Source organism: Roseateles sp. GW823-FHT07B05 (assembly GCF_058794515.1).
Map to the genome: position 1 here is coordinate 1 of NZ_JBXAGX010000021.1, position 55,728 is coordinate 55,728.

The window sequence follows — 55,728 nt, forward strand, 5'->3', positions numbered from 1 at the left end:
GGGCGAGAACTTGTTCGACTTGCTCATGGCTCAATCCTCTCAGAGTGTTGAGCCTCCTCGAAACCCGGGGCGGTTCAGCCAACCCTCGAGGGGAGATCACTCGAACCAAGACTCACACTACTTGGAGGCACGACAGTGAGCCGACGTTCACCTTTGCCCGAGGGATATACATCGACAGCGAAATTGGCAGTAAGAGGATCGCGCTATCTCTTGTTGACGAGAACGTTGAAGTCGGCATCTCGGTTGTTGAGCCAAAGGATCCTGGCTACGTCGAGCTACAGGGCCTTCTTCTTCGGGCTCAGGTTGAGGATTTCGCGTTTAGTCGCGCTGGCGCCAACCGTTTTGTCAGAGCGCTTCGTGCGGCGGCCCCTTAACCCTTTGCTCCAGCGGACGGCTTCGCCGTCCGCTGAGCGCCAACGTTGAACGGCCGCTTCCGGGCGTTGAGATCGGCAAGTCGAAGGACCGCACCCGCTGCACAGCTGCCGACCGATACGGACCTGCTTAGGTTGCCGAACTGGCTGCCCAGCACCGCCGTACTGCGCAGCTCGCCGTGTAGCGGCTTCTACGCCCGTTGTTTCCCCTCTGCATAAGCGTGTACTAGAGCGTGTGAGGAGCCAGGAGCATCGATGCCTTGGGGCAGAAGCCGACGCAACGCATTCTCAAAGTCCAAGGCGGTTGCGTGCTCCCTGCGGCAAGCCGTCCGAACTGACTCACCTGCGAGAACGGCTTTCAATACCCTGAGCCCCACTGCATCTCTGATTACATCGGCGCCGTCGGTAGTCTGCCCCACACAGGTCGCCAGTGCCTCTTGCGGACACTCCCAGAGTAAGGCCATCGCAAGTAGGTACGAGGCCGTGCGATACGTCGCGCTACGAGCCCGGAAGACGCCGTCCAACGTGTCAGCTCGCGATCCGGGCAGAGTGTCTGTAAACCCGCGGAAATGCCTCGAAAGCCAAGTTGCGGGTACATGATCCCTGACGACCTCGCTAAGACGGCGCCCTTTTCGCTGATCACGCACCCTGATGCCCGCATCAGCAGCTCGGCGTGCAAGCGCGTCAGCCATCTGGCGTGGGTGTGTAGCGCCAGAGTTTGTCAGAGCTACCTTGGTAAGGGTCTCGAACCGCCGGAGTACCGAATTGCCAGTAACGGGCCTGGTGCTTGGTAGCTTGGATCGAAGCGTCGCGAACGTGAGCGGGGTCCGCATGACAGGTCGTGGCAGTTCGACTAACTCGATCTGATGAGCATTGCAAAGCTCGACCCCAGGAAGCTGGTGATCGCGCCGCCAGTACCCACAGCCCCAGAGTTCTATGTCATCCCTGAGGCAGAGCTCGCAACACCTGGCAAGGCTGGGCGCCGTTCCGAGAATGTGGAAGTAGGGGTTGGTGTTGAGATCAGCCTGCAGATGAGTTGGTGTCCCTGCGTACGTGGCGCTGACGAACCTGGCATACGCGATGCAGCTGTGACCATAGACGACGGACATTGCGTCGAATCCCGTCGCGCTCATCAGCCGGCCAAATCGATGGCCACCTGCGCCGCTTTCGACCTTGCCACTGGACGTCGCCAGGCGGCTAAGGTATCCGCCAATGAACTCGTTGGGCAGCAACGAAGGTATGGACGCGCTCATGCTGATCCCTTCCGACGCAACCGCGTCTGCCAAATCCGCTCGACTTCGTAGCTGTCGGCGACTGCTGGATACCGCCCCAAGGCCATGTTGTGCCACGCCCAGCACCAAGCAGGTTCGTCAACCGGTTTGCCGACGAATCTCGCAGCCGGGAGGGCGTCTCCGGATCTATAGGGGCTCAGAGCGAACCGGACCGTATCTGCCGATCTGGGGCCGAGAAATTCCATCGTCAGGCGCATGCAGGAAGCTGGCGTGCTCAGGGACCGGCGATTTAGTCGCCGACGCAACTCCATCTGCCAGCGGAGCCAGTTAACTGCCTCTGCGCGTTCAGCAACGGGGAAGCACGGTTGGTTAGGCTGTCCAGTGTTCAGCTTGAGACATCGATCCAGGATGTTTAAGTGACGGGTGGTGGAGGCCGCCGCATCCGACCTCGAGATGCCCCACAGCCTTTCGAAGGCATACAAAAGCGGCAGCACGAGCAGCAGGGCCGCGAACGCCGCCTCTAGATCGGGGTCATCACATCCAGCCAGACGCTCGTCGCGAGCCAGCGCAAACAGCATGAGGGCATCCCAGAAGGGCATGCTTGCCAGCCCTAGCCACTCCACGAGCGGCGGGCAAAAGCGAAGCTGCTCGGCACTTGCCGTGAGCAAGGCTCGGAAGGCTCGCCGCCAGGCGTCCCCCATCGAAGCACGAAGCCTTCGGACACTGCGTGGTGACAGCCCGGGACTGCGCAGGTACTGCCATACCGGATGCAGCACATCAAAGCTCGCCGTGCGGGCCTTGCTCGCAATGCGGGTCACGAAATCGCGCCGCGGGATCCGGCCCTGATCGAACAAGTACCACTTCGACAAGTGGCCCGAATTGGCGGCGTCCCTCCACACCGATTCAGGATCCAACGTCAGCGCGAGGCTGTAGAGCGTCTTGCAGCCGGTGACCTGCAGCAAATCAGCCACCCAAGTTGAGCCTCGGTATGTGTCGACTTCCGAGATGAGCACGACGGGAAACGAGAGTTTGGCCAGACTCTAGGTGGCGCAGCGCGCGCTCTTCATAGGAGAAGTACCTGAGACATAGGAACAGCTGCGCATGACGGGAAACGACGCTGCGGCCACGCCATGACTGTGTTCCGCCGATTTGCGTGCCGACCTAGCATCTGGGCCATCAGAACTTGTCGCAGAGAGTTCAAGATGGAGTGCAGCGTGAGCGCGTCGCCACGTCAGTTTCCGCAGGCGCTGCGTGCCGTTCGGACACGTCGCGGCCTACTTCAAAAAGCGGTCGCGCTCGACCTGGGCATCGACGCTGCTGTGTTGTGCGCTACCGAGAAAGGCGCGCGAGGCCCACTGAGCGACGACAGGTTGGACCTACTCGCACAGCGACTGTCGCTGACCGACGAAGAGCTTCACCGGCTGCGATGGGCCGCCCGGCATGACCGTCTGGTCAGCCAGGTGGAGGGTTCCGGCGCCTCTCGCGAAGAAGCCCTGCTGGTATCCAAGACGCTCACTGCTTGGAATCACATGGAAGGTACGCAGCGGGATGGTTGGCTGACGCATGTGGCTCGGCTGGCCGACAGCGCTGTGATGCTGCGCACGGCCCTTTCGCCGCTTCCTATCGCGGAGGACGCCATGACGTAGCAAAAAGAACGGCGGGCCAAGGCCCGCCGGGAAGGTTCTGGCTAGACAACCAAAACGTGTGTAAATCCATTTTCTAGCCAAGCCCTCCCCAGGTCAACGGGACAGGAACCCACGCCTACCCATCGGTCCACCGAACTTGGCATCGCGTTGTCAATTGATTGACAGCCGCGAGGCTGGTGGCCGAGCGGTCGCGCGCTGATCTTGTCTCCGCCTTCATCGGCAAGCACTGCGTGCTGCCGGGCCTCGCCGCAGGCCGTGAACGTGGACGGACCCATGCTTGGATCTCTTAAAGAGCGCTTCTGCGAGGCACCACACCTTGACGGTGGCTACTGCGCACCGTACCTATATCTCCTCAAAGAGGACGATGAACGGCCCGCCAAGGCCGCCTCGATCCAAAGCAAGCGAAAGCTGGCGCAGGTCCAGCGCGCCATCAACGATGGACGAGGTCAAGGCCGCGGCGATCAATACCAGCCGTGGATACGGATCACCCGACGATTCTCGAGTCCGGTTAGCCACATGGTGTTTGCAGCGCTCACGGTGCACTCACGCAACCACCACTTCCTTAGCAAGCTGGAGCACCACACCGCACTCCTGATGTCGTACTTGGGTGCAACCGAGATACGAGAGTGCCTGCCGATGTGGCCAACGCCCCATGCACACCCCTGGCGCGAAGATGGCAGTGACGTCCCAGGCTTGATCGAAATCGCCGACACGGCCGGCATCGATCACGGCACCTTCATCGGAACGACCGTCCCCTACATCGGCTCGCTGGATATGCTTTTTCAGGTTCCCGACAGAGGGCGTGTCACCTACCTCGGCGTGAGCTGCAAACCCGACCAGGTTCACTCGGGCAGCCACCGAGCACAGGAGCGCGTGGAGCTGGACCGGCTGTACTGTCTGGCGGTGGGGGCGAAGCACGTGCGTGAAGGTGGTGCCGGCTTCAACGACGTACTGATCAAGAACCTGCTTGCATATCGTCCCCTTCGCTCGGAGCTGGTCAGGTTCAGAGAGCAATCGAGCCTCACCGACTACTGCGGCGAGTTTGAACGCCTCAGCGGGTCGATGCCCTTGCATGCAGCGATCACCGCGGCAGGTCGCCGTCTCAAACTTCCGGGCGGCATGGATGGCGTTTTCTGGCGCATCGGAGTTTGGCTGCACCGCATCGATATCGATCTCTCTCGACTGGTCAGCATGCGGCAACCAGCTCAGCGCGGCGGCGATCGGGTCCTTGCCGCGGTACGGCAGCGATATCTGGGTGACGCGGCATGAGTACCGCGTGGGTAGGCAAGGCTCTGGTCAGGATGAAGCCCGGCGGCGCGCCCGTTGTTGAAGGCCGCGTGATCTGCATCAGCCTGGCGGATGACCTGGTCTGCTGGATTCCCATGCCTCGCATCAAGAAAAGTGGGCAGATCGACAACTATGTGCCGGCGCCGAAGATGCGGTCGGCCAAAGAGTTGGCCGAGTTACTCGCAACCGGCAGCGGCCTGCAACTGCTTGACTTCAAGACACCAGCGCATTGGCTATGGACTGATGCTCAGCTCCAGCAGCAACTGGGGGACGGCAGTGGAGCGCGACGGCGGTACCAGTTGCCCAAATGGCTCTCTAGGGAGCAGCGCGCCTACGAGCTGATCGAGCCGCTTGTGCAAGGAAAGACGTTGGAACAGATCGTCTTTGACCCTGGCTTGCCGACGCTGATTCGGCGGCGATCAGAGGCGCTCGCCGTATCTGCCGTGGCAGTCCGCCGTGCGTTGAACGCCTACCTGCTCGGCATGGGCAACCGCCGCGCCTTGCTCCCGTGGTACGGGCGCTGCGGCGGCCCGGGGCGTCAACGGTTCAGCAAGGCCGAAACCGGGCGCCCTTCTGTCGGAGCGATCCGGGGTGGGGTCAAGCGCCCGTTCGCCAGCGTGCCGCCAGAGATACGCACGGCCCTCAAAAGAGGTTGGCAGAAATTCAAGAAGCCCGGCGTTTCTACTAAGCGTGCGCTGGCCGAGACGCTGTGCTTCTACTTGGCTGATTCAGTTCAATGGGACGGACCCCAGTCCAACGTGGCGCTCGGAGCGGCCGCGCTGGCGGTGACGCCCGCCATGTTTCGCTACTGGGGGACGCGTGAACCGGGATCCTTGCGGGCTAGCGAAATCGAGCGCGGTGAGACGGCAAGCAAGCGCGAATACCTCCGACGGATAGGACGCATGCGCGGCCGATTCCAGACTGCCAACGGCGTCGCCTTCATCGACAGCACATCGACCGACCAGACGTTGGTCTCTGCTGCTTCGCCCGTCAAGCTGCTCCGTGCGCCGTGGCGGACTGAAGTGCTGGGCGGCTGTGTCGACTACATCTTCGGGATCCATGTTGGGTTCGAGGCTCCCAGCGCTACGACCGCCTTGCTCGCCATCTTGAGCGCGGCTACGGACAAGGTCGCCTTCTGCGCACGCTTTGGGCATCACATCGAGCCGCGGGATTGGTATGCGTCCGCCTTCAGCTCGTTCCTCATGGACAACGGTGAGGGCAAAGGCTCGCTAGCGCTATGCCAAATCGAACAGATGGAATCGTCAGCGAGCTTTGGCGCCGTGTACGACGCGATCAACAAGGCACCGAGCGAGTCCGGTCATCACAAGCGACAAAAGGCGATCGATCACACCTTGCCCGGATCGACGCTTGGCCGCAGGAAACGTCGCGGCGAACCAGACCGGAGCCAGTTCGCTCGGCTGCGTTTTGATGACTACATGCATCTGTTGATTGGCGAGATCCTGCATCACAACAACGTCGCGTATGTGGATCCATTGAAGATCGAGATGTACGAAGGCCTCACCGAGCGAACGCGGCGCGGGGTGTTGGAGTGGCTGATGGCTCATCACTACGTATCTTCTGCCGCGGTGGACGTTGACCTGCTGAAGGCCAGGTGCTTGCCTCGCCTGAAGGCAGTCATGCATGGCGACGGGCTGCACCTGTTCAATCCGTCTCGGCGCGATGAGGCGTTGATACCGGATCTGGTCTATCGCAGCAGCTGGCTCCTGACCAGCGGCCGCCTCGAACAGGCGCGCAGGCGCTCCTGGCGTCTCGAAGCTCACCTGGACCCCTCGGACATCAGCAAGGTATGGGTGAACATCGATGGCTTGCAGCGGTTGGATCTTTGCTCCAACGACCCGGATCTGGAGAAGCTCTGTTTGCTTGACTGGCTGGTGATCTGCGCTGACAACCGCCTCGCTGGATATCTATCCCGGGTGCAAGACACACAACACAGGGTCAACAAGGCAGCATCAACACGAAACGCCGTCAAACAGGGTGACGCCCGACTCCGTGAGGAGATCAAGCGGCTGGATCGAAAACCCACGAAGACCGAGCTGAAGGCCGGACGTAATGTCAACACGGCGATCGAAGCGGCCGCCATGACTGGGTTGCCGCGACCGCTACCCATCGCTGCAGAAGCCGACGTGCAAGCAAGGGTGGCAGCTGCCGTTGCTACTCCGTCATCAGTGGCCGCTGCTGACCCTGTCGATGCGCTTGTTGAACTGGCGGCCGCTCTGTATGAAGAGCCCTGATGAGCTGGCTACCCCACCCGCGGTGACGCTGCCCAACCCGTTGCTCGACGCTGAGGGTCTTCGCTCTCTGCGCACCTGGATCACCAACCGGGAGGCATTGGTCCAAGGGCTGCGGTATCAACCGTTCGAGGGGACGGACGTGACGGCCGTTCCAGTCGCTGAAAAGCTGCTCGCTTTACCCAGACTGCGCCATGCCTTCGTACCGTCGCCAGACGCCGTGCTGGTCGCTGAGCGCATGTTGCACCTCATCTACTTCGAGCTGGAACGCCGCAACCCGATGGCGCCTCAGAACCAGCGGTGGGTGAACATGACGTCGCAGTGGCTTGGTGGCAGCGTCGAACGCATCCCCTGGCAGCCCGTGCAGGCGCAAGGCATGGTGATCGAAGGTCTGACCGGTATCGGAAAGTCGCATGTCGTCGAGCGCGCGCTGAGCCTGCTGCCACAAGTCGTCGAGCACTTCCCTCAAGGGCAGTGGGGCATGCAGTACCTCAAGCATCTGGTGTGGCTGAGGGTGCCTATGCCCGCTGACCACTCTCGCCTGGGCTTCTTGGCGGGCCTTCTGCGCGGAATGGACGAAGCGCTTGGCACTTCCTACGCCATCAAACATGCCGGACCCAATGCCCGAGTCGAAAGGCTCATCGTTGTCGTCATGCATCTCCTGGTCCAGCATCGCTGCGGGATGCTTGTCATCGAGGAGGCGCAAGAACAAAACTTGGCAGCCTTCTCGCGGGTGTTCCTCAACTTCTTCCTGCGGATCCTGAACTGGGGAATACCGGTCGTGCTGGTCGGAAACCCGCTGGCCTTTGACCTGATCAAAACCCACGCACAGGACACGGACCGGTTCTCAGAAGGTGGTTGGCTGACGCTGAATCCGCCCCTTGGCCCAAACACCGCGGTGTGGCAACGAATCTGGATTCCCGGTATCTGGGGGGCGACCCTTCTCGCGGGCGGGCAGGAGGAGTTTGAACCGCTTCCTGCGTACCCGGCGATCGCCGATTGGCCCGCCTTTCTTTGGCAGCTTACCGGTGGCTTGCCGCGGCAGCTGTGCCGACTTCGCATGGAGGTTCTCGAAGCAGCACTTCGGCGGAATCGGGTGTCGGTCAACAGTCGTTTCGTCGAAGAGGTGTTCCGGTGTTCACCTTGCTTCGCCATGGTCCGTGATCGAAATGCCGCGCTTGCGAATCGCGATCTCAAGGCGCTGATGCAGTTTCAGGATCTGCCGGTTGCACAACTCAGCCGCTACTGGGCCGCGGCCAGTGTGCGGGAAGCACCAGACCCGCAGGTGGTGCCCCCAGCGGCACCACCGCTGGCCGGGACAGCTCAAGGCATGTCCAGAAAGGACCGCGCCAAACCAGACGAAAAAGCCCGGCTATGCCGTGACCTTCAGGAAGCTACTGAGGGACAGGCCGCCAAGCCGCCTCGGCGCTCCAGCACCACACGCGGAGCGGGTTGATGTTGACTGAGAAGCTTGCCATCGTGCCGAGCTGGCTGGGAGATGAGACCTTGTACTCTTGGGCGGCACGCATGCACCGCCAGAGCGGGACCACAGTCAGGCAAACCAGCGCGCTGCTTTTCGGCGCTACCCACGCGTACCGCGAGTGCTGCGCCCCCGCGGGGCTGCATCACTTCGTAGCGGTGACCGGCGAGTGCCTGGGTGATCTGCGCACGGTACTCCTCCAACGCACCGCACTGACGGCGTACTTCCCGTTTCTGTCCGATGCCCTGCGCACGAGCTTCACTGAAAGAGCTTCGGGAGCAGCGAATGTCGCGTGGACCTCGCAGTTCGGCATGAGGGCATCTGGCTTGGCGGTTGATGGATTGCGTTGGTGTCAGCGATGCGTCGAGCAGGACCGAGCGCGCTGGGGCGAAGCGCGCTGGCGACTTCCACATCAGCTGCCCGGCGTCTATGTCTGCATTGACCATGACGAACTGCTGTGCGAGCACGATCCGGCCCGGGCTGCCTGGCATCTGCCCCCTGCAGACGGCATCGCTGCTATTGCAAGCCGGCGAGAGGCTGGTGAGATGCGGGCTCTCAGAACGGTCGCGACTCTTGCGAACAGCTTGGTGGGTGGCGTGCAGGTCGACCGACGAGCCATGACGGCGGCTTTGATGGCCGCATTGCGAAGCCAGAGTGTCATTCCTGCGACCAAAGCGGTCACCGTGGGCCGATTGCGCGCATGGTTTGCTTCGACGCCGGTAGCTCACGCCGTCCAAGGTCTGCCCGGTATGGAGACCCTCGTCGATGGGGCATGGGTACACGGCCTGATTCACGGCACTCGCGTCGCTCATCCGGTCAAGTGGTTGCTTCTTTGGGCGGCCGTCTTTGCGGATCTTGGCGACAACGTGGCAGTACGCCTTATGCATGATCCCGAGCAAGCCACGGTGTGGGACCCCACCGGTCAGGGCTTGCTATGGCCGGAAGCGAATGCGAACGTCGACCCGCGGCTGAAGGCGGCCATGGAAACCCACCACTCGGCGCGGGCAGTGGCCAAGGCCCTCGGGGTGTCAATGACCGCCGTACGGCGATATCTTCGCGACGCGGGTGAGCAGGGGCAGCAAGAGCGTGCGGCTAGCAGGAAGCAAGCGAGATTGAAGGTGGCCATCCAGGAGATCGAGGCCTTCATGCAGACCAATCCGACCTGCACCCGTTCTGATGTTCGAAAGTTATGCAAGACGCAGGTAAGCTGGCTGCGGCGCTGCGCACCTGATGCGCTCATGGGGCTACTCGAGAGACTGCCGGCGGCAACAGGGCGCCCCGCGGGCTGTACGAGCAGTCCAGCAAGTCAGCACGCTGATCAGGTCACCGTCAGCGCAGGCGGTTGCACAGAAGCAGCCGGGGCGAACCTCACCGCTCCACTACGATTCCGCGCATGAATCGTGACCAGCTCAAAAAACTAGAAGCCGACCTCTGGGCCGCAGCCGACAAGCTCCGCGCCAACTCCGACCTCAAGGCCAGCGAGTACAGCACGCCGGTGCTGGGTCTCATCTTCCTGAAGTTCGCCGACAACAAGTACCGTCAGCACGAGGCGGCCATCGACCAGGAATATCAGAAGCTCAAGGGCACCCGCCGGGAGCGCAGCGAGCAGGACATCGCCATCGAGAAATGCGGCTTCTACCTGAAGCCCCAGGCCCGCTACGACTATCTGCTGAACCTGCCCGAGAAGGAAAACATCGCCAAAGCCATCCGCGCCGCGATGGCCAGCATTGAGAACACCAAGCCGGAGCTGCTGGGTGTGCTGCCGCAGGAGGAGTACGACCGCTTCACCCGAAGCCCCAAGAACCAGCACATCCCCAAGGATCTGCTGAAGCTGTTCTCCGACATCCCGGTCGATGCCTCGGGCGATGTGTTCGGCCAGATCTACGAGTACTTCCTCGCCAACTTCGCGCTCAGCGAGGGCCAGGGCGGCGGCGAGTTCTTCACGCCGCGCTCCGTCGTCAAGCTGATGACCGAGATCATCGAGCCCCATGGCGGCAAGGTGTTCGACCCCGCCTGCGGCTCGGGCGGCATGTTCGTGCAGTCGGCCGACTTCATCCACCAACACCAGGCCGACAAGGCGGCCGACCTGGACGTGTTCGTCTGCGGCACCGAGAAGACGCTCGAGACGGTCAAGCTCGCCAAGATGAACCTCGCCGTGAACAACTTGCGCGGCGACATCAAGCAGGCCAACGCCTACTACGAAGACCCCTTCAACGCCTTCGGCGCCTTCGACTACGTGATGGCCAACCCGCCTTTCAACGTGGACGACGTGACGCTGGACGCCGTGGAGAAGGACCGCCGCTTCAACACCTACGGCGTGCCGCGCAACAAGACCAAGGCCAAAGCGGCGGGCGGCAAAGACGGCAAGGAAAAAGCCGTCGAGACCGTGCCCAACGGCAACTACCTCTGGATCAACCTCTTTGCCACATCGCTGAAGCCCGGCGGCCGAGCCGCGCTGGTGATGGCCAACTCGGCCAGCGATGCGCGCCACTCCGAGGCCGACATCCGCCGCACGCTCATCGAGCAGAACCTGATCTACGGCATGCTCACGCTGCCGTCCAACCTGTTCTACACCGTCACGCTGCCGGCCACGCTGTGGTTCTTCGACAAGGGCAAAACGGACGACAAGGTGCTGTTCATCGACGCCCGGAACATCTTCACGCAGATGGACCGCGCCCACCGCGAGCTGAGCGACGCGCAGATCCAAAACATCGCCCTCATCCCCCGCCTGCACAAGGGCCGCCGCCAGGAGTTCGTGGACCAGGTGGACCGCTACCTGCACCAAGGCATGGCGCAGCTCAAGGAAGCCGCCGAGCACTTGCCCGCCCTGAGCGAACGCCTGCTGGACGTGCTGGCCGAGGAAGCGGCCGATGCCCAAACCAGCCAGGCCGCGCGCGACGCCATCGCCGCGCTGCAAGCCCAGTGGGGCCAGCTCACCGCGCTGGCGCAGGCCCAAGACCAGCACGAACGCACCCGCGGCCAGAAGCACAGCGTGGAGGACCGCAACCAAGCCCAGCACCTGCTGCGCGACCAGTTCACACCCTTCTTCACCGGCCTGCACGCGGCGGTGAAGGCGCTGGACAAGGCCATCCGCGAAATGGACAAGCGCAAGGCCGAGGCCGCCAAAGCAGACGGCAAGCGCGCCACCGCCAACCGCCAGACCAAGGGCGTGAAAGCGGCGGTGCAGGCCCTTCATGACGAACTGAAGGCCGCCGAGCTGTACTACCAGCATGTGAGCTGGCTGCAGGAGCGCTTCCCCCAGGCCGCCTACGAAGACGTCACCGGCCTGTGCAAGCTGGCCAGCCGCGAGGAGATTGCCGAGCAGGATTGGTCGCTGAACCCGGGGCGGTATGTGGGCGTGGTGATTGAGGAGGATGGCTGCAGTGAGGCCGACTTCCTGGCGAGCCTTGCAGAGCAAGCCGTTGAACTTGAACGGCTGAACCAAGACGCTGACGTTCTGGCAAAAGCTATCGCCGAGAACCTGACGCAGTTGCTGGAGGCGGCTTGAGCAATTGGCCCATTGTTCGCCTTGAAACCCTGGCCACGTTTAAGAACGGCCTGAACTTCCCCGGCACCAGTTGGGGCAGGGGCACCAAGATCATCGGCGTCTCGGACTTCGGCAGTCGCATGTTCCCGGACTACGAGACGCTCGACGAGGTGGATCCGCGAGGGGTTGTGCGTGACGTAGATCTGCTGGCTGAGAACGACATCCTGTTCGTCAGATCAAACGGCAACAGAGAACTGATCGGGCGCAGCTTGCTAATCACGGGGCTCCGCGAGCCCGTGTCGCACTCAGGCTTCACGATTCGCCTCCGCTTCCGAGAGGGGGCGCCAATCAGTCCGAGGTTTTATGCGTACCTGTTCAAGTCCGATCTCATTCGCAAGACCCTCAGCGGCTCTGGCGGCGGGACCAACATCAACAACCTCAACCAGGGACTGCTGGGTCAATTAGAAGTACCCGTTCCGCCATTGGATGAACAAGAAGGCATTGCGGCGTTCCTAGCGTGCTATGACGACCTGATCGCCAATAACCAGCGCCGCATCGCCTTGCTGGAGTCCACGGCCGAAGAGATCTACCGCGAGTGGTTTGTGCGGATGCGGTTTCCTGGCGCCGCAAACGGCGTAAGCCGGGTGAATCCACCCGACGGCTGGACATACGTCGAACTGCCCAAACTGGCTTCGATCACGTATGGCTTCACCTTCGCCGGTGATCGGTTCTCTGAGCTGGAGGTGGGCAAGAAGATCATCCGCATCCGTGACGTCCTTGCAGGCGACTCTAAGACCTACACGGATGAGATTGCTGATGACAAGTACGTCGTGCGAGCCGGCGATCTCCTCATCGGCATGGATGGCGAATTCCACATGAATCATTGGATCGCTGAGGACGCCTATCTCGTTCAACGGACCTGCCGCGTCGCTGCGAAGCAGGAGCGGCTGCGCGCGTATGCGGCCCATGCCCTGAGAGCGCCCATATCGCACTATCAGCAGACGATTGTTGGCGCGACAGTCGGCCACCTTGGAGCCAAGCATCTCAACGCGATCAGGCTGCTGGTCCCGCCGGATTCATTGAACCCTCAACTGGAGCTATTGAACCAATTCCTGGACCAGCGGCTGGTTCTGGCGAAACAGAATCTCCTACTTGCCAAGAGTCGTGATGCGCTTTTGCCCCGCCTGATCTCCGGCAAACTCCGCGTCGACGCGCTAGACATCCAGTTCCCGCCCAGCATGCAGCCGCCGCCCGCAGAGGCCGCGCCGCGTGAGGCGATAGCCCGTTAGCAGGTCTTCTTCTCCACAACCGGCAACACCAGGGAGGTGCCGTGGCCGCCGCGAAGAATTTCATCAGCGAGGACGATATCGAGCAGGCCCTGCTGCAGCGGCTGCAGCACCTGTGCGGCTTCGATGCACTGAACTGCTTCACGGCCCAGCCCGATGACCTGAACGACGGCTCCGGCCGCGCCGACAAGCGCGAGGTCATCCTGGCCGACCGCGTGCGCGCGGCGCTGGAGCGGCTGAACCCGCAGGCCCCGGCCCACGCGGTGGACCAGGCCCTGGCCCAACTGGTGCAGCCTCGCACGGCGATGAGCCTGGTGGCGGCCAACCGGGAGATGGATGCCCTGATCCGCGACGGCGTGCCGGTGACTTACAAGCCGGACGCCGGGCCGCAGGCGGGGCAGACGGTGACCGAGCGGCTGAAGGTCATCGACTTCGACGCGCACGACCCGCGCACCGGCCGCAACCACTACCTGGCGGTGAGCCAGCTCTGGGTGCGCGGCGAGCATGGCTACCGCCGGCCCGACGTGCTGCTGTACGTGAACGGCCTGCCGCTGGTGTTCATCGAGCTGAAGAACAGCAACGTGAAGCTCCGTGCGGCCTTTGACGACAACCTGACCACCTACAAGGCCGAGATCCCGCAGCTCTTCACCGCCAACGCGCTGTGCCTGCTGAGCAATGGCATCGAGACGCGGCTGGGCAGCATCACCGCGCAGTGGGAGCACTTCTTCACCTGGCTGCGGGTGGATGACGAGAAGGAGAAGCTGGACCGTCCGGCCATCGCCGCCCAGGCCCTGAGCGTGGAGCGGGTGGTGCTGGGCCTGCTGACGCCCGAGCGGCTGCTGGATTACGTGGAGAACTTCTGCGTGTTCTACCGCGAGACGCAGAAGGTCATCGCGCAGAACCACCAGTTCATCGGCGTGAACAACGCCTTCGAGCAGTTCAGGCGCCGGCGCGAGTTGGGTGGCAAGCTGGGCGTGTTCTGGCACACCCAGGGCTCCGGCAAGAGCTTTTCGATGGTGTTCTACACCCGCAAGATCTTCCGCAAGCTGACTGGCAACTTCACGTTCGTGGTGGTGACCGACCGGGACGACCTGGACGGGCAGATTTACCGAAACTTCCTGCACACCGGCGTGGTAGCGCCCAAGGACGATGTGCGGCCCAAGGGCAGCGCGCAACTGCGCGAGATGCTGGGCAAGAACAAGCGCGTGGTGTTCACGCTGATCCAGAAGTTCCGCTTCGAGAAGGGCAAGGACTATCCACTGCTGTCCGACCGGGACGACATCGTCGTCATCGTGGACGAGGCGCACCGTACCCAGTACGCCGGCCTGGCCGAGAACATGCGCGCCGGCCTGCCGAACGCGAACTTCCTGGCCTTCACCGGCACGCCGCTGCTGGGCCAGGAGCGCAAGACCAATGCCTGGTTCGGCGACTACGTGTCGGAGTACAACTTCCAGCAGAGCGTGGAAGACGGCGCCACGGTGCCACTGTTCTACGAAAAGCGCGTGCCGGAGGTGCTGATCCAGAACGACGACCTGAGCGAGGAGTTCGCCGCGATCCTGGAAGACGAGAACCTGGACGGCGAGGCGCAGGAGAAGCTGGAGAAGCGCTTCGCGCAGGAGATGGAGGTCGTCAAGCGCGAGGACCGGCTGGACACCATCGCTCGCGACATCGTCTACCACTTCCCCCGCCGGGGCTACCTGGGCAAGGGCATCGTCATCTCGGTGGACAAGTTCACCGCCGTGACGATGTTCGACAAGGTGCAGGCGCTGTGGAAGGCCGAGATCAAGACACTGAACGGCCGCATCGCCTCCACGACCAACGACGTGGAGCGCCAGCGCCTGAAGCAGCTCAAGGCCTGGATGAGCGCCGTGCAGATGGCCGTGATCGTCAGCGAGGAAGCGGGCGAGGAAGAGAAGTTCGCCAAGAAGGGCCTCGACATCAAGCCGCACCGCCAGCGCATGAACGCGCTGGACGAGCACGGCCACGACATCGAGTTCAACTTCAAGGACCCGGAACACCCGCTGCAACTGGTGTTCGTCTGCGCGATGTGGCTGACGGGCTTTGACGCGCCGACGGTGAGCACGCTGTACCTGGACAAGCCCATGCAAGGCCACACGCTGATGCAGACCATCGCGCGGGCCAATCGGGTGAGTGGCCACAAGATCCTTGGCGTCGAGAAGCGCCACGGCGAGATCGTGGACTACTACAACGTCTTCCGCCGCATGAAGAAGGCCTTGCGCGACTACGCCGCCGGCCCCGAGGATGACGAGCTGCCGGTGCGGGACAAGAGCCATTTGTTCACGCTGCTGGACGAGGCCATCGAGCAAGGCCTGTCCTACTGCCAGAGCCAGGGCGTGCCGCTTCATGAGGCGCTAGACCGCGGCGACGTGTTCACCAAGCTGGGCCAGTTCAACGGCTTTGCCGACACGCTGCTGGCCAGCGACGAGCAGCGCAAGTCCTTCAACGTCTACGAGAACACGATTTCCTCGCTGTACGAGGCCTGCAAGCCCGAGGTGCTGGGCCGCAAGCTCGGCCGTGTGGTGTCGGCCTTCCAGTACCTGCGCGGCGTGATGGACAGCATCGTCGAGCAGGCCGACATCGGAAGCGCCGTGCAGCGCATCGAGGCGCTGCTGGACGCCAGCGTGGTGGTGGACAAGGCCGAGGCCTTCTCGGCCAAGGAGTTCGAGGCGCAGTACAAGGTCGTGCAGCGCGGCAAGCCCTGGAACCTGAGCACAGTCAACGTCGAGAAGCTGCGCGAGGAGTTCAAGCAGGCGCCGTTCAAGAACATCCAGATTGCTGATCTGCAAGCCTTCCTGCAGCGCAAGCTGGCCGAGATGCTGGCGCAGAACAGCACCCGGACCGACTTCATCCAGCGGCTGCAGAAGGTGATCGACGCCTACAACTCCGGCGCCACGTCCACCGAGAACTACTACGACGAGCTGACCGCCTACGCCCAGGAGCTGAAGGAAGAAGCCGAGCGGCACATCCGCGAGGGGCTGACCGAGGATGAGCTGGAACTGTTCGACCTGCTGAAGAAGGAGTCACTGACGCAGAACGAGACCCAGCGCGTGAAGCTGGCGGCCAAGCATCTGCTGAAGCGCCTGGTGGAGGAGCAGCCCAAGGTGCTGATCCAGAACTGGCACCAAAGCGCACAGACGCAGAAGCAGGTGAGGGCAGAGATCGAGCGCGTGCTGGACGCAGACCTGCCGGACAGCTACGACCGCACGACGTTCAAGCAGAAGTGCGACAACGTGTACGACCTGGCGGTGGAGTACGCGATGCGAGGCAAGAAATGGGCTGCCTGACGTACTCGGCGCCCGCTTGCATGCGCCGCTGTGTGGTGCGTTGGCTCATGGGGAGCGACAAGGGCGCTTACCTGGACAGCATCTTCGGCACACCGTTCGCCCGTGCCAGGCAACTGACTATGGGCCACTCCGGAAAGGCGACTCCATGAGAGACGTTGAGAAGATCAGGCGCCGCTTCCTTCACGAGCAGGCCCTTGCCAGCACACGGATAGAAGGACATTGTCCCAGCGCTGAGTTCCTCAGCGACTGTGAGGCGGTTATCGAAGGCGTCATGACTCGCGATCAGGCCCGTGCAGCCAGCCTAGAGAGGGCTTTGCAGAAGGATCGATCTGCGGCGGCTCTGGGACAACCGACGTCTGGTGCGCGTGAAGACTGACGCGGCGGACTTCTAGTGGAGAGATTGGTGCGAACACGTTTGAAGACTTTGTCCACAGCAGGCTCTCGCGACAAAACTTCGATGGCGCCATCAAGAAGGCGGCCTAAGAAGCTCAACGGTTGGGCATTCGTGGTCCAAGCCCACCACCAGCGTCGGATCTCACTGCGTCCGAGCGGCCGCGTGCAAGCGACGGCGGCGGCCCGCCTCATCCGGTCCTTCCACTTAACAAAGTGCCCTTCAAGCCGGCAGCAACCCAGCACTCCCTAATGTTAAGGCGGTTGCTGACGGTAAGGCATGTCACGTCAAGCCACACTACTGGACGGGCTGCTGACGGCAATCTCATTAGTGCCCTAAGGTTGAACCCGCTGAATTGAGCCGAGCAGCTTATGAGTAGGCGTGACGCCAGACAAAAGTTCTCGGTACCCGTAGTCGTAATAAGCGGGTGGGAACAAACAATGAGTTGTGAGCGTTGTAGCGTCTCCCAGCCAATCGAGTGCGGCTTCCAGACGAACCCGAATGGTTCCCACATGAAGCGGTAAGTTGTCGCCAACAGGATTGCCGGCTTTGCTCAGTCGCCGAACCAGCAGGCCGTGCTGCGCGTGAGGGCGCACAAAATGGGATGGCGCGGCGACCCGGAGATCTATCGTTTCCGACCGCTCGTCCCGGAATCTTCCTGGAAGACCTGGCATAGGGGACGAATGTGCGGACGCCAGGAGCATCACATATGCGTACTCCTGCTTAGTGCGAGGATCCGGAATGCGCTTTTCAAAGTGCAAATACTCTTCCGGCCAGCCTACGGACTTTGCTCGATGGCAAGCGAACCACAACGCGATCCAGATGTTATCTACGACGTCTATCCAGGTCGTTTTGATTCCGTAGTGCTGCAAAAGCGGCTCACGGCAGTCGGGAGCAACAGCTTTCAGCGCCGATTGATTTGCCTCAATGTCGTTGAGCAGCTCTCGGAGTTGCGTCAACCGGCGTACCGTCGGTGGGCCTTCCTTCACACTACGAAGCAGCGTTGGGGATAGCGTCTTGTGGAGTCGCGTTTGCCCTCTGAAGAAGACTCCTTGGCCCGTGGACTTGGCGAGGTTGTACTTGAGGTAGCCCGCCGCTTGTATGAGCGCATGCGAGGACGGCGCATCAAACACCTCGAGGCCAGATTCACTGTCAATTACATGCTTGCCGTGCTCGTGGGTCAGCTTTGACAGGGGATATTTGGCGGTCGTCATAACTTCATGCTGCCACGGCTTTGTCCGATCAGAACCCGGTGCCGACCCTACGCGGCGGCTGAGAACCATCGCAACAGCAAGGGCGCCAAGGCTGTGCTGACCGAGGAAGCTCCTCTGCGTACCAATGCGGCCCCCGACGCGACGGCAGCTTCGCGCCGTTGCTGGTGCCAAGCACGAACGCCGCACACGCGCTTTGACGCCGTCTGACGAGTGCAGGTGCAGCGCATGGAGTTCGACACTTTGACTACTGCATTCGGCGGAGCTCGAAGGCCGGGTTCGATACATTGGCCTCCATTTCGACACTTTGTAATCAACCACCTCCTCTCAAATCCGGAGAACCCCATGGACCACCCCAGCGTCACCCTGACCCAGCGTCAGGGCTACGAGTTCGAACACCGCTACGGCCCGGACATCCCGGTGCTGCTGTCCGACGAACCCGCGCCGCTGGGCACGGGCACCGGGCCTGACCCTATCGAGCTGCTGGCCTCGTCCGTCGGCAACTGCCTCAGCGCGTCGCTGTGGTTCGCCTGCCAGAAGTACAAGGACGACCCGTCGCCGCTGCGCACCGAGGTGAAGGCGACCGTCGGCAAGAACGAGCGCGGGCGCGTGCGCGTGCTGGGCCTGGCCGTGGACCTGCACCTGGGCAAGCCCGCCGCCGAGCTGGGCCACCTGCAGCGCGTGCGGGACACCTTCGAGGACTACTGCACCGTCACGCAGAGCGTGGCGTCGGCCATCCCGGTCACGCTGCGCGTGCTGGACAGCACCGGCGCCGAGATCGCCGTGACCGGCAAGGCCTGACCCCCGCTGTTCGAGACTTCCGTCACCTGCCAGCCTCCCGGCCCCCCGGTCTCGGTGGCCCGGCAACGGCCGTGGCCTGCATAGACTGCGCCCACTTCAATCTAGGGGGGTGACATGCTGAAGGGTTTCTTGGGCGCGCTGGCGGTTCTGGCCGCGCTGCCGCAGGCCGCCAGTGCCGGTGCGCTGACGCTGAACAACACGTACACGCTGGGGGCCACCCTGTCGGCCTCGTCCAGCAACTACCACCCCCAGGGCATGGGCTTCGACGAAGCCGCCAACGAGCTGATCTTTGCGCAGCAAGGCGGCAACAGCATCGTGCGCACCAACCTGGCGGGCACCGTGCTCGGCACGCGCACGATCGGCACCATTCCCTACACCGCGAGCTTTACGGCGGGCACGGCGAACCACGTGGTGTCCGTGGCGGCCGATGCCGGCAACTACTACTTCAGCGACTACACGGCCAACGGCAACGGCCGCGACCTCTACAAGCTGGGCAAGACCACCGGCGCCGCGACCGTGGTGGGCAACGAGACGGCGGCCTACGGGGGCACGCCCATCGATGTCCGCGCCGGCCAGCTCTACCGCACCGAGGCGACGACGGGCTACTCCAACAGCACGCTGCACAACATCCGCGTGTCGTCGCTCGCGGCGCCGGACACCATCACCAAGACGCTGACGCTCACCGGCGCCGGCATCGCCGACTTCGCGGTCGACACCAGCCACAACTCCATCTGGGTGCTGGACTACCTGGCCTCCGCGTCCATCCGCCGCTTTGACCTCGGCACCGGCGCGCTGCTGGAGACCTTTGGCCTGGGCCTGGAAGGCCTGGACGCCGGCCTGACCTATGGCAACGGCCAGCTCTTCTATTACGACTGGCGCAGTGGCGGCGGCAGCAGCCTGAAGGTGTTCGACATCAGCGGGATTGCCAGCACGACCTCCACGGCGCTGCCGGAGCCTGGCGTGCTGGCGCTGCTGTCGACCGCGCTGTTCGCGATGGCCGCAGCGGGCCGCCGCCGCAAGCCGGGCGCCCCGGGCCGCTGAGCCGGCGCCGCCGGGCGGGGCGTCGTCAGGCGCCGGCCTGGCGCGGCGGGAACACCGCCGGGTACTGGCGGCGGTACCAGTCGGCCACGTCGGCGTGGCCCAGCGACAGGAATTCCCGGAAGCGCGGCACCCGCAGGAACCCCAGCACGCTCACCGCCATCAGCAGGCCCCAGGCGGTGTAGACCGCCGACACGTTCCAGCGCGCCAGCGCCATGCCCACGAGGGCCGGGCCCAGCGCACCGGCAACCTGGGTCGTCATGGAGCCGGCGGCGATCAGGCGTACCCGGTAGTCGCGCGGGATGGCCAGCGCGCGGTGCGTGGCGCCCACCAAACTCATGGCCGCATTGCAGAAGCCCGCCAGCGCCAGCCCGGCCAGCAGCAGCCCCGGCGACGCGGCCCAGCCCACGCCGGCCAGTGCCAGCCCTTCCAGCACGCCCAGCCCCACGCGCACGCGAAAGCGCCCCAGGCGCTGCACCAGCCGCTCGGCGCCGAAGGCGCTGCCCACCAGCACGCCGGCCGACAGCGCGCCCAGCGAGAGGCCCAGCCACGGGCCGGGCAGGCCCAGCGCGTGCACCTTGAGCGGGATCAGCAGGCCCACGGCCGGGCCCTGGAACAGCCAGACGACGAAGTTCACCGCCGTCCAGCCGCGCTCCATCGGCACCTGCCACTTGGCGGCCAGTCCGGCCCGCAGCTCGCCCCACCAGCGCGCCAGCCCGCCGCGTCGCGGCGCCGGCGCCGTTGCCCGCGGCAGGCGCGACGTGGCCAGCGTGGCGGCGGCCAGCAGCCCGCCGTAGCCGCACAGCGCCGCCGTGACGCCCGCGCCGCCCAGCGCCGCGCCGGCCAGCAGCGGCCCGGCGATGCCGCCGGCGGCCAGCGCTGTCTTGCGCAGCCGCAGCGCCGCCGGCAGCTGCGCGGGCGCGACGAGCTCGGCCAGCAGCGCGTCGCGCGGTGGCCCGGCGAACGACGTCGCGGCCACCTGCACGACGGCCAGCGCCGCCAGCACGGCCACGTGGAAGACGCCGGCGAACGACAGCCCCGCGAGCAGGGCCGCCACCACGGTCAGTGCAGCCAGGCCCCGCGTGATCTGCCGGCCCTTGCACAGCCGGTCGCCGAATGGCGACAGGGCCGGGGCGATGACGAAGGCCGCGATGGCCACCGTCACGCTGAAGGCCGCGATGGCCGCCGCGCCGCCGTGGCTGGTGATCCACCACGGCAGGATGACCGCCGCCCCCAGCTCGGCCAGCAGCGCCAGCACGTCGGTCAGCAGCAGCGCGCGCAGCGCCGGGTGGGCGTTCAGCGCGTCACGGGCGTCGGCGGGCAGCAGGTGGCGCGCGAGGTGGCTCATGGGGGCGCGCAGCGTAGCAGCCGCGGCGCCATGAAGAACGGCGGCCTGCAGGCCGCCGTGGTTGTTTCGGGCCGAGAGCCGGGCCGCTCCCAAGCCATCCCCTCGGGGGATCGTCTAGTCGCGCCCGCGTGCAGCGGGGCGCGACTAGACGATGGGGTTACGGATACAGGCCGCGCTCCTCGCGCGCCTGCAGCACGCGCGTGCACGCCACCGTGAAGGCGGCGGTGCGCAGCGGGATCTTGTGCTGCTCGCCCGTTTCCCAGATGTGCTTGAACGCACCGATCATGATCTTGTCCAGGCGCACGTTGATCTCGTCCTCGGTCCAGAAGAAGGACGAGAAGTCCTGCACCCACTCGAAGTACGACACCGTCACGCCGCCGGCGTTGGCGATCACGTCGGGCACGACGACGATGCCGCGTTCGGCCAGCACGGCCTCGCCGTCGGGCGTGGTCGGGCCATTCGCGCCTTCCAGCACCAGGCGGGTGGTGATGCGCCTGGCGCGCTCGGCCGTGATCTGGCCTTCCAGCGCGGCCGGGATCAGCACGTCGCTCTTGACGTCCCAGAAGTCCTCGTTGGCGATCATGTCGCCGCCCTTGAAGCCGGCCACGCCGCGCGTCTTGGCCACGTGGTCCAGCAGGTTGGCCATGTCAAAGCCGTTGCTGTTGACCAGCGTGCCGGTGTGGTCCTGCACGGCGACGATCTTGGCGCCGTTGGCCGCGAACAGCTTGGCGGCGATGGAGCCGACGTTGCCGAAGCCCTGCACGGCGACGCGGGCGCCTTCCATGTCGATGTTCAGGCGGCGCATCGCCTCACGGCCCACGACGAACACGCCGCGGCCGGTGGCGGCCACGCGGCCCAGCGAACCGCCCAGCTCGATGGGCTTGCCCGTGACGACGCCGGTCGCCGTGGCGCCGGTGTTCATCGAGTACGTGTCCATCATCCAGGCCATGATCTTGCCGTTGGTGTTCACGTCCGGCGCCGGGATGTCCTGCTGCGGGCCGATGATGATGCCGATCTCGCTGGTGTACCGGCGCGTAACCTTCTCCAGCTCCTTCATGGACAGCAGCGCGGGGTCCAGCCGGATGCCGCCCTTGGCGCCGCCGTAGGGCAGGTTCACCGCGGCGTTCTTGATGGTCATCCAGGCCGACAGCGCCATCACTTCTTCCAGCGTGACGTCCGGGTGGTAGCGCACGCCGCCCTTGCCGGGGCCGCGCGTCAGGCTGTGCTGCACGCGGTAGCCCTCGTAGTGGGCGATGGTGCCGTTGTCCAGCTCGATGGGAATGTCCACGATCAGCGCGCGCTTGGGGCGGCGCAGCGTCTCGACCCAGCGGCCCAGGTGGCCCAGGTAGGGCTCCACGGCGTCGATCTGGGACAGATAAGTCCCCCACGGGCTGTTGCGCGTGGGCGAGACGAAGGACAGGTTGGGCATGAAACGCTCCGTAATTTTTGGTGGGGCGAACGGTAGCGCGAAGCCTGCCTTCGCGGCGCCGGCTTGTCTAGCCAAGTGGTCATGCGCTTATGCAAGGCACGCATGACGCCGGGCCGGGCGTGAGGGATTTCACTGCCGGCGGCGGCCGGAAGCGCCCCGCGGCCGCCCGCATACCATCCGTCGGTGACCTCCCTGGACCTCGCCCTTCTCTATCTTGTCGCCGCAGTGTTCGGCGTGGTTGTCTGCCGGTCGCTGAAGCTGCCGCCCATGCTGGGCTACCTGGTGGTGGGGGTGGTCATCGGCCCCAACGCGCTGGCGTTCGCGCAGGATTCGGCTGGCATTCAGTACCTGGCCGAGTTCGGCGTCGTGTTCCTGATGTTCGCCATCGGGCTGGAGTTCAACCTGCCCAAGCTGCGGGCGCTGAAGACGGCCGTGTTCGGGCTGGGCATGTCGCAGGTGGTGCTGACGATTGCCGGTGCCATGGTCGGCAACGTGCTGCTGATGACCGGGCTGACGCTGCTGGGGCGGGCCTGGGAGCTGCAATGGGAGGGCGCGCTGGTGCTGGGCGCGGCCATGGCCATGAGCTCCACCGCCATCGTCGTCAAGCTGATGGCCGAGCGGCTGGAGCTGGAGAGCCCGCACGGCAAGCTGGTCATGGGCGTGCTGCTGTTCCAGGACCTGGCCGTGGTGCCGCTGCTGGTGCTGATCCCGGCGCTGAACAGCAGCGGCGGCGAGATGGTGGAGGCGCTGGCCTGGGCCGCGCTGAAGGCCGTCGCGCTGCTGGGCCTGCTGCTGTTCGGCGGCCAGAAGCTGATGCGCTGGTGGCTGACGCTGGTGGCGCGCCGCAAGAGCGACGAGCTGTTCATGCTGAACCTGCTGCTGGTCACGCTGGGCCTGGCCTGGCTGACGGAGCACGCCGGGCTGAGCCTGGCGCTGGGCGCCTTCGTCGCCGGCATGCTGATCTCGGAGACCGAGTACCGCCACCAGGTGGAGACCGACATCCGGCCCTTCCACGACGTGCTGCTGGGCCTGTTCTTCATCACCATTGGCATGAAGCTGGACTGGCGGCCGCTGGTGGACAGCTGGTGGCTGGTCATCGCGCTGACGGCGCTGCCGGTGGTGGCCAAGTTCGCGCTCATCGCCGGGCTGGCGCGGCTGTTCCGCTCGCCGCCGGGCGTGGCGCTGCGCACGGGCCTGTACCTGGCGCAGGCCGGCGAGTTCGGCTTCGTGCTGCTGACACTGGGCGCTCAGCACCAGCTCATCGCGGCGCAGTGGGTCAGCCCGGTGCTGGCCAGCATGGTGCTGTCCATGCTCATCACGCCCATCCTCGTGATGTACAGCAACCGCATCGTCATGAAGCTGAGCAGCAGCGACTGGCTGATGCAGTCGGTGCAGCTGACGACCATCGCCAAGAAGTCCATCAAGCAGGAAGCCCACGTCATCATCTGCGGCTACGGCCGCTCGGGGCAAAACCTGGCACGGCTGCTGGAGGGCGAGCACATCCCCTACATGGCGCTGGACCTGGACCCTGACCGCGTGCGCCAGGCCGCCGCGGCGGGCCAGAGCGTCGTGTTCGGCGACGCGGCCAAGGTGCAGAGCCTGATGGCCGCGGGCCTGGCGCGGGCCAGCGCCGTCGTCGTCAGCTATCACGACACGCCGTCGGCGCTGAGGATCCTGGACCTGGTGCGCGCCCACGCGCCACGCGTGCCGGTGGTCGTGCGCACCATCGACGACGCCGACCTGGAGCGGCTCAAGGCCGCCGGCGCGACCGAGGTGGTGCCCGAGGCCATCGAGGGCTCGCTGATGCTGGCGTCGCATGCGCTGGCGCTGGTGGGCGTGCCGATGCGCCGCGTCATCCGCATCACGCGCGACGCACGCGATCGGCGCTACGGCCTGCTGCGCGGCTACTTCCACGGCGCCGATGACGACACCGTGGACGAGATCGAGCAGGCGCGGCTGTCGTCCGTCACGCTGCCCACGGCGTCGGCGCACGCCGGCCGGCCGTTGGACGACCTGGCGCTGCACGCCCTGGGCGTGGCCGTCGTGTCGCTGCGCCGCGCCGACGGCAAGGGCCAGTTCGTCGACGGCGCCACGCTGGCCGGCGGCGACACGCTGGTCATCAGCGGTACGCCGGCCGCGCTGGCGCTGGCGGAGCAGAAACTTCTAAGCGGCTGAGGCCAGCCCGCGCTGCTCGATCAGCTGGATCAGCACGTCCGGGTTGCGCACCTTGCCCAGCGCCACGTTGTCCCAGGCCAGCAGCTTGCCCTTGCGCTTGATCTTCAGCTTGCCGTCGGCGAAGTTGGCGCTGTCGATGTCGGCCCAGGGCAGCAGCTCGCCGGTCTCCAGCCGGCCCTTGACGAGGCCGTCGCGGTGCGCGCCCAGCGCGCCGAAGGCCACGCGGGCGCCGCTGGCGAGCTTGGCGAACAGCGGCGGCGCGACGCGGTGGTTCACCTCGTTGCGCAGCAGCTGGCCCAGCTCCTTGTAGCGGTCCACGCCGCCGGCGAACAGGCTGTTGCCGACCTTGGTCTTGCGCTCGCCGGCATGCAGCGTGTAGGTCACCGACACGCTGCCGCGGAAGTTGCGCTGCGCAATGCTCAGCGCGTCCACCTCGTCCCAGCGCAGCAGCGACTGCGAGCCGCTGCGGGACGCGCGGTCCAGCCCTTGCGGCGTGACGACGAAGGCCACGCGGTGGCGCCACAGCGCGAAGCCGGCCAGTGCCAGCAGCGCCAGCGCCCAGGCGAGCAGCGTGGTGTCCAGCTGCTGCGCGTCCACCCAGGTGCCGGCGGCGAAGAACACCAGCAGCGGCGCCCCCAGCAGCGCGACGCCGTAGGCCAGCAGCCAGCGCGACGCGCCCTGGAAGGGCGTGGCACCGCTCGTGGCCAGGTCGCGCAGCCAGCCCTGGTTGGCGTAGTCGGTGGCCAGCCACGCGGCCACCAGCGCCAGTGCCAGCACGCCGGCCGCGACGAAGCCCACGCCGTCGCCCTCGCTGTTGGGCGTGGCGCCCTCTTCCAGGCGCATCGTCGCCGTGGAGGTCATGTGGCTGTCGCTCTTGATGTTCTCGCGCACGCTGTCGGGCAGCGCGTTGATGACGCCCTCGCGCGGCTGCTGGCGCAGGTACAGCGCATCGTTGTTCATCGCGGCGCTGGCGCCCTCGCGGGTCTTGAAGTCCTGCGGCAGGCGCAGCCACAGCTTCACCTCGGCCGGCTGGCCCTGCGCGGCGCGCTCGAAGGTCTCGCGCGAGCCCAGGCCCACGGTCACGTGCGCGTGGTCGCCGCGCTTGCGGCTGTGCGAGTACTCCACCACCCACGTCGGCAGCAGCCAGGCGTCGATGATGCGCACCTTCTGGCCGTCGGCGGGCATCTTGCCCGCCTCGATGTCGGCCATGGTCACGTCGCGCATCACGCGCAGCGTCGGGTCGGCGTCCATGATGCTGATGCCGAACAACAGCGCCGCCAGCGCCAGGCCGGCGGCAATCACTTTCATCCAGATGTATTGCTTCATCGGTTCTCCCTCGCCGTCCCCGCGACGGCGGGCGCGAGTGTGCATCAGCCGTGGCTGCGCCTCAGGCGACACCCTGCCGCCTGCGTGACAAGCGCGCCCGGGCCGCTGCGCCACACTGGCGGCCGACTTAAAGGAGCCGCGCCATGAACTTCGACTACTCCCCCAAGGTCGCGCAGATGCGCGAGCGCCTGCTGGCGTTCTTCGACGAGCACATCTATCCGAACGAGCGCCGCTACCTGGAGGAAGTCGAAGCCAACCGCCGCGCCGGCAACCCCTGGGTGCCCACCCGGGTCATCGAGGAGCTCAAGCCCAAGGCCCGCGCGGCCGGGCTGTGGAACCTGTTCCTGCCCAAGAGCACCCGGGCGCCGGAGGGGCTGTCGAACCTTGAATACGCACCGCTGTGCGAGATCATGGGTCGCGTGTTCTGGGCGCCCGAGGTCTTCAACTGCTCCGCGCCCGACACCGGCAACATGGAGACGCTGGAACGCTATGCGTCCGAGTCGCTGAAGGACCGCTGGCTGGAGCCGCTGCTCAAGGGCGAGATCCGCTCGGCCTTCCTGATGACGGAGCCGGCTGTCGCGTCCAGCGACGCCACCAACATCGAGTGCCGCATCGAGCGCGACGGTGACGACTACGTCATCAACGGCCGCAAGTGGTGGAGCTCCGGCGCCGGCGACCCGCGCTGCGCCGTCTACATCGTCATGGGCAAGACCAACCCCGAGGCCGGCCGCCACGAGCAGCAGTCCATGATCGTCGTGCCGGCCGACGCGCCGGGCATCACCGTCGTCCGCCCGCTGTCGGTGTTCGGCTATGACGACGCGCCACACGGCCACATGGAAGTGGAGCTGAAGAACGTGCGCGTGCCGGCGGCCAACATCCTGCTGGGCGAGGGCCGCGGCTTCGAGATCGCGCAAGGCCGCCTGGGCCCGGGCCGCATCCACCACTGCATGCGCTCCATCGGCGCCGCCGAGCGCGCGCTGCAACTGATGTGCGAGCGCGCCATCGCGCGCACGGCCTTCGGCAAGACGCTGGCGCAGCAGACCGTCACGCAGGAGCGCATCGCCGAGGCGCGCTGCATGATCGAGCAGGCCCGCCTGCTGACGCTGAAGGCCGCCTACATGATGGACACGGTGGGCAACAAGGTCGCCAAGGCCGAGATCGCGATGATCAAGATCGTCGCGCCCAACATGGCGCTGCAGGTCATCGACTGGGCCATCCAGCTGTTCGGCGGCGCCGGTGTGTCGCAGGACACGCCGCTGGCCACGATGTGGGCGCACCAGCGCACGCTGCGCCTGGCCGACGGCCCGGACGAGGTGCACCGCAACTCGCTGGCCAAGCTGGAACTGGCCAGCCACATGAAGCTGCCGACCGACAAGATCGCGATGCCCGTGACGCGGGGGGCGTGATCCCCTTGGCGGGACGGCCCGGCGCTCGGCCTGAAGACCGCGACGCCCGTCACGCGGCAGGTCGGATCGCCGCCGCCTGAAGCCTGGCAGCAAGGCTGCGCGGCTAGAGTCGGCGCTCCCGTTGAAGGAGCGCGACCCGGCCCATGGAAGTCCACCCGCAGTTCGACCGCCACGTCAGGGGCCTGGAAGCCCGGGCCCTGCCGTTCGCCACCGCCTGGGTGGAGGCCATGCTGCAGGCCATGCGCGACCCCGTCGAGGCCGGCCTGGGCGGCGTGGAGCGCAAGCACCTGTCGGGCCTGCTGCTGGCCACCGAGCCGCTGCGCATGCACATCGCGGAATGCCTGTCCGGCCACTTGCTGCACGGCTTCCAGGGCGCCGAGGCGCGGGCACTGGGGCGTGGCGCGCAGGCGTCGGCGCTGAGCGGCTTCGACATTGACGAGCTCACCCTCGTCGACGAGGCGCAGGCCGAGAAGGACATCGAGATCTCCCGCGTCGTGCAGCTGGCCGATCTGAAGCTGGAATGGGAGCTGCGCGAGCTGCAGGGCCTGGCCGGCCCGATGCTGCCCGAGGTGCGTGGCGGCGAGGACCCGACCGCCTGCGGGCCGGCCGTGTTCGCGCGGGCCGTCAGCCACACCGTCTACGAGCAGGTGCTGGAGCCCGAGCAGCAGGCGCTGTGGATGCGCGTGGCGGCGCAGACGCTGGTGGCGCAGCTGCGGCCGCTGCTGCTGGAGGTGACCGACGAGCTCAAGGCCGCCGGGCTGCAGTCGCCGCGCTACCGCGCCATCCGCACGCCCGATGCGGGCGCCGCTGCGCGGGCGACGGCAGCCGGTGCCGCGGCGGCGCCGGCCGGCCTGCCGGCCGAGCAGCTGCAGGCGCTGCTGCGCAGCATGCCGCTGCTGCAGCGCGGCCTGCCCGGCGCCGGCCGCACGGGCGCGCCCGCGTTGCCACGCGCCGACGGCGAGCCCGAGTTCCAGCTGCAGCCCATGGGGGGCGGCGAGGCTGCCGATGTCGGCCACGCGCTGCTGGGCCGCCTCTTCGAGCGTCTGCTGGCCGACCCGCAGGTGGCGCCGGCGCTGCGCGGCTCGCTCGCGCGGCTGGAGGCACCGGTGCGCCAGCTGGCCGCGCGCGACCCCGGCGTGCTGGGGTCGGAGCAGCACCCGGCCTGGGCGCTCATCAACAAGATCGCCGGCCACGCCGGCGCGCTGCCCGCGCACGACAGCGAGCGCGGCGAGGCCTTCCAGCGCTTCGTGGATCCGCTCGTCACCCAGCTGGCGCAGACCGCACCCGACGCGCCCGCGGCCTACACCCAGGCGCTGGCCCAGGTGCAGACCTTCATCGACGACGAGCGCCAGGAACAGGTCGAGCGCACGCGGCCGGCCATGGGCGCGCTGGGGCAGATGGAGGCCGAGCGCCGGCTGCTGCCGCTGCTGCGCGACCAGGTGGAGACGCAACTGGGCCGGGCGCAGGAGGTCAGCCCCACGGTGCAGACCTTCCTGCGCGGGCCGTGGATCGAGGTGCTGGCCCGGACCATGGCCACCGAGGGGGCGGAATCGCCCGAGGCGCAGGCGCTGGTGGGCACGGTGGACGAGCTGCTGGCCAGCCTTCAGCGGCCCGAGACGCCGGCCGAACGGGCCGACCTGCGCCGCCGGCTGCCCACGCTGATCGGCCGCGTGCAGCAGGGCATGGCGCTCATCGACCTGCCGCAGCAGCACCGCACCCGCGTGCTGGCCGAGCTGATGCAGACGCACCGCCGCCACCTGGCCGAGCGCGCCGAGGCGCCCGCCGAGCCGGCCGAAGCGCCGCGGGCGGCCGCCGCGCCTGTTGCGTCTGTCATGGCGCCGCCGCAGCCCGCCCCCGAGCCGGCCCCGGAGCCGGCGACCTGGCAGGGGCACGACACCCACATCGGCGCGCTGCCCACCGTGCCCATGCCGCTGGACGGCGCCGCCGACGGCGACCCGGCCGGCGACTGGCTGGACGCGCTGCGGCCCGGCCAGCGCTGCAAGCTCAACCTGCAGGGCGCCTGGGCCACGGCGCAGCTGGCCTGGGTCAGCGACAACGGCGCCTTCTTCATGTTCACCAGCAACCTGGCCGGCGGCATGCACTCCATGACGCGCCGCGCGCTCAGGCGCCTGCGCAGCGAGGGCCTGGCCACCGACGTCGTCGAGGCCAGCCCGGTGCAGCGCGCGCTGGGCGGGCTGCTGCAGGAGCTGGCGGGCTAGCCCGACAATGTGGCCATGGCCAAGACCGCACCCCGCCTCAGCCCCGACGAGATCAAGCGCGTCATCGCCACCGCGTGGGAGGACGTGCCGCCGTACAACCGCGTCATGCTGGAGCATGGCATCGGCCACGGCGAGCTGGTGGCGCTGCTCAAGCGCGAGCTGACGCCACCGGCCTACAAGCTGTGGGCCGCGCGCGGCAAGTCGGCCAAGGCGCCCACCAAGCGCAACACCTGGCCCCATGGCCGCTGACGCGGTCGGCCGCCGCGCCGTGCTGGCGCTGCTGGCCACGCTGGCCGCCTGCGGCGACCCCGCGTCGCGGGCGCGCAGCCGCATCGACGCCGCCTGGCACAGCACCGATCTGGAGCGCCTGCTGCAGCGCTGGTTTGTCAATGCGCCGCGCCTGGGCGGCGGCTTCCAGACGCAGTTCAACCGCGCCTGGCAGCCGCTGCCGCAGGGCGAGCTGGAGCTGACGGCGCAGGCCCGCCTCGTCTATGCGTTCGCGGTCGGCCACGAGATCACGCGGGACGCCCGCTACCTGACCGTCGCCCAGCACGGTGCCGACTTCCTCATCAAGCACTTCGTCGACCCGCTGCATGGCGGCTTCTTCCACACGGTCGCGCCCGACGGCAGCCCGCGTGCCGGCATCAAGCGCGCCTATGGCCACGCGTTCGGGCTGCTGGCGCTGGCGCAGGTGTTCCGCGTGAGCCGGGACGTGCGCCACCGCGACGCCGCGCTGAAGGCATGGGACGCCATCCGCACGGGCTTCTTCGACGCCCGCGGCGGCCTTATCAACGAGTGCGGCCGCGACTTCAAGCCCATGCCCGGCGCGCGCACGCAGAACCCGGTCATGCACATGTTCGAGGCGCTGCTGGCGCTGGGCGAGGCCACCGGTGACGCGGGCGTGCTGGCCGGCACGCGCAAGCTGGGCGACTTCGTCTGCTACCAGCTGCTGCAGGGCCTGGCCGACGGCGGCGCGCGCATCCCCGAGTGGTACGACGAGGCCTGGCAGCAGCTGCCGACCAAGGCCGCCGGCGGCTACATCGACCTGGGGCACCAGTTCGAGTGGGCCCATCTGCTGACGACGGGCGCGGCCGTGTCGCCCGTCTACGCGCAGGTGGCCGAGCGCGTGCTGGCCTATGCGCTGGCCGCCGGCTACGACGACAACGATGGCGGCTGCGGCAAACGTGCCTTCCCCGACGGCGTGCGCACCGACACGGCCAAGGGCTGGTGGCAGCAGGCCGAGTGCCTGCACGCGCTGCTGGTGACGGCCAGCGCCAGCGGCCGCAACGACTTGTGGCGCCGCTACGAGCAGACGCTGGCGCTGGTGCGCGACCAGCTCGCCGACGCCGAACAGGGCGGCTGGCGCGCCGCCGAGGCACTGCCGTGCAAGAGCGGCGGCTGCAAGGACGAGCAGCCCGACCCGTATCACATGGTGTCGCTGCACCACGTGGCGCTGCGCCTGGCCGGCGCGACTGCCCAGGCTGCCTGACGCGCCGCCCGGCGCACTGTTGCGCCCGCTCCACATCGACGCCCAGCGGTCAGCCTGGGGTGCGGCCGACCCCCGTGCGCACAGGGCCTTGTTTCCTGGGAAAACCACGGGCTAACCCGGAATGGCGATGCACGAAACAGCATCGTGTTTCCTAAAAATGTGATTAGTGCGGGATCGGTCAGGCCCATAGCATGAATTCAGACCCCAGCCCCACCGGCGCCCTCTGAGGCCCGGACGGCTGCCGAGGTTGGCCGCTCCTCCCATAACGATCCCGGAGACAAGATGAACAAACCAGCCCTGGTGCCCGCTCGCGCGGCCGCCACCACCTCCCGCTTTGCCCTGCGCCTGACGGCCGCCGCCGCGCTGGCCGCACTGTCCGCCGCCGCCGTGGCCCAGGAAGCCGCCAAGCCCGAATCGCTGGAAACGGTCACGGTGACCGGCGTGCGTGCCTCGCTGACCAAGAGCCTGGCGAACAAGCGCACCAGCGACCAGGTCGTGGAATCGGTCGTCGCCGAGGACATCGGCAAGCTGCCCGACAACAACGTCGTCGAAGCGCTGCAGCGTGTGACGGGCATCCAGGTCACCAACCGCGCCGGTGGCGAAGTGGGTGCCATCTCCATCCGTGGCCTGCCCGACATTGCCACCACCTGGAACGGCCGCAACATCTTCACCGCGTCCGGCACGCAGGTGGCGCTGCAGGACATCCCGTCGACGCTGGTGCGCCAGATCGACGTCTACAAGACGCGTGACGCCAGCCAGCTGGAGAACGGCATCGCCGGCCAGATCGACGTCAAGTCGCTGCGGCCGTTCGACTTCAAGGGCGCCAAGTTCTCGCTGCTGGCGCGCGAGACCTATCTCGACCCGGCCAAGAAGTGGAACCCGCAGCTCAGCGGCATGGCCAGCAACCGCTGGAAGACCGACGCCGGCGAGTTCGGCGCGCTGGTCAACCTGTCGATGGTCAAGACCGACTATCGCAACGAGAGCGTGACGCCGGGCGCGATGGTGCCGTTCACCAGCCCGAATGCGGCCGAGGTGCCGGCCGGCTATACGCCGCTGCAGCGCATCTTCGACAACAACGTCTGGGCGCCCGGCACCTACACCGGCCTGCCGCAGAAGGCCGGCTCGACGCTGAACTTCAACGGCACGGCGCGCCCCTTCTACCTGGCGCGCGACGCCGTGTTCCAGAGCGACGTGGCCGGCCAGCGCGAGCGCCCGGCCGCCAATGTCGCGCTGCAATGGCAGCCCAACGAGGACTCGGTGTACACGTTCGAGGCGATGTACAACGGCTACCGCGACAAGTCCTTCAACCGGCTGCTGTTCAGCTTCGTCGACTGGTGGGGCAGCCTCGGCAGCAACCCCGCGAGCACGATCACGACGTTCCCCGGCACCAACGTCATCAAGACGCGCACGGTGAACGACGTCTACGGCTTCAACAGCGGCGACTACACCACCTCCGCCACCGATTCCCGCATCGTGGCGCTGAACGGCAAGTGGAACCTCGGCGACCGCCTGCGTCTGGATGGCGATGTGTCCTACCAGACCAGCAGCTTCCACTCGGAATTCACTGCCACCCGCATCGACCGCTTCGCGCCGTCCATCACCGTCGACTTCAATTCCGGCGGCGGCAACATGGCGTTCAAGTTCAACAACAACGCCGACCTGGTGGACCCCACCAAGTGGAACGTGGCGCAGTTCTACGACAACGCCAACCGCAACCAGGGCAGCGCCGGCACGGCCAGCCTGAACGGCACGTATGACGCCGACTGGGGCATGGTGAAGACGCTGCATTTCGGCGCGCGCTTCGACAGCCGCAAAGCCTCGGAAGCCAAGCGGGAGCAGTCGGGTTTCCTGGGCAAGAAGCTGTCTGACCTCGGCCCCAACTACTACCACGTCAACTCGAACTTCGGCGCGGACATCTCCGACGTGCCGCGCACCTGGATCGAGCCGAACGCCTACTACATCCGCGACAACATCGACGCCTGGCGCCAGATGTACAAGGCGGCCGACGCGAACTTCCTGACCAGCGACAAGCTGTTCCTGCAGAAGACCTTCGACGTCAAGGAAGACACCACCAACCTGTTCCTGATGGCGGACACCGACAACCTGCTGTTCGGCCAACGCCTGCGCGGCAACTTCGGTGTGCGCTTCGTGCAGGTCAAGACCAGCATGACGGCCTACCAGGTCGATGCCACCACCAAGGTCGTGACGCCGACCAACGGCGAGAAGACGGCCCGCAAGTTCCTGCCCAGCCTGACGCTGCGCTATGAGCCCGTCAGGGATGTGCTGGTGCGCCTGAACTATGGCGAAACGCTGCGTCGCCCTGGCTTTGGCGACCTGAACCCCGTGCTGCAGCTCAGCGACGACGTGTCCAAGGTGGGCTACGGCGGCGGCAGCGGCGGCAACCCGGGCCTGGAGCCGACCCGCTCCAAGAATCTCGACCTGACGGGCGAGTGGTATTTCCAGAAGGACAGCGCGCTGTACGGCACCGTGTTCCAGCGCAAGATCGACGGCCTGGTGGTGCCGCTGCGTCGCCGCATCCATGTCGATCCGGCCAACGATCCGTTCCGCAACTCCACGTCGGGCCTCAGCCACGCCAACGGCTACGACTACGTCATCAGCTCGCCGGTCAATGCGTCCAACGGCAAGATCAGCGGCCTGGAGCTGGGCGCGATCTACTTCCCCAAGGGCCTGCCGTGGTACCTGGACGGCCTGGGCTTCCAGGGCAGCATGACGCGCCTGACCTCGTCGCAGAACGTGCCGACCGCCGACAGCGCCGGCAACATCGTCTCGCAGCTGGAGACGCCGTTCTTCGGCGTGTCCAAGCTGTCGTGGAACGCCACGCTGGCCTACGAGAAGGGCCCCGCCAGTGCGCGCCTGTCGTACGTGCGCCGCTCCGCCTTCCTGGCGGGCAACGAAGCCGCGCTGTTCGCCAACCCGATCGGCATCTGGCGCCAGCCGGAGAAGAGCGTGGACCTGCAGCTCAGCTACAAGATCAACGACAGCATGTCGGTGGACTTCAGCGGCGTGAACCTGACCAACGAGATGCAGCAGCAGTACTACCACTTCGGCGACGCGGGCAGCCCCGAGCTGACCAACTTCGGCACGGTGCAGACCGGCCGCTCGGTCTCGGTCGGCTTCCGCTGGAAGCTGTAAGGCAGGTACCCGGCAAGTCCGGCGCGGCCCGAGCACGCGACCGGACCTGCCCCCTGTTTTCGAGGCTGGACTCATCCTCGTTCGGGCGTTGCACGGGACATCCCGGGTGACGCCCTTTTTCTTTTTCGCTGTTGTCCCATGTCCGACCTGATCCAGCCGCTGATTCGCCAGCGCGCCGACCCCCACATCTCCCGCCACGCCGACGGCTTCTACTACTTCACCGCCTCGGTGCCGCAATACGACCGCATCGAGGTGCGGCGGGCGTTGACCATCGAGGGCTTGGCTGACGCGCCGGTGTTCGACGTCTGGCACAAGCCGGACACGGGGGCCTGGAGCGAGCTGGTGTGGGCGCCGGAGCTGCACTTCAACGAGGGCGCCTGGTATGTCTATTTCGCCGCGGCGCACACCCGCGCGCTGGACGACCTCGGCATGTTCCAGCACCGCATGTACGCGATCCGCAACCAGTCGGCCGACCCGTTCTCCGGCGAGTGGGAGTTCCTGGGCCAGGTGGACAGCGGCATCGACAGCTTCTGCCTCGACGCCACGACCTTCACCCACCAGGGCCAGCTCTACTACCTGTGGGCGCAGAAGGACCGGGCCATCGCCGGCAACTCCAACCTCTACCTCGCGCCGATGAAGACGCCCTGGCAACTGGCCGGTGCGCCCGTCCTGCTCAGCAAGCCCGAGTTCGACTGGGAGTGCCGCGGCTTCCTCGTCAACGAGGGGCCGTCGGTGCTGCAGCGCCACGGCAAGGTCTTCATCAGCTACTCGGCCAGCGCGACCGACGAGAACTACGCGATGGGCCTGCTGTGGGCCGACGAGAACGCCGACCTGCTGGATGCGGCCAGCTGGCACAAGTCACCCGAGCCGGTCATGAGGAGCGCTGCCGAGGACAGCGTCTTCGGCCCCGGCCACAACAGCTTCACCGTGACCGACAACCCCGACGAGGTGCTGCTGGTGTACCACGCGCGTACCTACACCGAGATCGTCGGCGACCCGCTGTGGAACCCCGACCGCCACACCTTCGTGAAGCCGCTGCGCTGGTCGGCCGACGGCATGCCGCTGTTCGGCAAGCCTTCCAGGCGCGATTGATATCGAAAACAGCATCGGTACACCGCAGGAATTGATTGGATTGCAATTCCCCCGGCCCCTAGCATCGTTTACACGCGGTCAGCCCCTGCGTGCCGGCAGAACGAAACACCCGAGACAAAGACATGACGACTGAGGACAAGAAGAGCAAGGTCAAGCTGCGTTCCGCCGAGTGGTTCGGTACGCAGGACAAGAACGGCTTCATGTACCGCTCCTGGATGAAGAACCAGGGCATCCCCGACCATGAGTTCCAGGGCAAGCCCATCATCGGCATCTGCAACACCTGGAGCGAGCTGACCCCCTGCAACGCGCACTTCCGCAAGCTCGCCGAGCATGTGAAGAAGGGCATCATCGAAGCGGGCGGCTGGCCGGTCGAGTTCCCGGTGTTCTCCAGCGGCGAGAGCAACCTGCGCCCCACCGCCATGCTGACGCGCAACCTCGCCAGCATGGACGTTGAAGAGTCGATCCGCGGCAACCCGGTCGACGCCGTCGTGCTGCTGGTGGGCTGCGACAAGACCACGCCCGCGCTGCTGATGGGCGCGGCCAGCGTCGACGTGCCGGCCATCGTCGTCACCGGCGGCCCGATGCTGAACGGCAAGCTCAACGGCAAGAACATCGGTTCGGGCACCGCCGTGTGGCAGCTGCACGAGCAGGTCAAGGCCGGCGAGATCAAGATGCACGACTTCCTGGCCGCCGAGGCCGGCCACTCGCGCTCCGCCGGCACCTGCAACACGATGGGCACGGCGTCCACGATGGCCTGCATGGCCGAGTCGCTGGGCACCTCGCTGCCGCACAACGCCGCGATTCCCGCCGTCGATGCCCGCCGCTATGTGCTGGCCCATCTGTCCGGCATGCGCATCGTCGACATGGTGTGGGAAGACCTGCGCCTGTCCAAGGTGCTGACGAAGGAAGCGTTCGAGAACGCCATCCGCGTCAATGCGGCCATCGGCGGCTCCACCAACGCCGTCATCCACCTGAAGGCCATCGCCGGCCGCATCGGCGTGGACCTGGAGCTGGAAGACTGGACCCGCATCGGCCGCGGCACGCCCACCGTCGTGGACCTGCTGCCCTCGGGCCGCTTCCTGATGGAAGAGTTCTATTACGCCGGCGGCCTGCCGGGCGTCATCCGCCGCCTGGGCGAAGCCAACCTGCTGCCCAACCCGGCCGCGCTGACCGTCAACGGCAAGAGCCTGTGGGACAACTGCAATGACGCGCCGATCTACGACGACGAAGTCATCCGCCCGCTGGACAAGCCGCTGATCGCCGACGGCGGCATCTGCATCCTGCGCGGCAACCTGGCACCGCGCGGTGCGGTGCTGAAGCCCTCGGCCGCCACGCCCGAGCTGATGAAGCACCGCGGCCGTGCCGTCGTGTTCGAGAACTTCGACGACTACAAGGCCCGCATCGGCGACCCCGACCTGGACGTCGACGCCAGCTGCATCCTCGTCATGAAGAACTGCGGCCCCAAGGGCTACCCCGGCATGGCCGAGGTCGGCAACATGGGCCTGCCGCCCAAGATCCTCGCCACCGGCGTGAAGGACATGGTGCGCATCTCCGACGCGCGCATGAGCGGCACCGCCTACGGCACCGTCGTGCTGCACGTGGCGCCTGAAGCTCGCGCCGGCGGCCCGCTGGCCGTCGTGCAGGAAGGCGACTTCATCGAGCTGGACTGCGCCGCCGGCCGCCTGCACCTGGACATCTCCGACGAGGAGCTGAAGACGCGCCTGGACGCCTGGGCCACCGCGCAGACCGTGGACCCGGCGGACGCCACCGGCTACCGCCACCTCTACGTGCAGCACGTGCTGCAGGCCGACGAGGGCTGCGACTTCGACTTCCTGCGCGGCTGCCGCGGTTCGGCCGTGCCGCGCCATTCACACTGATTCCGAGGTTCTCATGAGCAACACGATCCAAGGCCTGGCGCTGATCGGCGGCGAAGCCGTGCGCGGTCACGGCGCGGCCTTCCAGGCTTTCGACCCGAGCAAGAACGCAGCGCTGGGCCCCGACTTCCATTCGGTGGACGTGGCGCAGGTGGCGCAGGCCTGTGAGCTGGCCAACGCGGCGTTCGACGCCTTCCGCGCGACGAGCGATCACGAGCGTGCCGACTTCCTGGACCTGATCGCTGCGCAGATCCTGGCGATCGGCGACGACCTCATCGTCCGCGCGATGGCCGAGAGCGGCCTGCCGCGTGCCCGCCTGGAAGGCGAGCGCGGCCGCACGATGAACCAGCTCAAGCTGTTCGCCGAACTGCTGCGTGAAGGCTCCTGGCAGGACGCCCGCATCGACACCGCGCTGCCCACGCGCACGCCGCCGCGGCCGGACCTGCGCCTGCGCTTCATCGGCGTCGGCCCCGTGGCCGTGTTCGGCGCCAGCAACTTCCCGCTGGCCTTCTCGGTCGCCGGCGGCGACACCGCCGCGGCGCTGGCCGCCGGCTGCCCCGTCGTCGTCAAGGGCCACCCGGCCCACCCCGGCACCTCGGAGCTGGTGGGCCGCGCGATCGCCGAGGCCGTCAAGCTGTCGGGCCTGCCGGCCGGCGTGTTCGCGCTGCTGCCGGGTGCCGGCAACGACATCGGTGGTGCGCTGGTCAGCCACCCCGCCATCCAGGCGGTGGGCTTCACCGGCTCGCGCGCCGGTGGCCTGGCGCTGATGGCCATTGCCGCGGCCCGCCCGCAGCCCATCCCGGTCTACGCCGAGATGAGCAGCATCAACCCCACCATCCTGCTGCCCGGTGCGCTTAGCCAACGCGGCGCCGAGATCGCCACCGGCTTTGCCGGCTCGCTGACGATGGGTGTGGGCCAGTTCTGCACCAACCCCGGCCTCGTGCTGGGCATTGCCGGCGACGACTTCGACCGCTTTGCCGCGGCCGCCGCAGAGGCGCTGAAGCCCGTGCCCGCTGCCACCATGCTGACCCCCGGCATCGCCGGCGCCTACCAGCGTGGCGAGGCCGCACTGGCGTCGCAAGCCTCGGTGGACGCGCTGCTGCGCGGCGAATCCAGCGCCTGCCAGGGCGCCCCCAGCCTGTTCAGGACCACCGGCGCCGCCTTCCTGGCCAACCATGCGATGTCCGCCGAGATCTTCGGCCCCACGTCGCTGCTGGTGGCGTGCCAGGACCTGGCCGAGCTGCTGGCCGTCATCGAGGGCCTGGAAGGCCAGTTGACCGCCACGCTGCAGCTGCAGGACGACGACGAGAGCGACATCGCCGCCGCCCGAGCGCTGCTGCCGGCGCTGGAGCGCAAGGTCGGCCGCATCCTGGCCAACGGCTACCCCACCGGCGTGGAGGTGTCGACGGCCATGGTGCACGGCGGCCCCTTCCCGGCCACGAGCGACGGCCGCAGCAGCTCGGTCGGCACGGCGGCCATCCAGCGCTTCCTGCGCCCGGTCAGCTACCAGAACCTGCCGCGCGCGCTGCTGCCGGCCGTGCTGCGCGAGCCCAACGAACGCGGCGTCTGGCGCCGCCGGGACGGCGTCCTCACCCGGAATTGAAACCCCTCGGCCAGGGCTTCGCCCTGGCCGGTCCCCCGAGGGGACGGCGATGCTTGCCGGATTGACCGGCAAGCACATCGCCAAGGCGGGCCGGCTTGGGGCGGCCCGGCGCTCGACCCGAAGAGGTCGGATAGACAAACCAAGGAGACAAGACAGATGAAGAAGCAACTGCTGGCCCTCGTGGCCACGCTGGCCCTGGCGGCGCATGCCGCCGACGTGAAGGTCGTCGTCAGCGCCGACCAACCCGGCCCGGTCATCCACCGCAATATCTACGGCCAGTTCGCCGAGCACCTCGGCACCGGCATCTACGAAGGCATGTGGGTGGGCCCCGAGTCCAAGATACCCAACGTGCGCGGCTGGCGCAAGGACGTCGTCGCTGCACTCAAGGACCTGCACGTGCCGCTGGTGCGCTGGCCCGGCGGCTGCTTCGCCGACGAATACCACTGGCGCGACGGCATCGGCCCGCGCAACAAGCGGCCCATCAAGGTCAACACCCACTGGGGTGGCGTGCCCGAGAACAACGCCGTCGGCACGCACGAGTTCTTCGACCTGGTCGAGCAGCTCGGCGCCGAGGCTTACGTGAACGCCAACATGGGCACCGGCTCGCCGCAGGAAGCGGCCGAGTGGCTGGAGTACATGACCGGCGAGGGCAACGCCACCATCGTCGAGCAGCGCCGCAAGAACGGCCGCGACAAGCCCTTCCGCGTCCACTACTACGCGCTGGGCAACGAGACCTGGGGCTGCGGCGGCAACATGCGGCCCGAGTACTACGCCGACATGTACCGGCACTGGGCCACCTTCCTGAAGACACCCGAGCACAACCGGCCCAAGTTCATCGCCAGCGGCGGCAACGACACCGACACGACGTGGACGGACGTGCTGAGCAAGAACGTCAAGCACAACTTCGACGCCATCGCCCACCATGCCTACACCTTCCCCAGCGGCAAGTGGGAAGGCAAGGGCGCGGCAGCCGGCTTCCCCGAGAGCGAGTGGATCTCGCTGCTGGCGCAGGTCAGCAAGATCGACGACACGCTGGCCCGCAGCCGGGTCATCCTCGACAAGAACGACCCCAAGAAGAAGCTGGCGATCTACTTCGACGAGTGGGGCAGCTGGTACGACCCCGAGCCCGGCAGCAACCCCGGCTTCCTGGTCCAGCGCAACACGCTGCGTGACGCGCTGCTGGCGGCGCTGCACTTCAACATGTTCCATGGCCACGCCGACCGCGTGAAGATGACGAACGTGGCGCAGATGGTCAACGTGCTGCAGGCCATGATCCTGACCAGCAAGGACAAGCTGGTGCTGACGCCGACGTACCACGCGTTCAAGCTCTACGTGCCCTTCCAGGACGCGACCTCGCTGCCCGCCAAGGTCGAGAACAACCCGACCTACGCGGTCGACAGGTTCTCCATGCCCGCCATCAGCGTGACCGCCGGCCGCGCCAAGGACGGCAAGCTCTACGTGAGCTTCGTGAACGCCAACGCGACGCAGGCCACCGAGCTGGACCTGCAGGTGGGCGCCGCTGCGCCGAAGTCCGTCAAGGGCCAGGTCTTGACCGCGGGCGCGATGGACGCGCAGAACGAGCTGGGCAAGGCGCCGCAGGTCGTGCCGCAGGCCTTCGAGGCGCAGTCCGCCAACGGCAAGCTGACGATCAAGCTGCCGGCCAAGTCCATCGTCGTCGTCGCCGTCGAGGGCTGATCGCCAGCCCCTCGGCCAAGCGCCGCTGACTGACCGCCAACGCCTGGGCCTGCCGTGCTGCTCGCCCAGGCGTTGCGCTGCGTCCGTGGTTCTCACGGGGCATATCAAAACCAGGATCGACCGCGCCAGCAATGTCATTGGTGCGCGGCGACCTTGCCTCCTAGGCTGCGCGGGCCTCAAACAACAGACCCGGAGACAGACACACCATGGCCCAGAACCGACGCCACTTCCTCGCGGGCTCTGCCGCACTCGCCCTGACCGCCTGCGGCGGTGGTGGTGGCGGCGGGAGCACCGGCGGCAGCACCGGCACCATTCCCTCGGTGCCGGAGCCGGTCCCGACCAACCCCAACCCGGTCCAGACCGCGCTGACCTTCGGCAACGCGTCGGTGCACGACCCGTCCATCGTCCGGGACGGCAGCACGTACTACGTCTTCGGCTCGCACCTCGCGGCCGCCAAGACGACGGACCTGATGAACTGGACCAAGATCGCCGACACGGTCAACGACGCGAACCCGCTGTTCACCAAGGTCACGACCGACCTGTCCGCCGCGCTGACCTGGGCGCAGACCACCACGCTGTGGGCACCCGACGTCATCAAGCTGGCCGACGGCAAGTTCTACATGTACTACTGCGCCTGCAAGGGCGACTCGCCGCTGTCGGCGCTGGGCATCGCCGTGGCCGACAAGATCGACGGCCCCTATGCCAACAAGCAGCTGCTGCTGAAGTCGGGCATGGTGGGCACGTCGGAAGACGGCACCAACTACGACGCCGCCAAGCACCCCAACGTCGTCGACCCGTCGGTGTTCTTCGACGCGACAGGCAAGCTGTGGATGATCTACGGCTCCTACTCGGGCGGCATCTACATCATGCAGCTCAACGCGGCGACGGGCCTGCCCCTGGCCGGCCAGGGCTACGGCACGCACCTGCTGGGCGGCAACCACGCCGAGATCGAGGGCGCCTACGTCATCTACAACCCGACGACGAAGTACTACTACATGTTCACGTCGTGGGGCGGCCTGGCCGCGGACGGCGGCTACAACGTGCGCGTCTGCCGCTCGCTGAACCCGAACGGCCCCTACGTGGACGGCTTCGGCAAGGACATGTCCACCGTCCGTGCCAGCGTGGCCTTCAACCGCCCCAGCATCCAGGACTACGGCATGAAGCTGATGGGCGGCCACAACTACGTCAACGCCGCCTTCGAGACCGGCGCCGCGCTGGGCTATGTGTCGCCGGGCCACAACTCGGCCTACTACGACGCGGCGACGGGCAAGTACTTCATGGTCTTCCACTCGCGCTTCCCGGGCACCGGCGAAGGCCACGAGGTGCGCGTGCACGAGATGCACTTCAACGACGACGGCTGGCCCGTCATCGCCGCGCTGCGCTACGCGCCGCTGAGCCTGGCCAGCCCCGCGCAGGCGGCCACCGTCACCGCCGCAGACGCCGTCGGCACCTACAAGCTGGTCAACCACGGCAAGGACATCACGGCGACGAGCAAGGCCTCCATCATCGTGACGCTGAGCAGTGGCGGCGTGGTGGCCGGCAGCGGCGGCATGACCGGTACATGGGCCCATGACGGCAGCAACAAGATCACCATCGTGAGCGGTGGCGTGACCTACAAGGGCGTACTGTCCCGTCAGTGGAATACGAACTCCAGCGCCTTCGTCGTGAGCTTCAGCGTGATCTCGTCGACTGCCAGCACGGCCGCGGCGACCGGCGTCTCGCTGTGGGCCGTTCGATTGAGCGCCTGAGACCCATGAAGCCCCTCGCCCAACGAGTACGTTGGTCGGTCCCCCGAGGGGACGGCGATGCTTGCGGCATCGAGCCGCAAGCACATCGCCAGACCGGGCCGGCTTGGGAGCGGCCCGGCGCTCGGCCCGCGAAATTTCTGGGCGGCCTGCTCGCCGTCCTCACCTTCGCCGTGTTTGCGCACGTCGCGCAGGCGGCGACGCAGGCCTTCCCGCTTGACCGCGTCCGTCTGCAGGACGGACCCTTCCTCGACGCGCAGACGACCGACCTGCGCTACCTGATGGCGCTGGACCCCGAGCGCCTGCTCGCGCCCTTCCGCCGCGAGGCCGGCCTGCCCGTGCCCACGCCGAGCTACGGCAACTGGGAATCCTCGGGCCTGGACGGCCACATGGGCGGCCATTACGTGTCGGCGCTGGCGCTGATGTGGGCCTCCACCGGCGACGCCGAGGTGAAGCAGCGCCTTGACTACGTGATTGCCGAACTCAAGCGCTGCCAGGACGCTTTGGGCAACGGCTACATCGGCGGCGTCCCTGACGGTGCCAAGGCCTGGGGCCAGGTGGCCGCGGGCCAGCTCAAGGTCGACAGCTTCTCCGTCAACGGCCGCTGGGTGCCTTGGTACAACATCCACAAGATGTTCGCGGGCCTGCGTGACGCGGCAGTCCACGCCGGCAATGCCGACGCCAAGGCGATGCTGGTCAAGCTGTCCGACTGGGCGCTGCGCCTGACGACGCCGCTGACCGACGCGCAGATGCAGGACATGCTGCGCGCCGAGCACGGCGGCATGAACGAGGTGCTGGCCGACGTGGCGCAGATGACCGGCGACCTGCGCTACCTGGCGCTGGCGCGGCGCTTCTCGCACCAGGCCATCCTGCAGCCGCTGGCTCACGAGCAGGACAAGCTGACCGGCCTGCACGCCAACACGCAGATCCCCAAGGTCATCGGCTTTGCGCGCATCGCGCAGATCGCCGGCGAGGACGAAGGCCACCGCGCGGCCGAGTTCTTCTGGCGCACCGTGGTGGACAAGCGTTCTGTGGCCATCGGCGGCAACAGCGTCAAGGAGCACTTCCACCCGGACGGCGACTTCCGGCCGATGCTCAACGAGGTGGAAGGTCCCGAGACCTGCAACAGCTACAACATGCTGAAGCTGACGGCGCTGCTGTCCCAGGCCCAACCGGAGCAGGGCGCCTACACGGACTACTACGAGCGCACGCTCTACAACCACATCCTCGCGTCCCAGCATCCGGGCGAGGGCGGCTTCGTCTATTTCACGCCGATGCGGCCGCAGCACTACCGCGTCTACTCCAAGGTGGACGAAGGCATGTGGTGCTGCGTGGGCTCCGGCATCGAGAGCCACGCCCGCCACGGCGAGTTCATCTACGCGCATGACGGCGACGCGCTCTACGTCAACCTCTTCATCGCGTCCACGCTGGACTGGCGCGAGCGCGGCGTGAAGCTGACGCAGAGCACCCGCTTCCCCGACGAGTCACGCACGCGGCTGACGGTGGACGGCAGCGGCAGCTTCGCGCTGAAGATCCGCTACCCCGGCTGGGTCGCGCCCGGCGCGCTGAAGGTCAGGCTCAACGGCAAGCCCGTCAAGGTGACCGCCAGGCCGGGCCGCCATGTCGAGCTGCGCCGCACGTGGGCGGCGGGCGATGTCGTCGAGGTCGAACTGCCGATGCGCACGACGCTGGAGCCCATGCCCGGCCTGAAGAACTATGTCGCCGTGCTGCACGGCCCCATCGTGCTGGCCGCCAAGACGCCGCAGCCGGGCGAGAAGCTCAGTTTCACGGCCGACGGCTCGCGCATGGGCCACATCGCGCACGGCGCGGTCTGCCCGCAGGACGCCGCGCCGGTGTTCGTCAGCGACCAGGCCGACTTCATCCGCCGCTTCAAGCCCGTGCCCGGCCAGCCGCTGACCTTCACGGCCCCCGGCCTCATCCAGGGCCGCAAGGATGCCGACCGCCTGCAGCTGATTCCCTTCTTCCGCCTGCACGATTCGCGCTACATGCTCTATTGGCCGCGCAGCACGACGGCTCAGCAGAGCCTGCTGCGCGTCGAGCTGGCCAAGGCCGAGGAAGCGCGCCTGGCGCTGGACGCGCAGACCATCGATCAGGTGGCTCCCGGCGAGCAGCAGCCGGAAAGTGACCATGGCTTCAAGGGCGAGGGCGCCGAGAACGGCATTGCGCCGGCCGGCCGCTGGCGGCATGCGAAGCAGTGGTTCAGCTACGACCTGAACGACGCCAAGGGCGAGGCCAAGGCGCTGCGCCTCGCCTTCGCCAGGGGCGACGCCGGCCGCCGCTTCGACCTCCTCGTCAACGGCCAGCTCATCGCCGAGATCACGCTCGACAAGCCGGACAGCCTGGAGGACGTCTACACGCGCGACTTCCCGCTGCCCGCCGACCTGGTGCGCGCCGCCGGCGGCAAGCTCAACGTGAAGTTCGTCGCCAAGCCCGGCAGCATTGCCGGCGGGCTCTACGGACTGCGCCTGCTGAGGTGACCGAATGAAGAGAAGACAAGCCCTGCAGCACCTGTCTGCGCTGGCCTCGGCCAGCGCGCTGCCGTTGGCGCAAGCGGCCAAGCCGAAGTCGGTGTTCAAACCCAGCTGGGACTCGCTCGCCGGCTACGCCACGCCGGACTGGTTTCGCGACGCCAAGTTCGGCATCTGGGCCCACTGGGGCCCGCAGTGCCAGCCCGAGGCCGGCGACTGGTATGCCCGCGAGATGTACGTCGAGGGCAGCCGCGTCTACAAGCACCATGTGGCCACCTATGGTCACCCGTCCAAGTTCGGCTTCAAGGACGTCATCCACGAATGGCGCGCTGAAAACTGGGACCCGGACGAACTGCTGGGCCTCTACAAGTCGGCCGGCGCGCGCTACTTCATGGCGCTGGCCAACCACCACGACAACTTCGATCTGTTCGCGAGCAAGCACCACGCGTGGAACTCCACGCGCATCGGCCCGAAGCAGGACATCATCGGCCGCTGGGCGCAGGCCGCGCGGCGCCAGGGCCTGCCCTTCGGCGTCAGCGTGCACGCGGCGCATGCCTGGACCTGGTACGAGACCGCCCAGCGCGCCGACAAGACCGGACCGCTGGCCGGTGTGCGTTACGACGGCCGACTGCGCGCCGCCGACGGCCGCGGCCAGTGGTGGGACGGCCTGGACCCGCAGGCGCTGTACGCGCAGGACCACCCCTTCAGTGCCGGCAGCGAGGCCGACCACCACGCCATCCACAAGCAGTGGGAGTGGGGCAACGGCGCCAGCCAGCCGTCGGCGGCCTACTGCCGCAACTTCCTGGCCCGCACGCTGGAGCTGTTGGACCGCTACCAACCCGAACTGCTGTACTTCGACGACACGGCGCTGCCGCTGTGGCCGGCCAGCGACGTGGGCCTGGAAATCGCGTCCCACTTCTACAACCAGCATCTGCGCGCTGGCGACCGTACCGACGCCGTGCTGTTCGGCAAGATCCTCGACGAGCAACAGCGCCGCTGCATGGTCTGGGACATCGAGCGCGGCCAGAGCCAGCAGCTCGAGCCGCTGCCCTGGCAGACCGACACCTGCCTCGGCAACTGGCACTACGACCGTCGGGTGCTTGAACGGCACGGCTACAAGTCCGCCGCCACCGTCGTGCAGACGCTGATCGACGTGGTCAGCAAGAACGGCAACCTGCTGCTCAGCGTGCCCGTCAAGGGCGACGGCCGCATCGATGCCGACGAGCGCGCCATCGTCGAAGGCGTCGGCGCCTGGATGCGCGTCAACGGCGAAAGCATCTACGGCACGCGGCCGTGGACGACCTTCGGCGAAGGCCCGGCGCTGGCCAGCTCGGCCCCGCTGACGGCCCAGGGCTTCAACGAAGGCAAGGGCGCGCCGCTGGGCGCGCGGGACTTCCGCTTCACGGCCAGGGGCGAGCGGCTCTACGCCAGCGCCTTCGGCCTGCCTGCCGACGGGCGCTGGCTGATCCGCAGCCTGGCCAATGGCCGCCACCCGGCCGTGCGCCGCGTGGACCTGCTGGGCGGCGCCGAGGCGCTGGCCTTCGAGCAGACGGCCGAGGGCCTGCGGGTCCAGCCTCCCGCCGGCCTCGCGCCCAGCCCCGCCCATGTGCTGAGGATCACCTGACCTGCCGCCTCTGGTGATGCCGAAACGGACATGGCTTCGGCCAAAAAAGTCATTGGCCGCGCATCGCCCGCCTTCTAGCATCCGTCCATAACCAGGAGACAACCGAATGATGAAGCTGATCGCCCGCCGCACACTGCTTGCCGCAGCCCTGGCCCTGCCCGCCGTCACCGCGCTGGCCGCGCCGCTGACCATGGGCTTCTCCCAGGTCGGCGCCGAGAGCGAGTGGCGCACGGCCAACTCCGCCTCCATCAAGGCCGCGGCCAAGGAAGCCGGCGTCACGCTGAAGTTCGCCGACGCGCAGCAGAAGCAGGAGAACCAGGTCAAGGCCATCCGCAGCTACATCGCGCAGAAGGTCGACGTCATCGCCTTCTCGCCGGTCGTCGAGAGCGGCTGGGACACCGTGCTGAAGGAAGCCAAGGCCGCCGGCATCCCCGTCATCCTGACCGACCGTGCCGTCAAGGTCGCCGACCCGTCGCTGTACGTGACCTTCATCGGCTCCGACTTCGTCGAGGAAGGCCGCAAGGCCGCGAAGTGGCTGGTGGAGCGCGCGGCCAAGACGCCCGGCGCGGCGCTGAACATCGTCGAGCTGCAGGGCACCGTGGGCTCGGCCCCGGCCATCGACCGCAAGAAGGGCTTCGAGGAAGGCATCAAGGCCAATCCCAAGCTGCAGATCATCCGCTCGCAGTCCGGCGAATTCACGCGCGCCAAGGGCAAGGAAGTGATGGAGTCCTTCCTGAAGCAGCGCGACAAGAAGATCGACGTGCTGTACGCGCACAACGACGACATGGCCATCGGCGCCATCCAGGCGATCGAAGAGGCCGGGCTGAAGCCGGGTGTGGACATCGTCATCATCTCCATCGACGGCGTGCGTGGCGCGTTCGAGGCCATGAAGGCGGGCAAGCTGAACGTGACGGTGGAGTGCAACCCGCTGCTGGGCCCGCAGCTGATGCAGCTGGCCAAGGACATCGTGGCGAAGAAGCCGGTCGAGAAGCGCATCACCGTCAACGAGGGCGTGTTCCCGGCTGAGGTGGCGGCGAAGGAACTGCCAAATCGGAAGTATTGATTCTTCGGCGGCTGACGGGCTCGCTAGTCGTGGGAGCAGCGTTGCAGGCCAGGCCCATGCCGGGAGTTCATCCCGGAGGGCGCCCCTCACAGCCGACAGCCAAACCCGCAAGCCGGCTGGCGCCGGCTGTCCGGGTTGCCCCCTTGAGCGCCGCCGAGGAACGCAGGCCCCGAAGCCCGCGAGCGCAGCTCGCCTGGACAACTGACTCACGACGACTGTTCGAGCAGAGCGTAGCGGCGCGAGTTCGGCGTGGGGCGTCGGGGCTTGCGTTGTTCGGGGACCCGAGCGCAGCGAGGGCGGTGCGCTCGGGGGGAGCTCTTTGCCTACTTTCTGGCGGTCCAGAAAGTAGGTCGCCCGCCGGGGCGAAATCCCGGCACCGTACTCACGCGGCAACGAGAAGTACCCAATGACGACCCAACCCGTGCTGGAACTCGCCGGCATCCACAAAGGCTTCCCTGGCGTCAAGGCGCTGAGCGACGTCAGCCTGCGTCTTTACCCCGGCGAAGTCCACGCGCTGATGGGCCAGAACGGCGCCGGCAAGTCCACGCTCATCAAGGTGCTGACGGGTCTCTACCAGCCCGACGCCGGCACCATCACGCTCGACGGCCAGCCCATTCAACCGAAGCGCACCGAAGACGCGCAGGCCCACGGCATCCGCACCGTCTACCAGGAGGTCAACCTTTGCACCAACCTCAGCGTCGCGGAGAACATCTGCGCCGGCCGCTTCCCGCGCAAATCCTGGCTGGGCGGGGGGCGCATCGACTGGCCCGCCGTCAACGCCGAAGCGAAGCGCGTGCTGTCGCAGATGGACCTGGACATCGACGTCACCGCGCCGCTGTCGCGCTACTCGCTGTCCATCCAGCAGATGGTGGCCATCGCCCGCGCGCTGCGCATCTCGGCGCGCGTGCTCATCCTCGACGAGCCCACGTCCAGCCTCGACGACGCCGCCGTGCAGCGCCTGTTCACGGTGCTGCGCCGCCTGCGTGACCAGGGACTGGCCATCCTGTTCGTCACCCACTTCCTCGACCAGACCTACGCGCTGGCCGACCGCATCACGGTGATGCGCAACGGCGAGACCGAAGGCGAGTACCTGGCGAGCGAGCTCAGCCGCCTGGCGCTCGTCAACAAGATGGTCGGTGCGCCGCCCGACCAGCAGCCCACCCGCCTGGACAGCCGCGCCCCGAAGACCGGCGCCCCTGTGCTGAAGGCCGAGGGCCTGAGCCGGCGCGGCGCACTTCACCCGCTGGACCTGGAACTCAGGCGCGGCGAAGTGCTGGGCCTGGCCGGCCTGCTGGGCTCCGGCCGCACCGAGGCCGCGCGCCTCTTGTTTGGCGCCGATGCGGCTGATGGCGGCCATGTCGCCACCGAAGGCCGCACCGGCCGCTGGGCGTCGCCGCGCGAGGCCATCGCCGCCGGCATCGCCTTCTGCTCCGAAGACCGCAAGCACGAGGGCGCCATCCTGGACCTGTCCGTGCGCGACAACATCCTGCTCGCGCTGCAGGCCAAAGCGGGCCTGCGCCTCGTCATGAGCCATGAGCAGCAGCAGGTGCTGGCCGACGACTACATCAAGCGCCTGGGCATCAAGACCGCCAGCGCCGACACGCCCATCGGCCAGCTCTCGGGCGGCAACCAGCAGAAGGCATTGCTGGCCCGCTGGCTGGCCACCGAGCCCGCCGTCCTCATCCTCGACGAGCCCACGCGCGGCATCGACGTGCGCGCCAAGGAAGACCTGATGGACGCCGTGCGCGCGCTGGCGCACAAGGAGGACGGCACAGGCATGTCCCTCCTCTTCATCTCGTCCGAGCTGCCCGAGGTGCTGCATTGCAGCGACCGCGTCCTCGTGCTGCGCGACCGCCGCGCCGCCGGCGAGTACCGCCGCGGCGAGCTGGACGAGCGCAGTGTGCTCGAAGTGATTGCCGACCATGCCTGAGACCGCCCTGCGCCGTGCCCTTGCGGCTGTCGCCCTGGCCGGCGCCGCAACGCTCGCGTTCGCCGCACCACCCAGCGGCCTGGACGCCCACGGCCAGACGCTGCGCCAGCCGCTGCCGTCGGCCGCGCAAGGCTTTGCATGGACGCGGCTGGACGCGGGCGTGCAGCTGCAGCTCGGCGCGCTCACCCGCAACGTGCTGTTCTACGGCCCGGGCCTCGTGCGCGTGACGGCCCACCTGGGCCAAAGCCACGCGACCCAGCCCAGCCTCGTGGTCGTGGCCTCGCCGCAGGCCGTGCCGCTGGTCGTGGAGGACGGCGCCGAGTCGCTGGTGCTGACCAGCGCGGCGCTGCGCGTGGAGATCGACAAGCGCAGCGGTGCGCTGGCCTTCTACCGGCCCGATGGCAGCCTGTTCACGCGCGAACAGGCGCCCGCTGCGCTCACGACCGCAGAGGTCTCCGGCGCGCCGACCTATGCCATGACGCAGGCCTTCCGCCTGACGCCCGACGAGTCGCTCTACGGCCTGGGCCAGTACAACGAGCCCTACATGGACTACCGCGGCCGCGATGTGTCCATGGTGCAGACCAACATCGGCATCGTGCTGCCCTTCATGGTGTCGACGCGCCGCTGGGGCGTGCTGTGGGACGTCTATTCCAAGATGCGCTTCACCGACGACGCCCAGGGCGCCCGCTTCTGGGCGGAGAGCGCGCCTGCCGGGGCCGACTACTACCTCGTCGCCGGCAAGACGATGGACGAGCTGATGGCCGGCTACCGCCAGCTCACTGGGGCCGCGCCGCTGTTCCCGAAGAGCGCGCTGGGCCTGTTCATGAGCAAGGAGCGCTACAAGACGCAGCAGCAGTTGCTCGACGTCGCGCGGCGCTTCCGCGCCGAGCACTTCCCGCTCGACACCATCGTGCAGGACTGGCAGTACTGGGGCGGCGACAAGGACGGCACCTGGAGCGGCATGACGTGGAACGCCGAGCGCTTCCCCGACCCGCGCGGCATGGTGGACACGCTGCACCGCGAGCTGAACACCAAGCTGATGGTCTCCATCTGGCCCTCGGTCGGCGACGACACCGCACTCGCCCACGAGCTGGATGCGAAAGGCCTGCGCTTTGCGCCCAAGCACTGGATCTCCGGCAAGGCGCAGATCTACGACGCCTTCAGCGCCGAGGGCCGCCGCATCTACTTCAAGCACGTCAAGCAGGGGCTGCTGGACGTGGGCGTGGACGCGCTGTGGATGGACGGCACCGAGGTGGAGGTGGGCGGCGCGGCGCACGACGCTGGCGAAGTCGAGGCCGACATCAAGCGTCTGGGGTCCAACGCGATGGGCGACTTCACGCGCTACCTCAACGTCTACAGCCTCGTCACCACGCGCGGCGTCTTTGAGGGCCAGCGCGCCAGCGCTGACAATCGCGCGATGACGCTGACCCGCTCCGCCTGGGCCGGCCAGCAGCGCTACGCCGCGCTGCCCTGGTCGGGCGACACGACGGCGAGCTGGGCGACGCTGCGCGCGCAGATCGCCGGCGGCCTGAACGTCGGCATGGCCGGTACGCCCTGGTGGACGCAGGACACCGGTGGCTTCTTCGTGCGTCACGCGGGTGGCGAGCGCAACCCCGCCTGGCGCGAGCTTTATGCGCGCTGGAACCAGTTCGGCGTCTTCAACCCCATCTACCGCATCCACGGCACCGACGTCGAGCGCGAGCCCTATCTGTTCAAGACGCTGGACCCGGCCGTCTACCGCTCGCTGCTCGGTGCCGCCCAGCTGCGCTACCGGCTGCTGCCCTACCTCTACGGCCTGGCCTGGCGTGCGCACGACGAGGGCTACGTGATGATGCGTGGCCTGGCCATGGACTTCCCCGACCAGACCGCGCTGCGCAAGGTGGACGACACCTACATGTTTGGCCCGGCCTTCCTCGTGCAGCCCGTCACGCGGTCCACGCTCTACCCCGAGACGCCGCCTGCCGTCACCGTTCCCGCCAGCGCGCTGCGCACGCCGCAGGGCGAGCCGGGCCTGCAGCTGGACTACTTCTCGGGCATGGCCTTCGAGAAGCCGGCGAGCACGACGGTGGACGGCCCGGTCGACCATGACTGGCCCCCCGCGCCGCTGGGCAGCGTGCCGCCCGGGCTGGCAGGCCTGCACCAGTTCTCAGCGCGCTGGCAGGGGGCGCTCGTGGCACCGGAAACGGGCGAGTACGAGATCGGCCTGGAAGGGGATGACGGCTTCCGCCTGTGGCTGGACGACAAGCTTGTGGTGGACGACTGGAAGAACGGCGCGCCCCGCTTCCAGAGCACCCGCGTCAAGCTGACCGCCGGCCAGCGCGTTCGCCTGCGCATCGACTTCTACCAGGACGCCTATGGCCGCAAGCTGCGCCTGGCCTGGCGCACGCCCGCGCAGTTGCAGGCGCTGGCGGGTGCGCAGCGGCGCATCGACAAGCGCCAGACGACGCTGCTTCCCGCGGGTGCCGGCTGGTTCGACTTCTGGACCGGCAAGCGCCATGCTGGTGGCCGGTCGGTGGCCCGCGAGTACCCGCTGGACCAGTTCCCGCTGTTCGTGCGCGCCGGCAGCATCGTGCCCATGGGCCCGGTCGTCGAGCACGTGGGCGAGCGCCCCGATGCGCCTTACGAGATCCGCATCTATCCCGGTGCCGATGCGCAGTTCACGCTGTACGAGGATGACGGCGAGACCTACCGCTATGAGCGCGGCGAGCGCGCCACCGTCACGCTGCGCTGGGACGACGCGCGACGCGTGCTGGACGTCGGCGCGCGCGAAGGCCGCTTCCCTGGCCTCGTCGAACAGCGCCGCTTCGATGTGAAGCTGATCGATGCCTCTGGCCGCGCCGCGGCCACGCGGTCCGTCCTCTACCGTGGCGACGCGACGGCGCTGCATTTCAAGACCCCATGAGTTCTCCCACGCTAGCCATGTCTTCCCCGCCCGCGCGCGCCGCCTTCTGGCGCCACCCTCTGCTCCGCCCGGTGGCCGCGCTCGCGCTGCTGCTGGCCGTCGCGGCCGCCTTCGTGCCCGGCTTCCTGCACCTCGAAATCAAGGACGGCCATCTTTACGGCAGCCTGGTCGACATCCTGCACCGCGCCGCGCCGCTGATGCTCGCGGCCCTGGGCATGACGCTGGTCATCGCCACGCGCGGCATCGACGTGTCGGTGGGTGCCGTCGTCGCCATCGCCGGCACGGTCGCCTGCGTGCTGGTCGGTTCGCACGGCCTGGCCGTCGCCTTCGCCGCGGCGCTGGGCGTCGCGCTGCTGTGCGGCCTGTGGAATGGCCTGCTCGTGTCGGCGCTGGGCCTGCAGCCCATCATCGCGACGCTGATCCTCATGGTGGCTGGCCGTGGTCTGGCCCAGCTGTTCACCGACGGCCAGATCATCACCGTCTACGAGCCGGCCAGCTTCTTCTGGCTGGGCGGCGGCTACCTGCTGGGCCTGCCTGTGTCGCTGTTCGTCGTCGCCATCGTTGGCGGCCTGACCGCACTGCTGATGAAGCGCACGGCGCTGGGCCTGTTCATCCAGACCGTCGGCATCAACCCTGTCGCCGCGCGGCTGGCCGGCGTGCGCACGGCGGCCATCGTCTTCTTCGTCTACGTCTACTGCAGCCTCGGCGCGGGGCTGGCGGGGCTGATGATCTCGTCCAACATCAAGAGCGCCGACGCCAACAACGCCGGCCTGCTGCTGGAGCTGGACGCCATCCTCGCCGTCACGCTCGGCGGCGGCCAGCTCAGCGGCGGCAAGTTCAGCCTGGCGGGCAGCCTCATCGGCGCACTCATCATCCAGACGCTGACGTCCACCATCTACGCCCTCGGCGTGCCGCCGCAGGTGACGATGGTCGTCAAGGCCGTCGTCGTGTTCGCGGTCTGCATCTCGCAGTCGTCGTTCTGGTCCACGCGAGGTGGCAAATGAAAGCCTTGCGTGCGGCCATGGCCGCTCCTTCCTTCACCAGCTGGGTCAGCGTCGCGCTGATGGTGGTGCTGTTCATCGCTGGCGCCAGCAGCTACACCGGCTTCGGCGCCACGCAGGTGGTGCTGAACCTGCTCATCGACAACGCCTTCCTGCTCGTCATCGCGGTGGGCATGAGCTTCGTCATCCTGTCCGGCGGCATCGACCTGTCGGTGGGCTCGGTGCTGGCGCTCACGACGATGGTCGCCGCCTGGCTGCTGCAGGTCGCGCAGTGGCCGGCCGAGCTGGTCATCGTCGTCGTGCTGCTGGGCGGCGCGGCGTTCGGGGCGCTGCAGGGCGTGGTCATCCACGTCTTCAAGCTGCAGGCCTTCATCGTCACGCTGGCCGGCATGTTCCTGGCGCGGGGTCTGTGCTTCCTCATCAGCGTGGACAGCATCACCATCGACGCGCCGCTGTTCGTCACGCTGTCGCAAACGCAGATACCGCTGTTCGGCGGCGCCTTCCTGTCGCCCGGGGCGGTCATCGCGCTCGTGGTGCTGGCTGCCGGTCTGTGGGTCGCGCACTGCACGGCCTTCGGTCGCACCGTCTACTCGCTGGGCGGCAACGAGACCTCGGCGCTGATGATGGGCCTGGCCGTGGGCCGCACCAAGATCGCCGTCTATGGCCTCAGCGGCTTCTGCGCCTCGCTGGCCGGCCTGCTGTTCGCGTTCTACATGCTCAGCGGCTATGGGCAGCACGCCCAGGGCGTGGAACTGGACGCCATCGCCGCCGTCGTCATCGGCGGCACCGTGCTGACGGGCGGCTACGGCTACGTGGCCGGCGCGCTGTCCGGCGTGCTGGTGCTGGGCCTGATCCAGACGCTGATCGCCTTCGACGGCACGCTCAGCTCCTGGTGGACCAAGATCGTCATCGGCGCGCTGCTGTTCATCTTCTGCGCCGTGCAGCGGCTGCTGTCCCTGAAGAAAGCCCAAGTCTGATTAAGAAGCTCCTGCTCGCCGCCGCGCTCGCCTGCGGCGCGATGGCCCACGCCGCCCCCAACCCGCTGTTCGCGCCGCTGTACACGGCCGATCCCGCCGTGCTGGTCGATGGCGGCCGCGTCTACCTCTTCACCGGCCGCGACGAGGCACCGCCCGAGGGCAAGGACTACGTCATGCACGAGTGGCGTGTGTTCTCCACCTGCGACATGGTGACCTGGAAGGACGAGGGCGTGCCCGTCAAGGCCCGGGACTTCACCTGGGCCAAGGGCCGCGCATGGGCGTCGGACGTGGTGAAGCGCCACGGCAAGTACTGGTTCTACTCGACGGTGGAGCACGCGACGGTGCCGGGCTTCGCCATCGGCGTGGCGGTGTCCGACTCGCCCACCGGCCCGTTCAAGGATGCGCGCGGCTCAGCGCTCATCACCAACGACATGACGAAGCAGACCGACATCGCCTGGGATGACATCGACCCTGGCGTCTTCGTCGACGACGACGGCCAGGCGTACCTGTACTGGGGCAACACGGTGCTGAAGGTCGCCAGGCTCAAGGCCAACATGACCGAGCTGGACGGCCCGATCACGGCGGTGCCCGTGGCCAACTTCGTCGAGGCTCCGTATCTGCACAAGCACCAGGGCACGTACTACCTGAGCTACTCGCAGCACTTCCCCGAGGAGACGGCCTACATGACCGGCCCGTCCCCCACCGGCCCGTGGACCCCGCAGGGTGTCGTCATGGAGCGCAACACGAAGACCAAGACCATCCATCAGGCGTTCTTCGAGTTCAACGGCAAGAACTACGTGGCGTATCACAACGCCGAGCTGCCGGGTGGCGGTGAGTACCGTCGTTCGGTGGCCATCGAAGAGTTCTCGTACCGGGCGGACGGCACCATGCCGTTCATCCATCAGACGAAGACTGGGCCCAAGGCGAATCCTTCGGCTGCCTGCACGCGCTGAAGCCGGCGCGGGGTGGCGCTTCTGCCAGCTCCGTCGCGTCCCTTTTGCCTGCGGCCTCGCTGGCCGCCCTGATGACCCGCTCATACTTGGAGGTCATCAGGACGTGCCCGCCATCCGCACCCGTGTCGTCGGTATCTATATATAGGGTTGGCAGCGAGTGATGCCATGAAGGAGCGAGCTGACTGGCTGGTTGGCAGGCGTGCTTGAGCCGCCTGCCTTTCGCGGCGGAGGGCGACGAGCCGCGCGGAAGAGGCCCCGAGAAGTTTTCTCGCCGAAGTCTTGCCAAGCCGAAAAACCCTGTGCTACAGTCGTGGGCTTCGCTGATCACAGCACTGCGTCGGAAACGGCAACGAGTTGCAGCGAAGGCGGATCGGAAGATCTGCAGGCGAGCTTGAGAGAGTCGCCAGGTGCTAGAGAGTTCCAAAAAGAATTTTCAGAAAGTACTTGACGA

General features: G+C 67.2%; 36 protein-coding genes. 30 read left to right on the top strand and 6 right to left on the bottom strand.

Translation table 11 applies throughout. The features are described from left to right. Nucleotides 1–562: 562 nt before the first annotated feature. Together AC1Q7O_RS25720 and AC1Q7O_RS25725 are read right to left on the bottom strand one after the other, a co-directional pair. Nucleotides 563–1,624, bottom strand: coding sequence for a TniQ family protein (locus AC1Q7O_RS25720; RefSeq protein WP_492662010.1), 1,062 nt, complete (start codon nucleotides 1,622–1,624; stop codon nucleotides 563–565). Continuing rightward, a complete protein-coding gene (locus AC1Q7O_RS25725) occupies nucleotides 1,621–2,574 on the bottom strand; it encodes a hypothetical protein (protein WP_492662011.1) in 954 nt (317 codons plus the stop codon). Before AC1Q7O_RS25725 ends, AC1Q7O_RS25720 begins: the two co-directional genes overlap by 4 nt. A gap of 243 nt (nucleotides 2,575–2,817) precedes the next feature. On the opposite strand from AC1Q7O_RS25725, the gene AC1Q7O_RS25730 reads away from it, so the two are divergent. From AC1Q7O_RS25730 to AC1Q7O_RS25770, 9 genes are all read left to right on the top strand, one after another. Next, nucleotides 2,818–3,249, top strand: a complete 432-nt coding sequence (locus tag AC1Q7O_RS25730; RefSeq protein ID WP_492662012.1) for a helix-turn-helix domain-containing protein — start codon at nucleotides 2,818–2,820, stop codon at nucleotides 3,247–3,249. Between the two features lie 273 nt (nucleotides 3,250–3,522). After that, the gene (locus AC1Q7O_RS25735; RefSeq protein WP_492662013.1) at nucleotides 3,523–4,518 is read left to right on the top strand and encodes a hypothetical protein; all 996 of its coding nucleotides are present in this window, start codon (nucleotides 3,523–3,525) and stop codon (nucleotides 4,516–4,518) included. After that, nucleotides 4,515–6,788 (top strand): TnsB C-terminal domain-containing protein, encoded by a 2,274-nt coding sequence (locus AC1Q7O_RS25740; RefSeq protein ID WP_492662014.1) that lies wholly within the window; start codon nucleotides 4,515–4,517, stop codon nucleotides 6,786–6,788. Before AC1Q7O_RS25735 ends, AC1Q7O_RS25740 begins: the two co-directional genes overlap by 4 nt. A gap of 22 nt (nucleotides 6,789–6,810) precedes the next feature. Further along, on the top strand, nucleotides 6,811–8,241 hold the full coding sequence (locus AC1Q7O_RS25745; RefSeq protein ID WP_492662015.1) for an AAA family ATPase: 1,431 nt from the start codon (nucleotides 6,811–6,813) through the stop codon (nucleotides 8,239–8,241). Beyond that, nucleotides 8,241–9,662, top strand: coding sequence for a TniQ family protein (locus AC1Q7O_RS25750; protein ID WP_492662016.1), 1,422 nt, complete (start codon nucleotides 8,241–8,243; stop codon nucleotides 9,660–9,662). Before AC1Q7O_RS25745 ends, AC1Q7O_RS25750 begins: the two co-directional genes overlap by 1 nt. Next, the gene (locus tag AC1Q7O_RS25755) at nucleotides 9,659–11,773 is read left to right on the top strand and encodes a type I restriction-modification system subunit M (protein ID WP_492662017.1); all 2,115 of its coding nucleotides are present in this window, start codon (nucleotides 9,659–9,661) and stop codon (nucleotides 11,771–11,773) included. Before AC1Q7O_RS25750 ends, AC1Q7O_RS25755 begins: the two co-directional genes overlap by 4 nt. Continuing rightward, the gene (locus tag AC1Q7O_RS25760) at nucleotides 11,770–13,041 is read left to right on the top strand and encodes a restriction endonuclease subunit S (protein ID WP_492662018.1); all 1,272 of its coding nucleotides are present in this window, start codon (nucleotides 11,770–11,772) and stop codon (nucleotides 13,039–13,041) included. Before AC1Q7O_RS25755 ends, AC1Q7O_RS25760 begins: the two co-directional genes overlap by 4 nt. 41 nt (nucleotides 13,042–13,082) lie before the next feature. Continuing rightward, complete coding sequence (locus AC1Q7O_RS25765) at nucleotides 13,083–16,343, top strand: type I restriction endonuclease subunit R (RefSeq protein ID WP_492662019.1); 3,261 nt, start codon at nucleotides 13,083–13,085, stop codon at nucleotides 16,341–16,343. Between the two features lie 145 nt (nucleotides 16,344–16,488). Continuing rightward, a complete protein-coding gene (locus tag AC1Q7O_RS25770) occupies nucleotides 16,489–16,719 on the top strand; it encodes an antitoxin VbhA family protein (RefSeq protein ID WP_492662020.1) in 231 nt (76 codons plus the stop codon). Nucleotides 16,720–17,069: 350 nt separating this feature from the next. On the opposite strand, the gene AC1Q7O_RS25775 is transcribed toward AC1Q7O_RS25770, so the two are convergent. Further along, nucleotides 17,070–17,948, bottom strand: a complete 879-nt coding sequence (locus tag AC1Q7O_RS25775) for an FRG domain-containing protein (protein ID WP_492662021.1) — start codon at nucleotides 17,946–17,948, stop codon at nucleotides 17,070–17,072. Nucleotides 17,949–18,290: 342 nt separating this feature from the next. Here AC1Q7O_RS25775 and AC1Q7O_RS25780 point away from each other — a divergent pair, with 342 nt between their 5' ends. Together AC1Q7O_RS25780 and AC1Q7O_RS25785 are read left to right on the top strand one after the other, a co-directional pair. Further along, complete coding sequence (locus AC1Q7O_RS25780) at nucleotides 18,291–18,746, top strand: OsmC family protein (RefSeq protein WP_492662022.1); 456 nt, start codon at nucleotides 18,291–18,293, stop codon at nucleotides 18,744–18,746. Nucleotides 18,747–18,860: 114 nt separating this feature from the next. Then, nucleotides 18,861–19,787 carry a PEP-CTERM sorting domain-containing protein gene (locus tag AC1Q7O_RS25785; protein ID WP_492662023.1) on the top strand — a complete coding sequence of 309 codons (927 nt, stop codon included), beginning with the start codon at nucleotides 18,861–18,863 and terminating at the stop codon, nucleotides 19,785–19,787. Between the two features lie 25 nt (nucleotides 19,788–19,812). Here the strand turns inward: AC1Q7O_RS25785 and AC1Q7O_RS25790 are convergent, their stop codons facing one another. Together AC1Q7O_RS25790 and AC1Q7O_RS25795 are read right to left on the bottom strand one after the other, a co-directional pair. Next, nucleotides 19,813–21,132, bottom strand: a complete 1,320-nt coding sequence (locus AC1Q7O_RS25790) for an MFS transporter (protein ID WP_492662767.1) — start codon at nucleotides 21,130–21,132, stop codon at nucleotides 19,813–19,815. 157 nt (nucleotides 21,133–21,289) lie between these two features. Next, entirely contained in the window at nucleotides 21,290–22,561 is a 1,272-nt protein-coding gene (locus AC1Q7O_RS25795; protein ID WP_492662025.1) for a Glu/Leu/Phe/Val family dehydrogenase, read from the bottom strand. A 183-nt stretch (nucleotides 22,562–22,744) separates the two neighbouring features. Between AC1Q7O_RS25795 and AC1Q7O_RS25800 the strand changes: the two genes are divergently transcribed. After that, nucleotides 22,745–24,736: a monovalent cation:proton antiporter family protein gene (locus tag AC1Q7O_RS25800; RefSeq protein ID WP_492662026.1), complete on the top strand. Its 1,992-nt coding sequence runs from the start codon at nucleotides 22,745–22,747 to the stop codon at nucleotides 24,734–24,736. Here AC1Q7O_RS25800 and AC1Q7O_RS25805 read toward each other — a convergent pair. Continuing rightward, nucleotides 24,725–26,062, bottom strand: coding sequence for a DUF6585 family protein (locus AC1Q7O_RS25805; protein ID WP_492662027.1), 1,338 nt, complete (start codon nucleotides 26,060–26,062; stop codon nucleotides 24,725–24,727). The two genes, AC1Q7O_RS25800 and AC1Q7O_RS25805, sit on opposite strands and share 12 nt — an antisense overlap. 143 nt (nucleotides 26,063–26,205) lie before the next feature. Here AC1Q7O_RS25805 and AC1Q7O_RS25810 point away from each other — a divergent pair, with 143 nt between their 5' ends. The 18 genes from AC1Q7O_RS25810 (at nucleotide 26,206) to AC1Q7O_RS25895 (ending at nucleotide 55,277) form a co-directional block, all read left to right on the top strand. Next, a complete protein-coding gene (locus AC1Q7O_RS25810) occupies nucleotides 26,206–27,468 on the top strand; it encodes an acyl-CoA dehydrogenase family protein (protein ID WP_492662028.1) in 1,263 nt (420 codons plus the stop codon). 143 nt (nucleotides 27,469–27,611) lie between these two features. Continuing rightward, nucleotides 27,612–29,687, top strand: coding sequence for a DUF1631 family protein (locus AC1Q7O_RS25815; RefSeq protein WP_492662029.1), 2,076 nt, complete (start codon nucleotides 27,612–27,614; stop codon nucleotides 29,685–29,687). Between the two features lie 15 nt (nucleotides 29,688–29,702). Next, entirely contained in the window at nucleotides 29,703–29,936 is a 234-nt protein-coding gene (locus AC1Q7O_RS25820; RefSeq protein WP_492662030.1) for a DUF2805 domain-containing protein, read from the top strand. Further along, nucleotides 29,926–31,176, top strand: a complete 1,251-nt coding sequence (locus tag AC1Q7O_RS25825) for an AGE family epimerase/isomerase (protein WP_492662031.1) — start codon at nucleotides 29,926–29,928, stop codon at nucleotides 31,174–31,176. The genes AC1Q7O_RS25820 and AC1Q7O_RS25825 overlap by 11 nt, the downstream gene beginning before the upstream one ends. Before the next feature lie 282 nt (nucleotides 31,177–31,458). Further along, nucleotides 31,459–34,329: a TonB-dependent receptor gene (locus AC1Q7O_RS25830; protein ID WP_492662032.1), complete on the top strand. Its 2,871-nt coding sequence runs from the start codon at nucleotides 31,459–31,461 to the stop codon at nucleotides 34,327–34,329. A 138-nt stretch (nucleotides 34,330–34,467) separates the two neighbouring features. After that, nucleotides 34,468–35,421 (top strand): glycoside hydrolase family 43 protein, encoded by a 954-nt coding sequence (locus tag AC1Q7O_RS25835; RefSeq protein WP_492662033.1) that lies wholly within the window; start codon nucleotides 34,468–34,470, stop codon nucleotides 35,419–35,421. Between the two features lie 122 nt (nucleotides 35,422–35,543). Next, nucleotides 35,544–37,298 (top strand): IlvD/Edd family dehydratase, encoded by a 1,755-nt coding sequence (locus AC1Q7O_RS25840; protein ID WP_492662034.1) that lies wholly within the window; start codon nucleotides 35,544–35,546, stop codon nucleotides 37,296–37,298. Nucleotides 37,299–37,311: 13 nt separating this feature from the next. Continuing rightward, nucleotides 37,312–38,898 (top strand): aldehyde dehydrogenase (NADP(+)), encoded by a 1,587-nt coding sequence (locus tag AC1Q7O_RS25845; protein WP_492662035.1) that lies wholly within the window; start codon nucleotides 37,312–37,314, stop codon nucleotides 38,896–38,898. 156 nt (nucleotides 38,899–39,054) lie between these two features. Next, nucleotides 39,055–40,593 carry an alpha-N-arabinofuranosidase gene (locus AC1Q7O_RS25850; RefSeq protein ID WP_492662036.1) on the top strand — a complete coding sequence of 513 codons (1,539 nt, stop codon included), beginning with the start codon at nucleotides 39,055–39,057 and terminating at the stop codon, nucleotides 40,591–40,593. Between the two features lie 206 nt (nucleotides 40,594–40,799). Then, the gene (locus tag AC1Q7O_RS25855; RefSeq protein WP_492662037.1) at nucleotides 40,800–42,341 is read left to right on the top strand and encodes a glycoside hydrolase family 43 protein; all 1,542 of its coding nucleotides are present in this window, start codon (nucleotides 40,800–40,802) and stop codon (nucleotides 42,339–42,341) included. Between the two features lie 170 nt (nucleotides 42,342–42,511). Next, complete coding sequence (locus AC1Q7O_RS25860; protein WP_492662038.1) at nucleotides 42,512–44,836, top strand: beta-L-arabinofuranosidase domain-containing protein; 2,325 nt, start codon at nucleotides 42,512–42,514, stop codon at nucleotides 44,834–44,836. Nucleotides 44,837–44,840: 4 nt separating this feature from the next. Next, nucleotides 44,841–46,451 (top strand): alpha-L-fucosidase, encoded by a 1,611-nt coding sequence (locus AC1Q7O_RS25865; protein WP_492662039.1) that lies wholly within the window; start codon nucleotides 44,841–44,843, stop codon nucleotides 46,449–46,451. Nucleotides 46,452–46,560: 109 nt separating this feature from the next. Then, entirely contained in the window at nucleotides 46,561–47,514 is a 954-nt protein-coding gene (locus AC1Q7O_RS25870) for an ABC transporter substrate-binding protein (RefSeq protein WP_492662045.1), read from the top strand. Nucleotides 47,515–47,920: 406 nt separating this feature from the next. Further along, nucleotides 47,921–49,444, top strand: coding sequence for a sugar ABC transporter ATP-binding protein (locus AC1Q7O_RS25875; protein ID WP_492662040.1), 1,524 nt, complete (start codon nucleotides 47,921–47,923; stop codon nucleotides 49,442–49,444). Further along, entirely contained in the window at nucleotides 49,437–52,346 is a 2,910-nt protein-coding gene (locus tag AC1Q7O_RS25880) for a glycoside hydrolase family 31 protein (RefSeq protein ID WP_492662041.1), read from the top strand. Before AC1Q7O_RS25875 ends, AC1Q7O_RS25880 begins: the two co-directional genes overlap by 8 nt. Beyond that, on the top strand, nucleotides 52,343–53,350 hold the full coding sequence (locus AC1Q7O_RS25885; RefSeq protein ID WP_492662042.1) for an ABC transporter permease: 1,008 nt from the start codon (nucleotides 52,343–52,345) through the stop codon (nucleotides 53,348–53,350). The genes AC1Q7O_RS25880 and AC1Q7O_RS25885 overlap by 4 nt, the downstream gene beginning before the upstream one ends. Nucleotides 53,351–53,367: 17 nt before the next feature. Beyond that, complete coding sequence (gene yjfF, locus AC1Q7O_RS25890; protein ID WP_492662043.1) at nucleotides 53,368–54,324, top strand: galactofuranose ABC transporter, permease protein YjfF; 957 nt, start codon at nucleotides 53,368–53,370, stop codon at nucleotides 54,322–54,324. Nucleotides 54,325–54,365: 41 nt separating this feature from the next. Next, on the top strand, nucleotides 54,366–55,277 hold the full coding sequence (locus tag AC1Q7O_RS25895; protein WP_492662044.1) for a glycoside hydrolase family 43 protein: 912 nt from the start codon (nucleotides 54,366–54,368) through the stop codon (nucleotides 55,275–55,277). Nucleotides 55,278–55,728 lie beyond the last annotated feature (451 nt).

Coding starts and splice junctions, on each gene's coding strand:
- AC1Q7O_RS25720 (WP_492662010.1), bottom strand. CDS start 1,624: ATGAGCGCGTCCATACCTTCGTTGCTGCCCAACGAGTTCATTGGCGGA.
- AC1Q7O_RS25735 (WP_492662013.1), top strand. CDS start 3,523: ATGCTTGGATCTCTTAAAGAGCGCTTCTGCGAGGCACCACACCTTGAC.
- AC1Q7O_RS25740 (WP_492662014.1), top strand. CDS start 4,515: ATGAGTACCGCGTGGGTAGGCAAGGCTCTGGTCAGGATGAAGCCCGGC.
- AC1Q7O_RS25750 (WP_492662016.1), top strand. CDS start 8,241: ATGTTGACTGAGAAGCTTGCCATCGTGCCGAGCTGGCTGGGAGATGAG.
- AC1Q7O_RS25755 (WP_492662017.1), top strand. CDS start 9,659: ATGAATCGTGACCAGCTCAAAAAACTAGAAGCCGACCTCTGGGCCGCA.
- AC1Q7O_RS25770 (WP_492662020.1), top strand. CDS start 16,489: ATGAGAGACGTTGAGAAGATCAGGCGCCGCTTCCTTCACGAGCAGGCC.
- AC1Q7O_RS25775 (WP_492662021.1), bottom strand. CDS start 17,948: ATGACGACCGCCAAATATCCCCTGTCAAAGCTGACCCACGAGCACGGC.
- AC1Q7O_RS25780 (WP_492662022.1), top strand. CDS start 18,291: ATGGACCACCCCAGCGTCACCCTGACCCAGCGTCAGGGCTACGAGTTC.
- AC1Q7O_RS25785 (WP_492662023.1), top strand. CDS start 18,861: ATGCTGAAGGGTTTCTTGGGCGCGCTGGCGGTTCTGGCCGCGCTGCCG.
- AC1Q7O_RS25790 (WP_492662767.1), bottom strand. CDS start 21,132: ATGAGCCACCTCGCGCGCCACCTGCTGCCCGCCGACGCCCGTGACGCG.
- AC1Q7O_RS25795 (WP_492662025.1), bottom strand. CDS start 22,561: ATGCCCAACCTGTCCTTCGTCTCGCCCACGCGCAACAGCCCGTGGGGG.
- AC1Q7O_RS25805 (WP_492662027.1), bottom strand. CDS start 26,062: ATGAAGCAATACATCTGGATGAAAGTGATTGCCGCCGGCCTGGCGCTG.
- AC1Q7O_RS25810 (WP_492662028.1), top strand. CDS start 26,206: ATGAACTTCGACTACTCCCCCAAGGTCGCGCAGATGCGCGAGCGCCTG.
- AC1Q7O_RS25815 (WP_492662029.1), top strand. CDS start 27,612: ATGGAAGTCCACCCGCAGTTCGACCGCCACGTCAGGGGCCTGGAAGCC.
- AC1Q7O_RS25820 (WP_492662030.1), top strand. CDS start 29,703: ATGGCCAAGACCGCACCCCGCCTCAGCCCCGACGAGATCAAGCGCGTC.
- AC1Q7O_RS25825 (WP_492662031.1), top strand. CDS start 29,926: ATGGCCGCTGACGCGGTCGGCCGCCGCGCCGTGCTGGCGCTGCTGGCC.
- AC1Q7O_RS25830 (WP_492662032.1), top strand. CDS start 31,459: ATGAACAAACCAGCCCTGGTGCCCGCTCGCGCGGCCGCCACCACCTCC.
- AC1Q7O_RS25835 (WP_492662033.1), top strand. CDS start 34,468: ATGTCCGACCTGATCCAGCCGCTGATTCGCCAGCGCGCCGACCCCCAC.
- AC1Q7O_RS25840 (WP_492662034.1), top strand. CDS start 35,544: ATGACGACTGAGGACAAGAAGAGCAAGGTCAAGCTGCGTTCCGCCGAG.
- AC1Q7O_RS25845 (WP_492662035.1), top strand. CDS start 37,312: ATGAGCAACACGATCCAAGGCCTGGCGCTGATCGGCGGCGAAGCCGTG.
- AC1Q7O_RS25850 (WP_492662036.1), top strand. CDS start 39,055: ATGAAGAAGCAACTGCTGGCCCTCGTGGCCACGCTGGCCCTGGCGGCG.
- AC1Q7O_RS25855 (WP_492662037.1), top strand. CDS start 40,800: ATGGCCCAGAACCGACGCCACTTCCTCGCGGGCTCTGCCGCACTCGCC.
- AC1Q7O_RS25865 (WP_492662039.1), top strand. CDS start 44,841: ATGAAGAGAAGACAAGCCCTGCAGCACCTGTCTGCGCTGGCCTCGGCC.
- AC1Q7O_RS25870 (WP_492662045.1), top strand. CDS start 46,561: ATGAAGCTGATCGCCCGCCGCACACTGCTTGCCGCAGCCCTGGCCCTG.
- AC1Q7O_RS25875 (WP_492662040.1), top strand. CDS start 47,921: ATGACGACCCAACCCGTGCTGGAACTCGCCGGCATCCACAAAGGCTTC.
- AC1Q7O_RS25880 (WP_492662041.1), top strand. CDS start 49,437: ATGCCTGAGACCGCCCTGCGCCGTGCCCTTGCGGCTGTCGCCCTGGCC.
- AC1Q7O_RS25885 (WP_492662042.1), top strand. CDS start 52,343: ATGAGTTCTCCCACGCTAGCCATGTCTTCCCCGCCCGCGCGCGCCGCC.
- yjfF (WP_492662043.1), top strand. CDS start 53,368: ATGGCCGCTCCTTCCTTCACCAGCTGGGTCAGCGTCGCGCTGATGGTG.
- AC1Q7O_RS25895 (WP_492662044.1), top strand. CDS start 54,366: ATGGCCCACGCCGCCCCCAACCCGCTGTTCGCGCCGCTGTACACGGCC.